Annotated in this window: 45 protein-coding genes and 1 pseudogene; 23 read left to right on the top strand and 23 right to left on the bottom strand. The window is 58.4% G+C overall.

Translation table 11 applies throughout. The features are described 5' to 3' along the window. Window positions 1–230 precede the first annotated feature (230 nt). On the top strand, window positions 231–1,067 hold the full coding sequence (gene tcdA / locus BSP75_RS15620; protein WP_075113795.1) for a tRNA cyclic N6-threonylcarbamoyladenosine(37) synthase TcdA: 837 nt from the start codon (window positions 231–233) through the stop codon (window positions 1,065–1,067). Window positions 1,068–1,088: 21 nt separating this feature from the next. Here tcdA and BSP75_RS15615 read toward each other — a convergent pair whose 3' ends face one another. Together BSP75_RS15615 and BSP75_RS15610 are read right to left on the bottom strand one after the other, a co-directional pair. Next, window positions 1,089–1,523 carry a SufE family protein gene (locus BSP75_RS15615; RefSeq protein WP_075113794.1) on the bottom strand — a complete coding sequence of 145 codons (435 nt, stop codon included), beginning with the start codon at window positions 1,521–1,523 and terminating at the stop codon, window positions 1,089–1,091. Between the two features lie 13 nt (window positions 1,524–1,536). Further along, window positions 1,537–2,757, bottom strand: coding sequence for a cysteine desulfurase (locus BSP75_RS15610; RefSeq protein WP_075113793.1), 1,221 nt, complete (start codon window positions 2,755–2,757; stop codon window positions 1,537–1,539). Window positions 2,758–2,938: 181 nt separating this feature from the next. Here BSP75_RS15610 and rep point away from each other — a divergent pair, with 181 nt between their 5' ends. Continuing rightward, complete coding sequence (rep, locus tag BSP75_RS15605; RefSeq protein WP_075113792.1) at window positions 2,939–4,951, top strand: DNA helicase Rep; 2,013 nt, start codon at window positions 2,939–2,941, stop codon at window positions 4,949–4,951. 2 nt (window positions 4,952–4,953) lie between these two features. On the opposite strand, the gene BSP75_RS15600 is transcribed toward rep, so the two are convergent. The 5 genes from BSP75_RS15600 to BSP75_RS15580 form a co-directional block, all read right to left on the bottom strand. Next, window positions 4,954–7,230 (bottom strand): EAL domain-containing protein, encoded by a 2,277-nt coding sequence (locus BSP75_RS15600; RefSeq protein WP_075113791.1) that lies wholly within the window; start codon window positions 7,228–7,230, stop codon window positions 4,954–4,956. 84 nt (window positions 7,231–7,314) lie between these two features. Then, window positions 7,315–7,770, bottom strand: coding sequence for a c-type cytochrome (locus BSP75_RS15595; RefSeq protein ID WP_042658304.1), 456 nt, complete (start codon window positions 7,768–7,770; stop codon window positions 7,315–7,317). Window positions 7,771–7,967: 197 nt separating this feature from the next. After that, window positions 7,968–8,996, bottom strand: a complete 1,029-nt coding sequence (tdh, locus tag BSP75_RS15590) for an L-threonine 3-dehydrogenase (protein WP_033137598.1) — start codon at window positions 8,994–8,996, stop codon at window positions 7,968–7,970. A 55-nt stretch (window positions 8,997–9,051) separates the two neighbouring features. Then, the gene (locus BSP75_RS15585) at window positions 9,052–10,242 is read right to left on the bottom strand and encodes a glycine C-acetyltransferase (protein ID WP_075113790.1); all 1,191 of its coding nucleotides are present in this window, start codon (window positions 10,240–10,242) and stop codon (window positions 9,052–9,054) included. A gap of 115 nt (window positions 10,243–10,357) precedes the next feature. Continuing rightward, window positions 10,358–11,002 (bottom strand): TetR/AcrR family transcriptional regulator, encoded by a 645-nt coding sequence (locus tag BSP75_RS15580; RefSeq protein WP_075113789.1) that lies wholly within the window; start codon window positions 11,000–11,002, stop codon window positions 10,358–10,360. A gap of 157 nt (window positions 11,003–11,159) precedes the next feature. On the opposite strand from BSP75_RS15580, the gene rfaD reads away from it, so the two are divergent. From rfaD to BSP75_RS15550, 6 genes are all read left to right on the top strand, one after another. Further along, window positions 11,160–12,119, top strand: a complete 960-nt coding sequence (gene rfaD, locus BSP75_RS15575; RefSeq protein WP_075113788.1) for an ADP-glyceromanno-heptose 6-epimerase — start codon at window positions 11,160–11,162, stop codon at window positions 12,117–12,119. 64 nt (window positions 12,120–12,183) lie between these two features. Then, on the top strand, window positions 12,184–13,368 hold the full coding sequence (locus tag BSP75_RS15570; RefSeq protein WP_075113787.1) for a glycosyltransferase: 1,185 nt from the start codon (window positions 12,184–12,186) through the stop codon (window positions 13,366–13,368). Next, window positions 13,365–15,131: a polysaccharide deacetylase family protein gene (locus BSP75_RS15565; protein ID WP_075113786.1), complete on the top strand. Its 1,767-nt coding sequence runs from the start codon at window positions 13,365–13,367 to the stop codon at window positions 15,129–15,131. Before BSP75_RS15570 ends, BSP75_RS15565 begins: the two co-directional genes overlap by 4 nt. A gap of 20 nt (window positions 15,132–15,151) precedes the next feature. Further along, complete coding sequence (locus BSP75_RS15560) at window positions 15,152–16,330, top strand: O-antigen ligase family protein (RefSeq protein ID WP_075113803.1); 1,179 nt, start codon at window positions 15,152–15,154, stop codon at window positions 16,328–16,330. Between the two features lie 2 nt (window positions 16,331–16,332). After that, window positions 16,333–16,998 (top strand): glycosyltransferase family 25 protein, encoded by a 666-nt coding sequence (locus tag BSP75_RS15555; protein WP_075113785.1) that lies wholly within the window; start codon window positions 16,333–16,335, stop codon window positions 16,996–16,998. Window position 16,999: 1 nt separating this feature from the next. Beyond that, window positions 17,000–18,082: a glycosyltransferase family 9 protein gene (locus tag BSP75_RS15550; protein ID WP_148140736.1), complete on the top strand. Its 1,083-nt coding sequence runs from the start codon at window positions 17,000–17,002 to the stop codon at window positions 18,080–18,082. Between the two features lie 27 nt (window positions 18,083–18,109). Here the strand turns inward: BSP75_RS15550 and BSP75_RS15545 are convergent, their stop codons facing one another. Further along, complete coding sequence (locus BSP75_RS15545) at window positions 18,110–19,171, bottom strand: glycosyltransferase (RefSeq protein ID WP_075113784.1); 1,062 nt, start codon at window positions 19,169–19,171, stop codon at window positions 18,110–18,112. A 236-nt stretch (window positions 19,172–19,407) separates the two neighbouring features. On the opposite strand from BSP75_RS15545, the gene BSP75_RS15540 reads away from it, so the two are divergent. Next, a complete protein-coding gene (locus BSP75_RS15540) occupies window positions 19,408–20,640 on the top strand; it encodes a 3-deoxy-D-manno-octulosonic acid transferase (protein ID WP_083617217.1) in 1,233 nt (410 codons plus the stop codon). Window positions 20,641–20,689: 49 nt separating this feature from the next. On the opposite strand, the gene BSP75_RS15535 is transcribed toward BSP75_RS15540, so the two are convergent. Continuing rightward, window positions 20,690–21,229, bottom strand: coding sequence for a hypothetical protein (locus BSP75_RS15535; RefSeq protein WP_075113801.1), 540 nt, complete (start codon window positions 21,227–21,229; stop codon window positions 20,690–20,692). A gap of 284 nt (window positions 21,230–21,513) precedes the next feature. On the opposite strand from BSP75_RS15535, the gene BSP75_RS15530 reads away from it, so the two are divergent. The 6 genes from BSP75_RS15530 (at window position 21,514) to BSP75_RS15505 (ending at window position 26,825) form a co-directional block, all read left to right on the top strand. Beyond that, window positions 21,514–22,230 carry a transporter substrate-binding domain-containing protein gene (locus BSP75_RS15530; RefSeq protein ID WP_075113800.1) on the top strand — a complete coding sequence of 239 codons (717 nt, stop codon included), beginning with the start codon at window positions 21,514–21,516 and terminating at the stop codon, window positions 22,228–22,230. Between the two features lie 60 nt (window positions 22,231–22,290). Then, window positions 22,291–23,112 (top strand): AraC family transcriptional regulator, encoded by an 822-nt coding sequence (locus tag BSP75_RS15525; protein WP_075113782.1) that lies wholly within the window; start codon window positions 22,291–22,293, stop codon window positions 23,110–23,112. Window positions 23,113–23,152: 40 nt separating this feature from the next. Continuing rightward, window positions 23,153–23,788 (top strand): LysE family transporter, encoded by a 636-nt coding sequence (locus tag BSP75_RS15520; RefSeq protein ID WP_075113781.1) that lies wholly within the window; start codon window positions 23,153–23,155, stop codon window positions 23,786–23,788. A gap of 57 nt (window positions 23,789–23,845) precedes the next feature. Next, a complete protein-coding gene (locus tag BSP75_RS15515) occupies window positions 23,846–24,976 on the top strand; it encodes an extracellular solute-binding protein (protein ID WP_075113780.1) in 1,131 nt (376 codons plus the stop codon). Window positions 24,977–25,364: 388 nt separating this feature from the next. After that, window positions 25,365–26,030, top strand: coding sequence for a DUF3313 domain-containing protein (locus BSP75_RS15510; protein WP_075113779.1), 666 nt, complete (start codon window positions 25,365–25,367; stop codon window positions 26,028–26,030). A gap of 282 nt (window positions 26,031–26,312) precedes the next feature. Beyond that, window positions 26,313–26,825 carry a cupin domain-containing protein gene (locus tag BSP75_RS15505; protein WP_075113778.1) on the top strand — a complete coding sequence of 171 codons (513 nt, stop codon included), beginning with the start codon at window positions 26,313–26,315 and terminating at the stop codon, window positions 26,823–26,825. Window positions 26,826–26,926: 101 nt separating this feature from the next. On the opposite strand, the gene BSP75_RS15500 is transcribed toward BSP75_RS15505, so the two are convergent. Continuing rightward, window positions 26,927–27,427, bottom strand: coding sequence for a DUF1993 domain-containing protein (locus BSP75_RS15500; protein WP_075113777.1), 501 nt, complete (start codon window positions 27,425–27,427; stop codon window positions 26,927–26,929). A 311-nt stretch (window positions 27,428–27,738) separates the two neighbouring features. Between BSP75_RS15500 and ydfZ the strand changes: the two genes are divergently transcribed. After that, the gene (gene ydfZ, locus BSP75_RS15495) at window positions 27,739–27,936 is read left to right on the top strand and encodes a putative selenium delivery protein YdfZ (RefSeq protein ID WP_075113776.1); all 198 of its coding nucleotides are present in this window, start codon (window positions 27,739–27,741) and stop codon (window positions 27,934–27,936) included. 153 nt (window positions 27,937–28,089) lie between these two features. Here the strand turns inward: ydfZ and BSP75_RS15490 are convergent, their stop codons facing one another. After that, window positions 28,090–29,433 (bottom strand): MATE family Na+-driven efflux transporter, encoded by a 1,344-nt coding sequence (locus BSP75_RS15490; RefSeq protein WP_075113775.1) that lies wholly within the window; start codon window positions 29,431–29,433, stop codon window positions 28,090–28,092. Between the two features lie 360 nt (window positions 29,434–29,793). Here BSP75_RS15490 and BSP75_RS15485 point away from each other — a divergent pair, with 360 nt between their 5' ends. From BSP75_RS15485 to BSP75_RS15475, 3 genes and pseudogenes are all read left to right on the top strand, one after another. Continuing rightward, window positions 29,794–30,231: a DUF2846 domain-containing protein gene (locus tag BSP75_RS15485; protein WP_075113774.1), complete on the top strand. Its 438-nt coding sequence runs from the start codon at window positions 29,794–29,796 to the stop codon at window positions 30,229–30,231. Between the two features lie 212 nt (window positions 30,232–30,443). Then, entirely contained in the window at window positions 30,444–30,971 is a 528-nt protein-coding gene (locus tag BSP75_RS15480) for a transposase (protein WP_075113773.1), read from the top strand. Between the two features lie 108 nt (window positions 30,972–31,079). Then, a pseudogene (locus BSP75_RS15475) lies at window positions 31,080–31,403 on the top strand (IS4 family transposase); the annotation flags it as partial. 130 nt (window positions 31,404–31,533) lie between these two features. Here BSP75_RS15475 and BSP75_RS21605 read toward each other — a convergent pair. Further along, window positions 31,534–31,824: a hypothetical protein gene (locus tag BSP75_RS21605; RefSeq protein ID WP_148140735.1), complete on the bottom strand. Its 291-nt coding sequence runs from the start codon at window positions 31,822–31,824 to the stop codon at window positions 31,534–31,536. Between the two features lie 216 nt (window positions 31,825–32,040). After that, a complete protein-coding gene (gene uvrD, locus BSP75_RS15470; protein ID WP_075113772.1) occupies window positions 32,041–34,212 on the bottom strand; it encodes a DNA helicase II in 2,172 nt (723 codons plus the stop codon). A 505-nt stretch (window positions 34,213–34,717) separates the two neighbouring features. Between uvrD and BSP75_RS15465 the strand changes: the two genes are divergently transcribed. From BSP75_RS15465 to BSP75_RS15450, 4 genes are all read left to right on the top strand, one after another. Beyond that, window positions 34,718–35,716 (top strand): BMP family ABC transporter substrate-binding protein, encoded by a 999-nt coding sequence (locus BSP75_RS15465; protein ID WP_042059443.1) that lies wholly within the window; start codon window positions 34,718–34,720, stop codon window positions 35,714–35,716. 85 nt (window positions 35,717–35,801) lie between these two features. Continuing rightward, window positions 35,802–37,367, top strand: coding sequence for an ABC transporter ATP-binding protein (locus BSP75_RS15460; RefSeq protein WP_058052434.1), 1,566 nt, complete (start codon window positions 35,802–35,804; stop codon window positions 37,365–37,367). Next, entirely contained in the window at window positions 37,367–38,485 is a 1,119-nt protein-coding gene (locus BSP75_RS15455) for an ABC transporter permease (protein ID WP_075113771.1), read from the top strand. Before BSP75_RS15460 ends, BSP75_RS15455 begins: the two co-directional genes overlap by 1 nt. A gap of 2 nt (window positions 38,486–38,487) precedes the next feature. Next, on the top strand, window positions 38,488–39,453 hold the full coding sequence (locus BSP75_RS15450; protein WP_005342529.1) for an ABC transporter permease: 966 nt from the start codon (window positions 38,488–38,490) through the stop codon (window positions 39,451–39,453). Window positions 39,454–39,538: 85 nt separating this feature from the next. Here BSP75_RS15450 and mgtE read toward each other — a convergent pair whose 3' ends face one another. From mgtE to BSP75_RS15400, 10 genes are all read right to left on the bottom strand, one after another. Next, window positions 39,539–40,963, bottom strand: coding sequence for a magnesium transporter (gene mgtE, locus BSP75_RS15445; RefSeq protein WP_075113770.1), 1,425 nt, complete (start codon window positions 40,961–40,963; stop codon window positions 39,539–39,541). 146 nt (window positions 40,964–41,109) lie between these two features. After that, entirely contained in the window at window positions 41,110–42,510 is a 1,401-nt protein-coding gene (gene cysG, locus BSP75_RS15440) for a siroheme synthase CysG (RefSeq protein WP_075113769.1), read from the bottom strand. Between the two features lie 12 nt (window positions 42,511–42,522). Continuing rightward, on the bottom strand, window positions 42,523–43,335 hold the full coding sequence (nirC, locus tag BSP75_RS15435; protein WP_075113768.1) for a nitrite transporter NirC: 813 nt from the start codon (window positions 43,333–43,335) through the stop codon (window positions 42,523–42,525). Window positions 43,336–43,472: 137 nt separating this feature from the next. After that, on the bottom strand, window positions 43,473–43,790 hold the full coding sequence (gene nirD / locus BSP75_RS15430; protein ID WP_075113767.1) for a nitrite reductase small subunit NirD: 318 nt from the start codon (window positions 43,788–43,790) through the stop codon (window positions 43,473–43,475). Then, a complete protein-coding gene (gene nirB / locus BSP75_RS15425; RefSeq protein ID WP_075113766.1) occupies window positions 43,790–46,336 on the bottom strand; it encodes a nitrite reductase large subunit NirB in 2,547 nt (848 codons plus the stop codon). The genes nirD and nirB overlap by 1 nt, the downstream gene beginning before the upstream one ends. A gap of 296 nt (window positions 46,337–46,632) precedes the next feature. Next, on the bottom strand, window positions 46,633–47,733 hold the full coding sequence (locus BSP75_RS15420; protein WP_075113765.1) for an ABC transporter permease: 1,101 nt from the start codon (window positions 47,731–47,733) through the stop codon (window positions 46,633–46,635). 3 nt (window positions 47,734–47,736) lie between these two features. Next, on the bottom strand, window positions 47,737–48,846 hold the full coding sequence (locus tag BSP75_RS15415) for an ABC transporter permease (protein WP_075113764.1): 1,110 nt from the start codon (window positions 48,844–48,846) through the stop codon (window positions 47,737–47,739). Continuing rightward, the gene (locus BSP75_RS15410) at window positions 48,843–50,612 is read right to left on the bottom strand and encodes an ATP-binding cassette domain-containing protein (protein ID WP_075113763.1); all 1,770 of its coding nucleotides are present in this window, start codon (window positions 50,610–50,612) and stop codon (window positions 48,843–48,845) included. Before BSP75_RS15410 ends, BSP75_RS15415 begins: the two co-directional genes overlap by 4 nt. Beyond that, window positions 50,609–51,577 carry a secretion protein HlyD gene (gene hlyD, locus BSP75_RS15405; RefSeq protein ID WP_075113762.1) on the bottom strand — a complete coding sequence of 323 codons (969 nt, stop codon included), beginning with the start codon at window positions 51,575–51,577 and terminating at the stop codon, window positions 50,609–50,611. Before hlyD ends, BSP75_RS15410 begins: the two co-directional genes overlap by 4 nt. A 174-nt stretch (window positions 51,578–51,751) precedes the next feature. Continuing rightward, a complete protein-coding gene (locus tag BSP75_RS15400) occupies window positions 51,752–52,393 on the bottom strand; it encodes a TetR/AcrR family transcriptional regulator (RefSeq protein WP_075113761.1) in 642 nt (213 codons plus the stop codon). Between the last annotated feature and the right edge of the window lie 85 nt (window positions 52,394–52,478).

Below are 52,478 nucleotides of genomic sequence, written 5' to 3'. Positions count from 1 at the left end.
TGGCATTCGCCATGCGAGAGTAGGACACTGCCAGGCACCCAATACAAGAAACCCCGCTCGATGAGCGGGGTTTTTTATTGCCTGCAATTCAGCAAATTGCCTGAATATTGACCTTTTATTCCATCTTCTCTGCCGTTTCCTCTGTTTTTCCTCCCCGATTTTCTCCGGTTACGCCATCGCCGCAGGCCGTGGTTGTCGCTATAATGGCCGCCCTCAAGCAAGGTGGTGGTATGAAAGCAGAATATCTACAGCGATTCGGGGGCATTGCCCGTCTTTATGGTCAGAATGCCCTGCGTTCCTTTAGCCAGGCCAAGGTCTGTGTGGTGGGGATCGGCGGCGTGGGCTCCTGGGCGGCCGAGGCGCTGGCCCGCGCCGGTATCAACCAGATCACCCTGATCGACATGGACGATATCTGCATCACCAACACCAATCGCCAGATCCACGCCATGCTGGGCACGGTCGGTCGCCTCAAAACCGAGGTGATGGCCGAGCGTATTCGCGCCATCAATCCGGATTGCGAAGTGATCGAGGTGGACGATTTCGTTACTGCCGACAACCTGGCCGAGCATATCAAGCGGGAGTTCGACTATGTGGTGGATGCCATAGACTCGGTCAAGGCCAAGGTGGCGCTGATTGCCTTCTGCAAACGCAACAAGATCCCGGTGATCGTGGCAGGTGGTGCTGGCGGACAGATGGACCCGACCCAAATCACCGTGGCCGATCTGGCCAAGACCATTCAGGATCCGTTGGCTGCCAAGGTGCGATCCGACCTGCGCCGGTTGCATAACTTCAGCAAGAATCCGGCGCGCAAGTTCGGGGTGGAGTGTGTCTTCTCAACCGAGCAGCTGAGCTATCCGGATGGTAATGGTGGCACCTGTCAGGCCAAGGCGGCCAGCGATGGCACCATGAAGATGGATTGCGCCTCCGGCTTTGGTGCCGTGACGCCGGTGACGGCAACTTTCGGGCTGGTTGCCGCGTCCCGGGTATTGAAGAAGATTACCGAGCGGGGTGCCCGCGCCGAGAAAGAGGCCGGAAATGAAGAAGCAGGGTCGATTAGCGAAGCGTAATCGACCTCTGCACAAAGCGGGTTAGACAACCCGCTCCCGGATCGCCAGCACGATCGCTCTGAGCCCGTTACCTCGTGACGGGCTCAAGTGTTTCTCAAGCCCCAGTTCGCTGAAATAGCCTTCCATATCAAAAGCCTGGATCGCCGCAGACGATTGGTGGTTGAGCGCGGCCAGCACGATGACGATGAGGCCACGCACGATGCGAGCATCGGAATCACAGGCAAAGTGCCAGCAGCCATCCTCGCTTTTTTCTCCCTTCAGCCAGGCCTGGCTTTCACACCCCTTGAGGCGGAACTCCTCCTGCTGCCATTCGCCGGGTAGTACGGGTAATAGCTTGCCGAGCTGGATGATGAGCCGGTACTGGTTCTCCCAGCCGTGAGCGGCGGCAAACTGCTGGCGGATGCTGTCGGCATTGGGCTCAAGGCCAATCTGGGTATAGCTTGCGAGATCACTCATTCGGTTGTCTGCCTTAGAAGAAGTCACTGAGTTTGTGCAGGGCGGCCAGCAGGGTGTCGACATCATCCCGATTGTTGTAGCAGGCCAGCGAGGCACGCATGGTGCCGCCGATCCCGAGCGATTCCATCAGCGGCATGGCGCAGTGATGGCCGACTCGCAGGGCGATCCCCTGCATATCGAGCAGGGTGGCGGCATCTTGCGGGTGGATGTCCTCGAGCAGGAAGGAGACCGCACCGGCGCGTTGGCCGGGTTCGCCGATCAGACGCAGCCCCGGCACCTGTTGTAGGCCAGCGACCAGATAGTCTGTCAGGCTCTGCTCATGCTGGGCGAGCGATTGCCGATCTTGCGCCATCACAAAGTCGATAGCGGCGGCGAGGCCGATAGCGCCAGCGATATGGGGGGTACCCGCCTCGAACTTGAAGGGCAGGGTATTGAAGGTGGTGCCGCTGAAACTGACTCGATCGATCATCTCGCCACCTGCTTGCCAGGGCGGCATCCGTTCCAATAGCTCGGTGCGACCCCATAACACGCCGATGCCGGTCGGGCCATAGAGCTTGTGGCCGGAGAAGGCGTAGAAGTCGCAACCGATGGCCTGCACATCGACGTCGAGATGAGCCACCGCCTGAGCGCCGTCGATCAGGGTCAGAGCGCCGACTGCCTTGGCCGCTGCCACTATCTCTTTGACTGAATTGACGGTGCCAAGGGCATTGGAGACGTGGGCCACACTTACCAGCCGGGTTCGTGGCCCCAGCATTGCGTGATAGGCGGCCAGATCGAGATCGCCCCGCTCATCGAGCGGGATAACCCGGATCACAGCGCCGATACGCTGGGCGGCCAGTTGCCATGGGACGATATTGGCATGATGCTCCAGCGTGCTGAGGATGATTTCGTCCCCCGCCTTGAGCTCGCTCATCCCCCAGCTCTGAGCTACCAGATTGATCGCCTCCGTGGTGCCGCGAGTCCAGATCACCTCGTGGCTGCGGGGCGCATTGATAAAGCGGGTGACAGTCTCGCGGGCAGCCTCAAAGGCGCGGGTCGCGCGGCCACTCAGGGCGTGGGCGGCACGGTGCACGTTGGCATTGTCGGCCCGATAGTAGTGAGCGATGGCATCCAGTACCGCTTGCGGTTTCTGGGTGGTGGCGGCGTTGTCCAGATAGACCAGAGGGTGGCCGTTTACCTCCTGCGCCAAGGCCGGAAACTGGCTGCGCAGTTGGTCGTGCTGTTGCTGATTCATGCTCCCCTCATCATCTGGAAAAAGTCATCATCTCGAAAGGTCGGCCATGATCCTGAAAATAGCGCCCGAACACAAGGCGCGATAAGCCCGATTGGCGGTTGCCTGCCGTGCAGCAGGTAAGGCTCGTCGGGTGATTTCTGGTACAATGCCGCCCCTCATCATAAGCCAAGAGATCCGGCCCATGAAGCTCAACCCCAATCAGAACGAAGCGGTCAAGTATGTTTCCGGCCCTTGCCTGGTGCTGGCGGGTGCCGGATCGGGCAAGACCCGCGTCATCACCAACAAGATTGCCTATCTGGTGCAGCAGTGCGGCTACAACGCGCGCAACATCGCCGCAGTTACCTTTACCAACAAGGCGGCACGGGAGATGAAGGAGCGGGTTGGCCAGACTTTGGGCCGCAAGGAGGCGCGGGGGCTGATGGTCTCCACCTTCCATACCCTGGGTCTCGATATTATTCGTCGTGAGCACAAGAGCCTGAATCTCAAGGCGAACTTCTCCCTGTTCGATGACACCGATCAGCTGGCGCTGCTCAAGGAGCTCACCGAAGACGAGCTCGACAACGACAAGGACAAGCTCTCGGCCCTTATCAGCCAGATCTCCAACTGGAAGAACGATCTCATCCTGCCTGCCCGCGCCATGCGCATCGCCCGCGGGCCGGAAGAGGTGCTGATGGCCCAGCTCTACGAGCGTTATCACCGCCAGATGGTGGCCTATAACGCGCTGGATTTTGACGACCTCATCGTGATGCCGACCCTGTTGCTCAAGAGCAATCAGGAGGTGCGTGAGCGCTGGCAGAACAAGATCCGCTACCTGCTGGTCGATGAGTATCAGGACACCAACACCAGCCAGTACGAGCTGGTGAAGCAGATTGTCGGCGAACGGGCCCGCTTTACCGTGGTGGGGGATGATGACCAGTCCATCTACTCCTGGCGCGGCGCCAAACCGCAGAATCTGGTGTTGCTGAACGAAGATTTCCCCGGCCTCAAGTTGATCAAGCTGGAGCAGAACTACCGCTCCAAGCGGCGTATCCTCAAGTGCGCCAACATCCTGATCGCCAACAATCCCCACGTCTATGACAAGGCGCTCTTCTCCGAGCTGGATGAGGGGGTGAAGCTCAAGGTGCTGTTCGCCAAGAACGAGGAGCACGAAGCGGAGCGGATCGCCGCCGAGATGATGGGCCACAAGTTTATGAACCGTACCCGGTTCAAGGATTACGCCATCCTCTATCGGGGCAACCATCAGTCGCGCATCTTCGAGAAGGCGCTGATGACCAACCGCATTCCCTATCGTATCTCCGGCGGTACCTCGTTTTTCTCCCGCACCGAGATCAAGGACATCATGGCCTACCTCAAGCTGCTGGTGAACCCGGACGAGGACACCGCGTTCCTGCGGGTGGTCAACCTGCCGCGTCGCGAGATTGGCCCCACCACCCTCGAAAAACTTGGCCAATATGCCAACCAGCGCGGCAAGAGCCTGTTTGCTGCCAGCTTCGAACTGGGGCTGGAACAGCACCTCTCCGGCCGTGGCTTGGTGGCCCTACAGGCATTCACCAACTGGCTGGTTCGTCTTGGCGATCAGGCGCAGCGCGGCAATCCGGTGGAGGCGGTGCGGGATATGATCAAGGAGATCCATTACGAAGAGTGGCTCTACGAGACCTCCCCCAGCCCGAAGGCGGCCGAGATGCGGATGCAGAACGTCTCTACCCTCTATCGCTGGATCACCGAGATGCTGGAAGGAGATGAGCTGGAGGAGTCGATGACGCTGGCTCAGGTGGTCACTCGCCTCACCCTGCGCGACATGATGGAGCGCAACGAGGGGGAGGACGATGCCGATCAGGTGCAGTTGATGACGCTGCATGCCTCCAAGGGGCTGGAGTTCCCCTATGTCTACATGGTGGGCATGGAGGAGGGCTTGCTGCCCCACCAGACCAGCATCGATGAAGACAACGTGGAGGAGGAGCGGCGTCTCGCCTACGTGGGCATCACCCGGGCCCAGACCGAGCTGACCTTTACCCTCTGCAAGGAGCGGCGCCAGTTTGGTGAGTCGGTACGGCCCGAGCCGAGCCGCTTCCTGCTGGAGCTGCCGCAGGATGATCTGGAGTGGGAAAACCAGAGGAAGGTGACCGCCGAGGAGCGCCAGCAGAAGGCGCAGGTCGGTGTTGCCAACCTGCGGGCGTTGTTCAAGAAGGATTAACGTTACGGATTGGCCGGGGTAAGCAGCGGCACTATGTCAGCTCCCGGCATCGGCGGAGAGATATAGCGCCCTTGCCCCATCTGGCAGCCGATATCGATTAGCTTCTGCAACTGCAGCTGGTTCTCGATCCCCTCCACTATCAGAGTGTAATCGAGATCCTGACAGATATCCCGCATGGCGCGGATCAGCGCCAAATCTTTGGGTGATTGCAGCATCCGCTGGGTAAAGCTGTCATCCACCTTGATGTAATCCACCGGGAAGTGGAACAGGGCGTTGAGGGAGGAGAAGCCGGTGCCGAAATCATCGAGGCTGATCTGGATACCCTTGGATCTCAGGTCATGCAGTGATGCCAGCGCATCGGAATCTTGCCGCGACAGCTCCCGTTCGTTGAATTCAAAAATCAGATAGCCGGGGGCGACCCCTTCCTCTTCGATGATCCCCATCAGCCGCATGATGTGGTCATGGTTGACCAGATGCTTGCCCGACAGATTGATGGCGACCTTGAACTTGCTCTGCCCCGAGATCGGCAGCCAGTTCTTCAGCTGTTGGCAGGTGTGGCGCAGGATCTGGTAATCCAGCTCCAGAATCAGGCCGCACTGCTCTGCCAGCGGAATAAAGTCGAACGCATCCTTGAGAATGCCCTCCTCGGTCAGCCAGCGCGCCATCACCTCCAGTCCGGTCAGGCGACTATCCTGCAGCCGGATCACCGGTTGGAAGTAGGGGACGATACGCCCTTCCCGCAAGGCTCTGGCCAGCATCTCTTCAGGCGAGTTCCAGTTCTGGTTGATGCAATCTTCCGAGTAGCTGACGATACGACTGCGGCCATTGCGTTTGGCCTGATACATGGCCAGATCGGCCTGATGGAGCAGCTGGCTGATATCGGTGGTCTGCTCCGAGACGCTCGATACCCCAAGGCTAACGGTAATGCTCAGCTCGTTGCCGAGCAGCCGGAACGGGTAGGAGAGGCGGCTGATAATGCGGTTGAGCACCGGGCTGATGTCATCATCGCTCTTGCTGCTGTCCAGATAGATGACAAACTCGTCGCCGCCTAGTCTGGCCACCAGATCATTTTGCCGGATGCAGGTTTGCAGGCGGCGGCTCACCTCTTTGAGCAGTTGATCCCCCGCGCTGTGGCCCAGGGTGTCGTTGATCTGCTTGAAGTGATCCACATCGATGAAGATCACCGCAAATCCCGGCGATTTGTAGCGGTTGTAGTGAGTCATGGCGTGGTTGAGGTGGTTCATCAACAGGGCTCGGTTGGGCAATTGAGTCAGCGGGTCGTGGAGCGCATCGAATTGCAACCGCCGCTCCAGCTCCTGATGCTGCTTGAGCTGCTTTTGCAGCCTGAGGTTGGTCTGACGCAGCTGTTGCAGCCGCTGGTTGATGGAGTCCTCGGTGTTGATGTCGTTGAGCTGCTGGCGGATCCGTCTCAGCTCCAGCAGCAGGGTTAGCTGGCCGCGCAGGAAGTCGAGGAACAGCTTGTCGTCAGTTTCCAGCGGCTGGGTCGTGCTGATGATGAAGTGGGCGAAGTACTGTTGCTGCAGCCGCAGCGGCATGCTGTGCCAGTAGCGAGACTCCCTGTTCACCTCGATATTGCTGGTGCTGTGGCACAACCCGCTGATGAACTCGTCCCCCTGATGAGGATTGGCGGGGTAGATCTTTTCCAGCTTCTGGCTGGTTAGCCTGACCAGCAGCATGTCCTCGATGGCGAGCATTTGGCGCAGTACCGCCTCCAGCTGGGAAAACAGCGCCTGACCCGGCAGGGTATTGGCCAGCCGCATGATGCGGCTGATGCTCTCGATTTTCTTTTTCCAGTTCGGGTCTTTGCGGATCAGCGGCGAAGGCAGCTCGGTGAGATGGGAGCCCGCCTGGGTTTCGGTTAGCCGCTTGGCCAGACACTCCAGCAGCAGGCGCAGGGTCGGCAGATCGGTGGGTGTGCCACGAGCCAGCAGCCACTGTACCTGACCATGCTCGATGGGAAAGACGCACCACCCTTCGGCCTCATCCAGCTGGGTGAGCTGATCGGTGATGCGGGACTGCTCCCGCCCCAGTTGCTGCTTGAAGATGTCGCTTATCTTGTAGGCGTAAAGCCAGTTCAGGCCGGTATCAGCGAGGCCCAGCATGCCGAAGTGTTGCAGCGGGCAGAGTTGGTCAATCTGCCGGATCAGGGCATCGTAATCGTCAGACGTGGCAGATTGTGGCGCCGGGAAGTCCATAATGGCAGAGATCAACGCCAACAGAGGAGTTGAGTAGTGGGGTTCGATAGCTTGGGGCGACATGAGCAACTCCCGATATGTCTACCTTACAAGAGTAGTCGGAAGCCGAGAGATTGAAAGGGCCGCAATTGCGGCCCTTTCAAATACTTACAGCTTGTCGATCATGTAGTGAATGGCGTTTTCTATCTCTTCATCACTACAGCTCGCACACGTGCCGCGCGGAGGCATCATGCCGGACTTGCCGGTGAAGCCTTCAATGGCATGTTTCTTGAGAGTATCAATACCCTGGGCGATGCGAGGCTCCCAGGCTGCCTTGTCACCCCGTTTGGGGGCACCGGCAGCACCGGTATCATGACAGGCAAAGCAGGCGCCCTTGAACACCGTCTCGCCATCGCGGGGGCCGGAAGAGGCGGTCGCAGCCGGTGCGGCACCCGCGCCGGCAATACCTTCCAGATCCTTGGCGGTATAGACCTGACCGATTGGTTTGATCCGCTCGGCAATGGCTTCCGGTGACATATCATCGGCAGCAAGTACTGCCCCAGACAAGCTGGCGGCCGTCATCCCGACAGCCAGCAAATAGCTCAGTTTTTTCAACACGCTCATATACTCCCAGCAGTCTTTTATTATCCATGTAAACGACGGGATTATAACCGAATAGTTACAGCCATTTAAACGCTTGTGTGTGAAGTGTTAAACACTCTGCGTACAAAGTTTTGGGCGATATCACGGCAATTCGAGTGGTGGAGATAAAAAGAAACCCGGCATTCGCCGGGTTTCGGGTAACCAAGGGGTGAAATGGGTTATTTGTCCCAGCTCAGGATCACCTTGCCGGAGTGGCCGGAGCGCATCGCATCGAACCCCTGCTGGAATTCGTCGATGTGGAATCTGTGGGTAATGATGGGGGAGAGATCCAGCCCGGACTGGATCAGGCTGGCCATCTTGTACCAGGTCTCGAACATCTCGCGGCCATAGATCCCTTTGATAAACAGCCCCTTGAAGATCACCTTGTTCCAGTCGATGGCCATGGTGGAGGGGGGGATGCCGAGCATGGCGATCTTGCCGCCGTGGTTCATCTTGTCGAGCATCTCCTGGAAGGCGCTCGGGACGCCGGACATCTCCAGCCCCACATCGAACCCTTCGGTCATGCCCAGCTCGCTCATCACGTCGGCCAGCTTCTCTTTGCTGACGTTGACCGCGCGGGTGGCGCCCATCTTGCGGGCCAGCTCCAGCCGGTACTCGTTGACGTCGGTGATCACCACGTGGCGCGCACCCACGTGACGGCAGACGGCGGCTGCCATGATGCCGATAGGGCCTGCCCCGGTGATGAGCACATCCTCACCCACCAGATCGAAGGAGAGGGCAGTGTGCACCGCATTGCCGAACGGGTCAAAGATGGCGGCCAGCTCGTCCGGGATGTTGTCCGGCAGTTTGAAGGCGTTGAACGCGGGGATCACCAGATACTCGGCAAAGGCGCCCGGACGGTTGACGCCAACGCCAATGGTGTTGCGGCACAGATGAGTGCGCCCGGCGCGGCAGTTGCGGCAGTGACCGCAGGTGATGTGCCCTTCGCCGGAGACCCGATCGCCGATGGCGAAGCCGCGCACCTCCTGACCGATGGCGACTACTTCCCCGACATATTCGTGGCCGACCACCATGGGTACCGGAATGGTCTTCTGGGACCACTCGTCCCAGTTGTAGATATGGATATCGGTGCCGCAAATGGCGGTTTTGCGGATCTTGATCAGCAGGTCGTTGTGGCCGAGCTCGGGGGCCGGCACATCCGTCATCCAGATGCCGACCTCTTTGTGCAGTTTGGAGAGTGCTTTCATGACTGTTCCTTCAATATGAATGCAGAAAAAAGGGGCTGCAGCCCCTTGATTCAAATCAGATAACGCCGAGTTCACGGCCGATGCGGATAAAGGCGTCAATGGCCTTGTCCAGCTGCTCGCGGGTGTGGGCGGCAGACATCTGGGTGCGAATGCGCGCCTGACCCTTGGGCACTACAGGGAAGGAGAAACCCACCACATAGATGCCGGCAGCCAGCATGCGGCTCGCCATTTCGGAGGCCAGCTTGGCATCTCCCAGCATCACCGGAATGATGGCGTGGTCGGCGCCAGCCAGAGTGAAGCCAGCGGCGCTCATCCGCTCGCGAAAGTATTGGCTGTTCTCTTTCAGGCTGGCGCGCAGGTCGTGACCTTCCGCCAGCATGTCGATCACCTTGATGGTGGCAGCGACGATGGAGGGGGCCAGCGAGTTGGAGAAGAGGTACGGGCGGGAGCGCTGACGCAGCCAGTCGATCACCTCTTTCTTGCCGGAGGTATAGCCACCGGACGCGCCGCCGAGCGCCTTGCCCAGGGTGCCGGTGATGATGTCGACCCGATCCAGCACGCCACAATATTCGTGGGTACCGCGGCCGTTTTCACCGATAAAGCCGACGGCGTGGGAGTCATCCACCATCACCAGTGCATCGTATTTGTCCGCCAGATCGCAGATGGATTTGAGGTCGGCGATGACGCCATCCATGGAGAAGACGCCGTCGGTGGCGATCAGTTTGAAGCGGGCGCCATCGGCATCCGCCAGTTTCAGCTGGGCTTCCAGCTTGGCCATGTCGTTGTTGGCGTAGCGATAGCGTTTGGCCTTGCACAGCCGCACGCCGTCGATGATGGAGGCGTGGTTGAGGGCATCGGAGATGATGGCATCTTCGGCGCCGAACAGGGTCTCGAACAGGCCGCCGTTGGCATCGAAGCAGGAGGAGTAGAGGATGGTGTCCTCGGTGCCGAGGAAGGCGGACATCTTCTGCTCCAGCGCTTTGTGCTGGTCCTGGGTGCCGCAGATAAAGCGTACCGAGGCCATGCCGAAGCCGTGGCTGTCGAGCCCCTGATGGGCGGCGGCGATCAGATCCGGGTGGTTGGCCAGCCCCAGATAGTTGTTGGCACAGAAGTTCAGTACCTGCTCACCGCCGACGGCGATGCTGGCCTGCTGGGCGGAGGTGATGATGCGCTCCTGCTTGTACAACCCTTCAGCTTGCACCTGGTTCAGTTGCTCGGTCAGGTGACGATAGAATCCGTTAGACATCCTCGATCCTTATTGGCTATTTCAGCTGCGTATCAACAGAGGGCAACATTTTACTGCAATCTGTTGCGGTAAATTCAAATGATTGTGCTGATATTCAACAAATGTGAAACAGATCTCACCCAACTGGTTGGGCCAGCTGGCGGTAGTGTTGCTCCAGCAGCTGGATCTGTCCGGCCACCTGGGGTTGCACATAGGGGCGCAGCAGGAACAGCACCTTCAATACCCCCTGATAGAGCAGAGGTTTGGTGATGCGGGTGTTGGGAGCCTGGGCGATCTGGAACGGGATCCAGCAGGTCACCACCATCTTGATGGTCTGGCCCAGATCCGGCAGGTCTTCATCGCTGACATCGATGATGCCCCCTTCACGCAGGCTCCTGAGCAGCGCGACCACGGAGGAGCGCATCTGCTCCTGTGCCTTGAGGTATTTCTGTTGCAGCGGTTCGTCGCGGCTGAGGATGTCCGGCAGGTTGGCGTAGAAGAAGCGGAACTGCCACATCAGATAGAAGATGGCATCCAGATAGCCCATCAGATCTTGCAGGGTGATTTCGCGGTTGCGGGTCGGGACGAAGCTCTCGCTCAGGTGGCGGGCATACTGGTCGAAGATGGAGTGGATGATGTCTTCTTTATTGCGGAAGTGGTAGTAGAGGTTGCCCGGGCTGATGCCCATATGCGCCGCAATATGGTTGGTGGTGATGTTGCGTTCACCCTGATCGTTGAACAGCTCGGTCGCGCTGTGAATGATCCTGTCTCTGGTTTTCATCACTCATTCCTCCAACAGGTTCCGCTCGGGGCATTTTGAACAAGGTCGAATCCCCGGGCGGCCCGTGATAAACTTTTCGGCAATTTCAAATTGGCTCACTATACACAGCTTTAACAAGCAGTCACATGTAGCCATCAACGTACGAGAGGCAAACTCCATGATCGTAGTAACTGGCGGTGCTGGCTTTATCGGCAGCAATCTGGTCAAGCAGCTGAACGCTCAAGGACGGACCGATATCGTGGTCATCGATGACCTGACCGACGGCACCAAGTTCGTCAACCTGGTCGATCTGACCATTGCTGACTACATGGACAAAGACGAGTTCCAGGCACGGATCGTCTCCGGTGACGAGTTTGAAGAGTGGGACAACGGCATCGAGGTGATCTTCCACGAAGGCGCCTGCTCTGCCACCACCGAGTGGAACGGCAAGTTCATCATGGAGGTCAACTACGAGTACTCCAAGGATCTGTTCCACTACTGCATCGAGCGTGAAATTCCGTTTATTTACGCCTCCTCTGCCGCGACCTACGGTGGCCGTAACGACAACTTCATCGAAGATCCCAAGTTTGAACAGCCGCTCAACGTCTACGGCTACTCCAAGCAGCTGTTTGACCAGTACGTGCGCCGCTGGATCCCCGAGATCAACTCTCAGGTTGTCGGCCTGAAGTACTTCAACGTCTACGGCCCGCGCGAGCAGCACAAAGGCTCCATGGCTTCCGTTGCCTTCCACCTCAATACTCAGGTTAAGAAGGGCGAGAATCCCAAGCTGTTCGAAGGTTGCGACGGCTTCCCGAACGGTGGTCAGATGCGTGACTTCATCTATATCGACGATGTCTGCAAGGTAAACCTCTGGTTCTGGCAGAACCCGCAGCACTCCGGCATCTTCAACTGCGGTACCGGCCGTGCCGAGCCGTTCCAGAACGTGGCCGAAGCGGTGATCAAGCATCATCAGAAGGGCGCCATCGAGTACATTCCCTTCCCGGATCATCTCAAGGGCCGCTACCAGAGCTTCACCCAGGCTGACATGACCAAGCTGCGCAGCGTGGGTTATGACGCCGAGTTCAAAACCGTTGCCGAAGGGGTCGCGGATTACATGGCCTGGCTCAACCGGGCCTGATTATTCGCTTTTGCGGAATGGCCGCCAATCAGGCGGCTTTTTCGTTATTTTCTATGTGGTTAGCATGAAGAAAAAAGTTTTATTTATAATGGAAACATTGGGCGGAGGAGGCGCCGAAAAGGTCCTTATTGAAACGCTTAAGCGTTTGGATTTTGGTAAATACGCCGTTACTCTGCTGTTGTTGAGATGTGAGGGTGTATATTTATCTCAAGTTCCCAAAAATGTAACAGTAAAATTTCTGTTGCCGGCCGAACCATCGGGATTGTTTCAGCGCAGAATTTTATTCTCTATTAAGAAGCGTTGGTGGAATCTTGTTCTAAATGCCAAATGGTTGGCAAATGTCGTATTTAGTGAACAATATGATGTTGGTATCGCATTTTTGGAAGGGAATAGCTCGCTGTTGTTATCTCATCTGAACTCTGTTGTTCGAAAGATTGCGTGGATTCATATAGATCTTCTGTGCCATCAGATTCTTCCCAGAAAAGTTGAGCGCGCCGTTTATAAAAAAATGGACAACATTGTATGTGTCTCTAAAGGTGCACAGCATGCATTGTTGAAATTGTATCCTGAAGTGAAACCATATACTCAAGTGGTTTATAACCCCGTAGATATCGAAGGTATAATGCGGAAAAGTCATGAGCCTATTACGAGTGAAGAGCAAATAAAAGTTATTGCTATCGGACGGCTGTGCAATGCCCAAAAAGGATTCGATATTTTACTTGCTGCTCATAAGATAAATATTGATGCAGGGGTTAAATATCACCTTACTATTTTGGGGGAAGGTGATGATAGAGCATGGCTAGAGTCATTCGTCAATATTAATAATATTGGTGATAGTACGAGACTACTTGGATTCAAGGAAAATCCATATCCATATCTTGCGGATAGCGATCTATTCGTTATGTCCTCACACTATGAGGGTTATCCGGTTGTACTCGTAGAGGCGATGGCGTTGGGGAAGGCTATTGTGTCAACAAATTGTACAGGACCTAGTGAAGCGCTCGATGGCGGAAAATATGGTGTTCTCGTTCCTGTCGGGGATGCAAATGCGCTTGCACTTGCAATACGTCAAATGATTGAAAATAAAAAAATGCTATCAAAATATAGTTCCTTATCGAAGGACCGAGCCAAGATTTTCAATCTCCGGGAGAGTATGAGGCAGATCGAACAATTATTAGATGGGGAGAGCAAACGTCCTTCCAGCTGCATTATTTATTCGAGTCTTGCCAATGGAGGGCGTGTAGGATGAATATATTGATGGCACTCTCCCAGCTCGAAGTCACGGGCGCCGAGGTCTATGCCACCACGGTCGGTAACGAACTGACCCGGCGTGGTCACAACGTTTTTTACGTTTCAGACACCCTGACCAAACCGACCCTTGGCCCCGTCTTCACGCTGAGATTCAACAAGCGCAGCATTCTGCGCCGCTTCTGGCACGTCTTTTACCTCATCTATATCATCAAGAAGCACCATATCCAGTTGGTGCATGCTCACTCCCGCGCCTCCGGCTGGAGCAGCTATGTCGCCTGCAAGCTGACCGGTACCCCGATGATCACCACGGTTCATGGTCGCCAGCCGGTGCATGCTTCTCGCAAAGCGTTCCATGCCCTTGGCTATCGAGCGGTTGCTGTTTGTGAGGATATTGCCCATCAGATTGTCGACAATCTGGGGGTCGATCCGGCGATCGTGCAGGTGCTGCGCAACGGTATCGAAACTGACAAATTCCAGCCTGTGCCTGCGCCGGACACCCCAAAACCGGTGATTGCCATTATCGGGCGTCTGAGCGGCCCCAAAGGGGAGCTCTGTTACCGTTTGCTCGATGAAGTGCTCGACCTAGATGCCTGTCGGGTGCGGATTGTCAGCGGTACCAAGGTGCCGGAGCGCTTTGCCCGTTTCGAAGGGGGCGCCGAGTTTGTTGGCTATGTCGATGATGTGCCTGCTCTGCTGGCGGGTAGCGATTTGGTGATCGGCGCCGGTCGGGTGGCGATGGAAGCGCTGCTGTGCGGTCGTCCGGCGTTTGCCATCGGCGAGGCCAAGGCCATCGGGCTGGTAACCGAACAGAATCTGGATGAGGCGCTGGCCAGCAACTTTGGTGATATCGGTCCCAAAGATTTGGCTATCGATTTCGTGGCTCTGAAGGGAGAGATCGAATCCGCCTTGGCCAGCAAGACGGTGCCGAAAGCCATTCGCCAACGCATTCAGGATGAATATGGCTTGCAGGGTGTCGTCTCCGGGCTGGAGTCCATCTATCAGGATGCGGTGGTGGAAACCCTGCGCCGCGAGATGCCGGTCATCATGTACCACCGCTTTATCGAGCAGGATAGCGAGAAAGGGGTGCACGGCACCTGGATGCCGATCGCCATGTTCGAGAAGCATCTGCGTCTGATGAAGTGGCTCGGCTATGAAACCCTGACGTTCCGTGATCTGGCGGACAAAGGCTTTATCCACCGTCTGCAATACGGCAAGAAGTACCTGATGATCACCTCCGATGACGGCTATCAGGACAACCTGACCCGCATGCTGCCGCTGCTGGAAAAATATGGTTACAAAGCTGTGGTGTACGTGGTCACCGGTGAAGGCTATAACCGTTGGGATGTGGAGCATCCGACCAATCCGGATACCAAGGTTTCGCTAATGAGTGGTGAACAGGTCAAGGCGCTGGCCGCCAGCGGCCATGTAGAAATTGGTGGTCATACCCTGACCCATCCCCGATTGAGTCAGCTCACTGCCGAGCAACAAGCCCATGAAATTCAGGAGAATAAACGCCAACTGGAGGCCCTGCTTGGCCATCCGCTGCTCTCGTTTGCCTACCCTTACGGAGATATGAACGACAGTGCCAAGGAGCAGGCTATTGCCGCCGGGTATCGTTTTGCCGTCGCGACCAACAGCGGCCCCAAAGCAATGCACCAGGACCCTTTCCAGATCCGCCGGATTGCCATTTTTCCCCGCACAGATGTGTTTGGATTGTGGCGCAAGATCCGCGGGAATTATGTGTTCAGGAAATCAAATTGATATCAAAAAGTGTCATAAGCATGGAGCGATTTGCTCTTCTGATCTTTTCATTCACCCTGATTTTTGCATTCAGCGGAATGTTTTTCTTTACTGATGGAAAAACATATCTATCTAACCTCATTGTCGTGGCATCCATAATTGGCATGATTTCTTTTTACATCCATCGTTATCCGGTGGGGTTTAAAAATAGTTATATAATATGGATTTTATTATCCTATGCCATTTATCTATTTATAAATAGACAAGTTCATGGTGACCAATATGGCATTATGCGTGCCATAATTTATGTCATATGTTTCACATTTTTGATGCCACGACATGTCTTTTTATTAAAGTCTGGTTGTTATGGTGTTATTCTTGGTGGATTTGGCTTGGGGGCCATTAGTATATGGCAGTATAGTCATGGAGTAGCTAGAGTAGAGGGTTTCACAAACGCGATAATTTTTTCTCAAGCAGCTATGACATTGGCAATTCTCAATTTTTGGTTTTCAACTTATTTCTCAGAAAATCGCCTTGAAAAAGGACTTTATATCATTTCGGCACTATTTTCGCTGTGTGCACTATATCTTTCACAAAGTCGCGGTGTTTGGCTGGCATTCATAGTTGTGATTACCTGGCTGTTACTTGTTAAAATAACAAAAAAACCATTGAAATACATTTCAATTACGCTAGGGTTGTTGTTGGCATTCGGAATGCTATGTTTGAACAGCAGTATAGTGAAAAATAGAATTGATGCTGGTTTTTCTGATGTTGTAAACATGGGGAATGGAAATTACAGCACATCTCTTGGGCTCAGGGCTGTAGCATGGAAAAGTGCTTGGTTAGGCTTTATCGAGTCACCATTAATCGGCGTGGGCACCGATGGTTTTGATGCGTTAAAGCAAGTGCAAGTGAAGCAAGGTCTTGTGCCACAAGCGTTGCTAAACCCCGAACTTGCGCATGCACACAATCAGTATTTACAGACTTTAGTTATTCGGGGTGGTATAGGATTCATTTTCTTACTGGGTATACTTATATTGCCGGCAATATTTTTTGCGAAAGAAATGGGGTTTGTATCTGCTGGCGTCTTTATCCCTATATCATTCGCTGTCGGAGCAATTTTTGATGTGCCTTTTGAACACCAAAGCATGATGTATTTATACTCATTAAGTCTGATTTTTATTTTATTTTGTCATGAACTCAAGCAGGATTTATTATAGCTATGATACCCGTATTTATTATAAGTTTGACACGTAGTGCTGACAGACGGGCCATGGTAGAGCGCCAGATGTCTCATTTGGGGATTGGCTTTGAGTTTTTCGACGCTGTAGATGGTAAGTCATTACCATCAGATCGCTTGGCAAAAGTGGATTTCAATTTGGCAAGAGAGACTTGCGGTCATGATCTTAGCTTGGGTGAGGTCGGTTGTGCCATGAGTCATATCAATATATATGAAGTGATGGTGGAGAGAAATATCCCACGCTGTGTAATTTTAGAAGATGATATATACGTTCACATGCATTTCAAAGCTATCGTCAACGAGGTCATTAATAAAAATAGCTCTGACATTGTATTCTTGCATCATGGCAAGGCGAAACACTTCCCAATATACTCGTCTTTGCCAGAGGGGTATCGTTTAGCAAAATATTTAACACCTAGTAGAAACTCACAAAGAGGAATTATATCTACAGGTGGATATATTCTTACATTGGCTGGCGCTCACAAACTGCTGAAAATAGCTTATCCAATCAGAATGCCAGCTGATTACCTCACTGGGCGGCTGCAGTGGAATAAATTGAGTGCCGCAGGTGTGGAGCCGTGCTGTCTGGATGTTGGACTATTCCAATCGACGATTGATGACAGAAATTATGGTCAGCATATAGAGTGAGATGGAGGTGATTGCTGTGATTAAAACCTTTCAATTCTGGAGGGACGTCCTTCGCCGCAAGCTGGGTATTTTACTTTTTGATCGTCATTCATCAGTGAGATCGCCATCACATGGTGCCACTGTTTTTGTTAGGTGGGATGCTAAGCTTGGTGATGCAATCGTCTCTTCCTGGGTAGCAAGGGAGATTAAAAATAAATTTCCTGAGCGGAAAGTCTATGTCATTACCAGCTCTGAAATGGCGCCATTGTTTAGAGACTTTTTTAACTTTGATTGCGTCTTTGAAATACCCAAGAGGGCTGGCTATATGGAGCTCAAAAAATTAGCCAATGAAATCGGGGATGTAGATTATCTTGTGCATTTTAGCCAAAAGATGAAGATGAAAGACCTTTATTTCATCTCCAAAGTTGGGAGCAAAAATGTAGCAGGACTCGATGATGAGCTTGACTGTATTAATATCAAGTTGGGCCAAAAAACAGCAGGGATGCACTTCGCTAAGAAATTTAAAGTGCTGTTGGAGTATATGGAGATTGCTAACCCTGATACCAGTTATATAGTGCCTTCATGTCAGGGGGCTGAAGATAGGGTTGGCTCTTGGTGGCCAAGTAATAAAACGTTGTGTTTCAATCCATATGGCAGTGGGACATCCCGTTGTTTCAGTGTTGAGAAAACCATAGCGTTAATTAACACGATGCTTGATTCATCAAATTACAACATTTGTCTCTTGTATCCACCTGGGCGTGAGAGGGACATTGAACGAGTTTTATCTCATGTTTGTGACCCAACCAGGGTTATTAGTGATCATGAAAAACCATCTCTGGCTGCGCTCTTTGCACAGACAAGGCATTGTGCCGGTATGGTGTCTGTGGATACTGCAACAGTGCATATTGCAACAGGTTTGAATAAACCTGTTCTTGGTATTTACAATGATAATTTCGGGATGCCAGAAAATGTGGAGTGGCATCCAAATAATCCTCACTCAAGTGTTATCTACGCAGAAACCAGGTCTGCACAACAAGACGTAAACTTTATAAACGTTGCTGAGTTTAAAACAGTATTTAATAAGTGGGTGGCTGATTATCTATAGAGAGTTGGGGTTTTCCCCAACACTCTCTCATAAAGATATAAACTGTTCGGTCACACTTTCACTAGAAAATGGTTGATAACAGTTTGAATCAATGGAAATTCTTATTCGATCAACACTTGTAATTGCCATGGCCAGTCCACTGATATCTTCTATCGGGATTAGAAATTTATCGAGTAGTTTCGTCAATATCTCTGCCGGCCCAGACGGGCAATCTACGCTGATCACCGGGGTATGGCAGATAAGTGCTTCAATAAGCACTGTTGGCAGTCCTTCAGCATCGGATGTCAGGATGAGCGCCTGAGCTGCTTTGATATAGGGGTAGGGGTTCTTCTGAAAGTCGATAATCTTCACCTGGCTGGCAAGCTTCATCTCCTCGATCATGGCTTCAATGTGAGGGCGTCGCTCCCCTTTGCCCATCAGAACGAGTGGCGTAGCAACGCCGCTTAGCTGATATGCCTGCAAGAGACGATCGTGGCGTTTTCGCTCTTCAAAGGTGCCGACATGGATAAAATACTTGTCGAATGGCTTGCTGAAAGGCTCATCAGCCAACGCCTGAATTTTCTGGATATCAAACGGATTGTAGATAACCTGACACGATTTGGGGGTGGCTTTTACATTGTGCAAAATGTCGTCCGCGATGCCACGAGAAACGCAGATCAGTTTCTTGCCATTATAGAAGCATTTGAATTTTTCATATCCTTTGGTGTTGTCTTTAGCAAAACCGGTGACATTGCCGTGGATCCAGTAATAAATATTGAGTGTTTCTGGCAGGTGTCTGGTAATTTTGTCACATGAGCATGAGATAATTACGTCAGGCGAGATCTCTTTGATTTTTTTGAGGATCAGCGACGCTTGTATTTTTTCAATCGCAATATTGGATATGGCTTTGGTCAGTTTTGTGACAATGCCAAGATCAATCGGATGAATATTGTCGGGCAACGTATGATCTATTTTTTTCCGCAAGGTAAACAAGGTTACATCGGCACCGGCATCTTTTAGCAATGATGCGGTATTGAGCAGAACCTTTTCTGCACCACCACCATACAAGTCTTCAACAATGAATAAAAACTTTTTAACAGGTGGGGTCATAACTGCTCCGCAGGTCTCATAACTGACTGGTAAATCTACTAAAAATGTGAATCGTAAACGAGCAAAATCAGGTGGCAACTGTTAAAGTCGTTAGCAATTTTTTCAATAGGTGTGGATTAATGATTGGTCTTAGTGGGCGCTACCATAACGCATTATTCGCGGCCTGTATATTTGCCGGGCTGCTGCTATCCTGGTTGTTTTCTGTTAATCAACTCCTCACCGGCGACCAGACCCAGATGCTCTACAAGGGTTACCTGGGGGCTTATGAGGGGGTCTGGCTCAGCTATGGCAATGCGGCGAGCGCGGTGGGCAATGTGCCGGGGAGTCTGTCGGCCTGGCTGATTGGCGGGCCATTGCTGCTGTGGGATTCACCTTACGCGCCCATGTTGCTGCTGCTGGCTATGCGGTTGGTCGGTTTCCTGCTGTTTGATGCGGTGATCCGCCAGGTGTTTGATGACCCTGTATTGAATGGCAATGTATTGAATAGCAATGTGGTGCGGCTGCTGTTTCTGGTGCTCTGTTGGCTCAACCCCTGGTTCCAGTACGAGAGTCTGCTCTACAACCCCTCCTATCTGTTCCTCTTCTCCGCCATGCACTGCTGGTCGGCCTGGCATATGCGCGAGCGGGCCTCCTTCTGGCACATGATCGTTCACCTGCTGGCTATCGGCATGGCGATGCAGTTGCACTACTCCTGGCCGCTACTGGCGGTGATGTCCACTTACCTCTTCTGGCGCCGCATTCTCAAGGTGAGCTGGAGCGGGGTGGTGGTGGCGGCGCTGTTGATCGGTGCATCGCTGATCCCCTATGCCATGGAAGTGATGAGCAATAGCCACATCACCCAGAACGTGGATCCCGAGGCGCGGCAGCGCTATATCGGCTGGGGGCTGGTACACGTCTATCCGGTGCTGAAATCGGTGATCTACTGGCTGCGCTACGGCTCCTGGCTGTTTGCCAGCAAGCTGGTCAACGACACCCAGTTCATCTGGCTGGCGGGGCACGAATATCTGCAACTTGCGGCAGTCTGGCTGTGGCGGGTGGTTATCTACGGGGTGGGCGCGGCGACCGTGTTGCTGGCGGCCAAGGCTAACTGGCAACTGTGGCGTGAACTCAAGCCGCGCCTGCTGCGCAGTGAGCGGGCCGAGGTGAATGGCGAGAGCTGGCTCGGTCTCTATGCGCTGGCGGCTGTGTTGGCGGTGCTGGTGAGTGCGGCGCTGTCGCCCATCATCTTCAACTACTGGCACCTGATGCTGATCTTCCCCTATGCCCTGTTCCCGATGCTGCTGTTGTTGGTGCGCTGGAGCCGTCGCTATCCGCAGTGGGTTGGCAAAGGGCTGCTGGCTGCGACCCTGTTCTGCACCGCGGTGAACCTGATTGCGGCGTGCGACAGCACCAAGTTCTCCTATCAGGCGGACTACAAAACCCAGGTGCTGGAGTATCTGCACGAGATGAAGCTGCAACCCAAGCTGTAACCCCTGGCCTGCCAGCGCCCTCGCTTTGAGGGCGCTGGCAATGGTTCACTTATTCGAAACGATCCATATGGGCGAAGTTTTTGGCTTCGGCAACCCAGCCTTCACGTCCCTGCCTGTCCCTTATCTTCACCCACCACTGGCTCTTCGGCGTGGCACCATATTTGATCTGGTTGCGCGCGTAGTCATAGTCCAGGGTGTAGGTCTTTCCCTTGTACCAGAACTGCATCGCCCCTTCCCCGAGGCTGGCCAGCGTATACAGCTGTTCGCCCGCGTTCAGCTTGAGCAGCGGGCCTTCACCCTTGTCGTTATAACCGAGCGTGACCGGTTTCAGAACTTTGACTATCCCCGGCCTCTCGACGATGACCACACCGGTAAGCCCCTCTACATTCTGGCCGCGCGGCACCTTGAACAGGGTTTTGGCGGTCAGCGAAGGCTCGGCTCTGGCGACCACCTCCTGTTTGGTGGTCCATTGCTGATAGGTGCACCCTTCAAACGGACAACCGCCCCAGTCATAGTAAGGCACGGGGGGTTTTTCATTGGCGCTGGCAGTTGCAGCAAAAAAGGACAAAGCAATCAGTAACAGTCTCATAAAGATACCGGCCAAGCGGAATGGATGAATTGAGGTGGCAATATATCCAATGAGAAAAAGCCAAGCAAAACAATGATTTTGTTGATTTCACTAACAATAGTGAGTGTGGTTGATGTCGGTGGAAATTGGGGGAAACTGTGGCTACAGAACGGCGGGAGCAGATAGCCCGCCCCTTTGCCATGTGCCATGCTGATGGCTATCAGGGCATCGGGTCGGCACTTATGGGCATCTCTCGTTCGGGTATGCGTTTGGTATTACTGCTATCGGCATTTTTTCTCCCTTTTATGACCATCAGCCAAGCCGTGGCGGTTAACGCACCACTGCGGGGATGTGTCTTCCAGCTGGCGCCACTGGTCACCATCGATCAGCAGGGCAAGGTCTCCGGGCCGGTGATCGACTACTTTCGTCGCCATATCGAACCCGCGATCGGGTGCACTATCGAATGGCAGGGGCTCAATGTGGCGCGGCTGCTCAGCAACCTCGAGAGCGGCGAGTGCGAGCTGACCCCGCTGCTGAGTTACAGTCCCGAGCGAGCTCGTCACTTTCGCTATATCGACCCCCACCTGTTGCTGCTGCGGCCGGTGCTGGTGGTACTGGTGCCATCGCGACTTCATTCGGTCGAGCGGCAGGAAGATCTCTTCGGCACCACCATCGGCTGGTCGAGTCAGGCGATCGTGCCGCCGCTGTTGCAGCATCCACAGATCCATATCGACACCCTCTCCCAGCTCAGCTGGGAGCATGGCAACATGCAGAAGTTGCTGCGCGGGCGCATCGATGCCGCGCTCTTCTCCAACGATATCTCCGCCAACCATTTTCGCGCCCGGCTCTCTGCGGTGACCCGCCTCATCTACCTTCCAGTCACTCCGCTGGAGGTGCATATCGTGCTGACCAAGTCGCTGGGGGATGCCAATCCCGAGCTGGTGCAGCACATGCGTCAGGTGGTGGAGCGGGTGCCGCTTGCCTCGCTGGTGGAGTCGACCCCGCGGCTGTGGGGGCGTTGAGAGGGGGTTGCGTGCAATAATCTACAAGTCCAACGCCCGCTTCTGGTGTATCTATAACCCATGAATACCACCGATTCCCTCATCCGCTACTGGCAATCCCCGCACCTGCCGGGGGTCGAGCTGTCGCACTCCCACCACAGGGCGTTCAGCTACGGCCGCCATGTCCATCTCGACTACCATATCGGGCTGGTGCAGCGGGGTGGCCAGAAGTTTATCCACAAGGGAAACAGTCACCATCTGGTGCGCGGGGTGCTCTCTACCGTCAACCCGGATGAGGTGCACGACGGCCTCAGCCTGCTGCCGGAAGGGTACGAGGTGCGAGTCTTCGCCATCGATCCGCAGCAGCTGGCGCTCTGGCTGCCGGAGCAGGCGGAACCCTTCTTCGACAAAGGATTGCAGAGCCGACCCGACCTTTATCAAGGCTTTGCCCAGCTGCACGGCTATCTCGACAACCCCAAGGCCGATGGCTTGCTGATCGAGAGCCAGCTGCTCGCCCTGCTGGGGGAGCTGCTGCATCTGGCCCCCGAGGTACACCCGCTGGCGGATCCCCAACTGAGATTCCTGCGCGACTACCTGATGGCCGCCCTCGATGAGCCCCACTCGCTGGAAGAGCTGGCGGGGCTGCTCGGGCTCGATCGCTTCGCCTTCCTGCGCCAGTTCAAGAAACGCAGCGGCATGACCCCTTACGCCTGGCTGAAACGGCTGCGGCTGGAGCAAGGCAAGCGGCTGCTGGCGAGCGGCATGGCGGTGAGCGAGGTGGCGCTGACGGTCGGCTTCTTCGATCAGAGTCACTTCCACCACGGCTTTCGCCAGGCATTCGGTCTGACGCCCGCCGAATTTCGTGCCCAGATGCAATCTTTTACAAGCCGCGCCCCCCGCTGATCCGCCATGCTGGCTCTCCGTCGTTAACGCGAGAGTTGTTATGCTGACCAGTCTGTTCGTTACCCTTGGCCTGATGCACCTAATTGCACTGGCCAGCCCCGGCCCCGATTTTGCCCTGATCCTGCGCACCAGCCTGCACCGGCCGACCGCCCTTGGCGCGGCGCTGGGCATCTCGCTGGCGATCATGGTACACGCCACCTTCAGCCTGACCGGGATCAGCATGCTGATCGCCAGCCACCCGCTGCTGTTTATGGTGATCAAGTGCTGTGGCGCCCTCTATCTGGGCTGGTTGGGGTGGGGCGCCCTGATGGCGGCTCGCCAGCAGAGCGGCACCGTGATGGCCAGCGCCGCCAACGAGCTACGCGGTTGGGGCAGGGGCGTGCGTGCCGGTATCGCCACTAATCTGCTCAACCCCAAGGCGCTGGTGTTCTTTATCGGTCTGCTGGCCGCCATGGTGACGCCGCAGGTGGACGGGGTGACCCGCGGCCTGCTGGTGGGCGAGCTCTTTATCATCTCCCTCTGCTGGTTCGGGCTGCTGGCGTGGAGCCTCTCCACCGATCGCGCCCAGCGCCTGCTGCTGCGGGTGCAGCGGCCGCTCAATCTGGTGACCGGCGTGTTGTTTGCGGTGGTCAGCCTCTCCATTCTGGCGAGCATGGGGGCCGAGCTGGTGGCCTGACGAGTCGGCGCATGGGCCTATACTCCATCAAGGTTTACCTGTCAGGAGTGTCCGGCCATGCGTTTACTGCCTCTTTGCTGGTTGTTGGGGATTGCCCCGGCGCTGGCGGCCCCGGTTCAGCTCAGATTGCTGGAGTGGGGCTATCTGCCAGCGGGTTATGAACAACAGTTTGCCGACTACGCCAAAGCCCATGGGGTGGAAGCGACGGTCAGCCGGATCGAGCCGCTGCTGACCGATTTTGACAGCGTCTACCGCGCCCTGCGCACCCGCAGCGCCGATGTGGTGCTGCCGACCAGCTACTTCTACAAGGCCCATCACCAACCGCTGTTCAAGCTGCTGCTCCCCATCGATTTCAGCCGCCTGCCGCACTACGCCGAGGTGAAGCCCGCCCTCAAGAACACCGAGTATGACAAGCAGGGGGAGCGCAACTACTCGGTGCCCTTCTCCTACGCCATGTTCAGCCTCGCCTACGACAGCAAACAGGTGCCGCAAGCGCCCACCAGTTGGCAGGTGCTCGCCAGCAGCCCGCCGTCGGGCCAGTTTGCCGAGTTCTGCGACCAGTTCGAACCGCTGCTGTTTTCGGTGCTGCTCTCCCTTGGCAAGTCGCCCGCCCTGTTTGCCAGCGGCGAGATGCTGGCCGACAAGACGCTGCAGCAAGAGGTGGAGCAGCAGCTCTCGCAGCGGCTACAAGCCAGCCGCGGCTTCTGGTTCAATCAGGCCAACCGCTGTGAGGATCTGCGCCAGCAGACCTTTGCCACCACCTGGGGGTTGGAGCTGGTGGAGTGCAACAAGCAGAACGACCAGCAGTGGCGGATCGCCATGGTGCAGGAGGGAGCCATCTATGCCCTCGATGCGCTCTCCATCGCCCGCCATGCTGGCGATGATCCCGCACGGCTCAAGGCCGCCTACCTGCTGGTGGATTTTCTGCTGAGCGCCCCGCTGCAACGCCAGATGCTGGTGGGCACGCCCACCATCTCGGCCAGCAATGTCGGCTCCCGTCCGCCCCTCAGCCCGCAGGAGCAGGCGGTGCTGCCGGATCGCCCGCTGCCGGAGTTTGATGAGCGGCTGCTGGTGCCCGCGCTGCCTGCCCATATCAAGAATCGCTACAAACGGATGGTGCAGCAGGCGATCGTCGCCAGCGGCAAAGAGGGGCTGGTCAAGCAGTGCCCCTGGGATCTCGATAACTGATCCGTGGGTCTGCCGCGTGTCCGGCGGCAGGCCTGTTTGCGCAGGATGGCTGGTGATCGGTCATCGTGCGTTCCGAGGCATTCCCCGTTCAATCCCGCCGCTTGCTGACCTGCATCGTTTGACAAAACAGAACGCCTGCCACAGCTTCATTTAGCTGGATTAAACAACCGAACCCTCGCCGGATCGCCGCCCATACCCTGCCCGACCCTGTACAAAAGTGCCGCAATTGTGACAACTTGGATGTGAGCTGAACAATCTTGATCTGTCGCTTGTGAGAAGGTGGCGAATAGGTTATTTCTCTGTGACATTGGCGGCTTCCAGTACGGGATCTCCAGCCATGTGGTGCGAAATCCACAGCAAAAACAAACAGTAAAATGCAGGAGCAAATATGAAAAAGGTCGTGATGGTTGCCGTGGCTGCGGTCCTTCTGGGTGGCTGCGCCGTCAAAAATCAGGTCTCCTACAGCTTGCAGTCACTGCAAACTGTTCCCTTCAGCGCCTTCCAGCCGAGCGAGAGCAACCCCAACCAGCGCGTCTACAAGGAGCCCGGTACTGACCTGCGCCAATACAATGAGGTGCTGCTCGATCCGCTGCAGTTTATCCGTCAGGAGAATGGCCAGTGGTATCTGCTGACCGCCAACGACCAGAACCAGATTGGCCGCTACTACCACGACACCTTCCAGCGCGAGCTGCTCAAGCACGGTGTCAAGATCGCCACCGCCCCCGGCCCTAAGGTCATGCGGATCCAGGCTGCCGTCACCAACTTCGACCTGACCCGCCCCGATCCCAAGCTGCGTGACCTGCTGCCCGCCAAGATCGCCATCAACGTCACTCGTGAAGTGATTGGCAAGGAGCCCTACCTGCTCAAGGTGGGCAGCATGGCGCAACTGCTCGACTCCCAAAGCGGCAAGCTGCTGGTGCGGGTGATGGATGCCCGCGAAAGCCCGGACACCACCCACAAGGATTCGCCCATCACCGCTGAGGAGATGGAGAAAATGATCGATCAGTGGGCGGCCAATCGTGCCAAACAGCTGGCGGACAATCTTGGGAAATAAGAGCGGCAAATAAGAGTGGAAAGTAAGCATCGGTAAACGGGTGCAGACAGATCGAGAGAGGGAGCCAGCGGCTCCCTCTTTGTTGTCTGCATTTTTGTCCGCCCCGCTGTCGCTGGCATGGCCGCACAGCCCTTGCAGGATGGGAATCGGCCCGCAGCCGAGTCCGCCTTTTTGCCGTCAGCTGAGGAATGCTGCGCCCGCCGATTTCTGCTTTTCTCCCCCGCATTTTGGCAGTTAGGATGACCCTTCCGTGACCGCATCCTCATAGCATAAGGAACCACTATGACCCGTCACCCCAACATCAAACATTGGCGCGAGCTGCAAGACGCGGAGCCGGGATCATACCCCGGCAGCGAGGAGCGGATGTCCCTCGGCAGCGCGCTGGGCAGGCACTTCGGCTTTGGCCGCATCGGCATTCACCACGAGATCGTCGAACCCGGCCATCGCACCAGCTGGCCCCACGCCGAAAAGACCGAGGACGAGTTTGTCCACGTGCTGGAAGGGACGCCGGATGTCTGGCTCGATGGCGTGCTCTATCGGCTGCAACCGGGGGATTCGGTGGGTTTCAAGGCTGGTGACGGGCTGGCCCACGCCTTTATCAACAACACGGATGAGCCGGTGCGGCTGCTCTGCGTCGGTGATAGGGATCGCGCCGACAACCGCATTCACTACCCCCAGCACCCCGAGTACAACCGCCAGATCGGCAAGCGCCACTGGGACGATGTGCCCGCGCGCGAGCTGGGGGATCACGATGGCCTGCCCGACAAACTGCGCGAGTGCAACGGCCCCTTCTAGGGCGTAGCCATTCTGCGCTCCAGCCCTGCACCACCCGATATAAAAAAGCCTGCCGCGTGGCAGGCTTTTGCTATCTGTTTGCCGCCTGTGGCGAGCGGCGCTTATTGCAGGTTGAGCCCGCCCAGATAGTCGCGCTTGCCGAGATCGACCCCGGCTTGGCGCAGCAGGGCGTAGGCCATGGTGAGGTGGAAGTAGAAGTTGGGAATGCCGTACTCATGGACGCAGGTATGGCCATCCATCCCCTTGCCGCCCGCCCAGTGGGGCACGTAACGACCGCTGGCATACTGGCTGTAGTCCGCCTCCAGCTTGCCCTGCAGATAGCTGATGGTCTTGCCGATATGGGCGCGCAGATCCGCCATGGTCTTGGGGTCATCCCCCAGCACCGGCAGCTCGCTGTGGCTGGCGGTGGCCACCACGGCGCGGGCCGAATCGCAGCAAATCAACACCTGCTTGCTGAGCGGTAACATATCGACGATCAGCCGTTCGCCGAAGAAGTTCTCCACGTTGAACTGCTTCGCCGCGGCATGGGCCTCGGCCTTGGCCAGACAGTGGTCGAGGTTGGTCAGCATCTTGATAAACTGGGCGGTAATGTCGCGATTCATGAACACTCTCCATCTTGTTGAAACAGCGGCCCGCTTGCGCGGCCACGGTGAATGAGATTGGCTAATCGGCCACCAATATACTCCAACCACTGCCGGGTTCGAGCCCGCCACGACGAAAAGGGCAGGGGGGCGCTACTTCGCGCGACAACCGCTGGCCAAGCGGCCATGCTCGCTTTTTGAACCTGTGAGTCCCTTATCGCCCCTTTTTTGATCTGTGACATAAATCACCTTTTTTCAGGGGCGTAGGCTGAATGCCGTTGTCCTGGACACACGCCTGCGCATCCGCCAGGACACAAGAAAAGGAGAATGACATGAAGATCTATGACCGTAACCGCAATGTGCTGAACCTGGGTCAGCGCGTGATGATTGCCGCCACTGGCGCAGTCGACTTTCTGAAAGAGGCCCACACCGACCACATGACCCCCTATCAGGCGGAGCATGAGAAGTGCGTGCTGCTGGCAAACTCCGGTGAGCGCTACGCCCCCATCGAGTTGATTAGACTAGGCTGATCCCTTTCCCTGTCACCCTACTCTTTACAATTCACCCGGCCACCGCGCCCCATCTGGCGGCCGGGTTTCTGAGTTCCCTTCCTCTATTGCCCACTCTGATATTGCATCGCCTCAAGCCGGTTTGAGCCGATCTGCTTTAGCAACATACATGGCCTAGACTGCGTAATTTTCTTGCCGGATGTGCCGGTTGTAGAGCCATCCGGTCACCAGCGTGTCCACGGCAATGCCACACCCAAAGAGAATCGCTATGCCATCGAGTGATGGCGTCAACCAGCCTTGTAGGTAGCACACATAGGCGGTGCCATAGACGATGACGTTGGTGATCACCGATTGAATGGCCAAATAACGGGTTTGTCCCTGGCCATACAAAACGCTATCCATGCAGGTGTTGAACATGAACAGCATGTAAAACGGCAGCGAAAGCAGGATCAGGTGAAGGTGCTGGGTGAGCGCTGTGTTGAGGATGTTTCTGATGAACCATTCATAACACGGTGAGAGGAGAATCCATGCAATTGCAATCAGGACGCAGGTGGTGAAGTAGCCAAGCATTTTGTCCCAATGCGGTAGCTTGTTTCCTTGTGACACATCTTGCTTGATGAGATCTGCCATCGGTAAAAACGGAAGCAGCAACCATCCCCATATAAAGCTGTTGGCAACCCAGAATGTCCCTTGTTCTTCGACAACATTGACCATTCTGATGATGAAAATGAGGAAGAAAGCATTCCGTATCAATGAATCCACACCGCTCCATTTGCCAACCCGGAACCACTCCCGCATCCATCCGAAGTCGGCTTGCACATGCAAGTCAGCAGAGGTGAGTCGGTATTTCTGCCTGACAACCCCGAGTGCATAAACGAGGGTGCAGATGCTTGCCACTATGTTGCTGTACGCGATGCCGTTGACCCCTAGCCGGAAGCTAAATTCCAGCTGGCTGAGCAGGAGTGTATCAAGGGTGACACTGACCAGAAGCTGGATGGCAAGAACGGTATACATGGCGCGGCGCCAGTCTTGCAGGACGAAGAATATGGTCAGGAAGCGAACCGCATTGAAGAGAGTCGTGCCAATCATTTCGAGACGTATATAGTCCACGGTGGCCGCAACTTGCTCCGGGCTTTGAGCCATAGCCTGCACCAGTGGCATAGCGAAGAGAGCAATGAGACCCGTAAAGAGGGAATAGATCCCGACGGTGACAATGAGGCCTGTTTTGAGCTTGTTCAGTGTGGCGTCACGCTCATGGAGTGTTTTTCCCAAGAGATAGAACAACGGCAGAATCAGCGCTTCCTGCACAACCTCCAGCCCCAGATTGACCCAGGCCAGCTGGCTTGCAATGTTGACTCCCCACTCTGTCGGGAGATCGCCAAGGTAGTAGATCCGCGTGGTGTTATAGATGGTCGGCAAAGCGGCTGTGATCAAAAGCGCCAAGTAGAGCGGCCAATTGATCCTGCTTAGAGATGCACGGGTTCTTATCGCCAGTCGGCTGGCTTGGGTGTGATTCATAAATCCAGTAGGCACTGATAATCCTTGGCGATGTCGTCGATGTGCAGATATTGCTCTGCTTACAGAGAGGTGCTGGGGTGAATATCGAAACATATTCGGATGAGCGCGTCATTAAAAACCAGTCCAACCCGCCGGATGGATACGGTTGAAAGACAAGATAAATCAATGTGTTCTGCTTTTGCTGCCTGTCAGGTTTGAGGGCAGTAGCCGACTTGGCGAGAGGGATGGCAGTGGCAGGAGGAGGCAGTAAAATGCTGGAAAATTGAACCGGGTCACACCCCGACCGATTTGAGCGATTGTCAGCCAGAGCAGGCCCATGCGAACCTTTAAATCCCGTTAACTCACTAAACAATAACGACTATGTTCAGGCAAATAATGATGAGTGCCGCCCTGCTGTCGGCGGCGCTGCTTTCCGGTTGTGCTTCCGTACCTATGGCCGATGCCACCGCAGACACTCAGGCCAAGCAGTTTGTGGCGCCCAAGGATGCGGCCAACCTCTATATCTATCGCAACGAGACCTTCGGTGCGGCGATCAAAATGCCGTTGCTGGTGGATGGTATGGCGGTCGGCGACACCGTGGCCCACAGCTATATCCTCAAGCAGGTGACACCGGGCAGCCACACCATCACCTCCAAGTCGGAGAACGATGCCACCCTGACCCTCAGCACCGAGGCGGGTAAAAACTACTACGTCTGGCAGGAGGTCAAGATGGGCCTGTTGATGGCCCGCTCCAAGCTGAGTCAGGTTAGTGAGGAGGAGGGCAAGCAAGGGGTGATGGAGAGCAAGTTGGTCAAGTGATCAGAAATCCTCACCTAACAAATACGGCGTAGCCTTACCAGCTACGCCTTTGCCCGAAAGTGGGTGTTCCAGATTTCCTGTCCATGTAGGTTCGATTAGCGAAGCGTAATCGGACGATCGCGTAATCGAACATCCGCACCATCACAACCCGCAAGCAGATCGACGTGAGGCAAGACTATGCTTGGCTTTTCGGTCTCAACGAGGGGAAAAGGATGGCCAATTGGCGGCGGGCATGGTGGCCCGGAGGAACCTGGTTCTTTACCGTCAACCTGCTGGAGCGACGCAACAACCGGTTGCTGGTGGAGCAGATCGATCTGCTGCGTCAAAGCGTTGCCAAGGTGCAGCAGGCTCACCCCTTCGCCATTCACGCATGGGTGGTGTTGCCCGACCATCTCCACTGCATTCTCTCTTTACCGGAGGGGGACACCGATTTCCCCCTGCGTTGGCGGCTGATCAAAAGCCACTTTTCCCGCGCCCTGCCGGTCAATGAGCGGCGCAGCCAGACCCGGTTACGCCACGGGGAGCGGGGCATCTGGCAGCGCCATTATTGGGAACACCTGATCCGGGATGAGCAGGATTACCGCCGCCATATGGATTACGTCCATATAAACCCGCTCAAACATGGTCATGTCACCCGGGTGGCCGATTGGCCGTATTCCACCTTCCATCGTTATGTAGCGAGCGGCGTCTATCCGCCGGATTGGTGTGGGTCGGTGGATGGGGTGGGGGGATTGGAGTAAACCCCTAAAGGGTTGTTCCGTTGTAAGCGTTCGATTACGCGAACGTCTTACGCGATCGTCCGATTACTCGATCGTCCGATTACGCTTCGCTAATCGAACCTACGGCCCTGCCGTTGGCAGGTGGAGTTGTTATTTAAAGAGTGGAAATCGCACAACCGGCTCAAGGGGTTTGTGACGGGGGAGAAAGCCATCGCCGAGGGATTGGTGTGGGCGAGCCTGCTGTCGCTGGTGATGAAAAGACGGGTCGCGCAAAGTGTGATGACAGGGAAGCTATCGATGTTGAAAGCGTCAAAGAACAGTACGACATGGTGGTTGCCGCTATTGGAAGCAGTGGCCCATAGGGCACTGACAGAAATAAGGGAAAGACTGGAATGGGCAGCTGATTATTTGGCCAAGAACGCTTGCCGAACCAAGCAGAGAAAATCGATATAGAACAGGACCTTGGAGGGAGTTTTAAAGGAGCTCAATGCTTAAGGTCCTGTATATGAATCGAACCTACGGCCCTTTTCTCTAGTAAAGCGGCCATATAGTGTCGAAAATATTTTTATATCTAAAACCTAGATTACTTGCCTGTATAACTTAATACAATTGAAATCATCAGTAATAGTCCAGTAAAAAATAAATACGCTTTGGCAAAGTCATAAGCGATCTTAACCAAACGAATAGAATTGGAATTAATAATGTGACCGAGACACATGGCAATAACTGCCAGAAGAGCACTACCCGTTAATAAATGAAGAGGAAAATAACTACTACTATCTTTATCTTCATGGAAAAGCATACCAAGCGGTACGATTGCCCAAGCTATGACAGCTAAAAAAACAACTATTAATGATTTCCAATAGTGGCTCATGACAATCTCAATGTTTGGTTAATGGCGTACTGAAGCCTAAGACCATAGGTTCGCATAGTGTAGTGTATTCGGCATGAGTGTAATTGAGATTATCCCAGCCCGTAGGTTCGAATAGCGAAGCGTATTCGGACGATCGCGTATTTAACGTTGTCGCGATAACGAATATAAAAATCAACCCGGCTTAGGCCGGGTTGATTGCATCAAGAACGGGAAAAATCAGAGCGCTTCCAATCTGGCATACGCCGTCACCAGCCACTTGGCGCCGACGTCGTCGAACTGGATCTGCACCCGGCTCTGCTGGCCGACCCCTTCGAAGTTGAGTACCACCCCTTCGCCGAATTTCGGATGGAGCACCCGCTGGCCGAGCTTGATGCCGCTGGCGTCGAAGCTCTGCTGCACCTCGTTCTGGCTAAAGCGGCCGTACTGGGTGGGGCGGCTGACCTGAGTGCGCAGTCGGATCTCTTCCAGACATTCGGCGGGCATTTCGCGGATAAAGCGGCTCGGCTTGTGGAACATCTCGCGGCCGTAGATGCGGCGGCTCTCGGCATAACAGATGTAGAGCTTCTCCATGGCGCGGGTCATGCCGACGTAACAGAGGCGGCGCTCCTCTTCCAGCCGGCCCGACTCCTCGGTCGATTGCTGGCTGGGGAACATCCCTTCTTCGACGCCGACCAGCAGCACCAGCGGGAACTCCAGCCCCTTGGCGCTGTGCAATGTCATCAGCTGCACCGCATCGGCATATTCGTCCGCCTGATTCTCGCCGGACTCCAGCGCCGCATGGGCGAGGAAGGCGGAGAGATCGCTCATATCCTCCAGCTCGTCCGGGCGCTGGTACTGGCGGCAGGCGGTGACCAGTTCGTCCAGGTTCTCTACCCGCGCCTGGGATTTCTCGCCCTTTTCCGCCAGATACATCGCCTTGAGGCCGGAGTTCTGGATGGCGATATCCGCCTGCTGGTGCAGCGGCAGCAGGGAGACCTGCTCCTCCAGCGCGTCGATCAGATCCACAAAGCCGCGCACCGCGTTACCGGCGCGACCGGTCAGCACCTTGTCATTGAGCAGCGCCTTGGCCGATTGCCACAGGTTGAGCCCCTGATCGCGGGCGTTGCCGCGCAGGATCTCGAGGGTGCGATCGCCGATGCCGCGGGTCGGGGTGTTGACCACTCGCTCGAAGCTGGCGTCGTCGCCACGGTTGTTGATAAGACGCAGGTAGGCCATGGCGTCCTTGATCTCTTGCCGCTCGAAGAAGCGCAGGCCGCCGTAGATGCGGTAGGGCATGGCGTCCTGCATCAGCGCCTCTTCAAGCACCCGTGACTGGGCGTTGGAGCGATAGAGGATGGCGCAGTCGGCCAACAGGCCGCCCTTTTCCTTCCAATCCTTGAGGCGGCCGACCACGAAGCGCGCTTCGTCCACCTCGTTGAAGGCGGCGTAGAGGGAGATCGGCTCGCCCTCGGCCCCTTCGGTCCACAGCTCCTTGCCAAGGCGCTCGGCGTTGTTGGCGATAACGCTGTTGGCGGCCTTGAGGATATTGGCGGTGGAGCGGTAGTTCTGCTCGAGGCGGATGGTCTCGGCGCCCTGATAGTCGGTCAGGAAGCGCTGGATGTTCTCGATCTTGGCGCCGCGCCAGCCGTAGATGGACTGGTCATCGTCGCCGACGATCATCACCTTGCCGCTGTTGCCCGCCAGCATCCGCAGCCAGGCGTACTGGATGCCATTGGTATCCTGAAACTCGTCCACCAGGATGTTCTGGAAGCGGTCGCGGTAGTGCTCGAGGATGTGCGGCTTGTTCAGCCACAGTTCGTGGGCACGCAGCAGCAGTTCAGCAAAGTCCACCAGACCGGAGCGATCGCAGGTCTCCTGATAGGTCTTGTAGATCTGCTGATAGGTGCGGGTGACGGGATCGCCGTAGAGATCGATGTCGCCGGGGCGCAGCCCTTCATCTTTCTTGCCGTTGATGTAGCCCATCACGGCGCGCGGGGCCCAGTGCTTCTCGTCGAGGTTGAGCGCCTTGATGACGCGGCGAATGAGGCGGTACTGGTCGTCGGAGTCGAGGATCTGGAAATCCTGCGGCAAGCCCGCATCCAGATGGTGGGCCCGCAGCAAACGGTGGGCGATACCGTGGAAGGTGCCGATCCACATGCCGCGCACGCCGTCGCCGATCACTTTCTCGACCCGGCCGCGCATCTCGGCCGCCGCCTTGTTGGTAAAGGTGACCGCGATGATGGAGAAGGGTGAACAGCGTTCCACCTGCATCAGCCAGGCGATACGGTGCACCAGCACCCGGGTCTTGCCCGAACCGGCACCGGCCAGCACCAGCAGATTGCTGCGGGGCGCCGCAACGGCATCTCTTTGCTTGTCGTTGAGCCCGTCGAGCAGGGTTGAAACGTCCATCACCACTCCTGTTTATTTATACAGGCGGGGATTATACGGCCATCCCCCTGCCAGACCAAATCCAAACTCGGGGGGAGGGGCGAGATGGGTGCTTGCGGGGGCGCCGGTACGGCCATTTTTGGCTGGCGCAGAAAGAGGAGGCTCCGAGGTTTCCAGCTGTAGCCAACCCTTGCTCGCGCGGTTTGTAGGGATTTTGCGAGCCGGATCACGGGCTGGCAGGGGGGGCGGATGAATAAAAGGGGAAAACGGTTTACAGTAAGTTGCTGAACAATAAGTGAAATGTCGTTTGGGTCTTTTTGTTGGCAGCATAAAAAACTAAAAAGCAGCTAAAAAACAACTGCTTATAAGGTTATTTGCTTATAATTCAAACCGTTAACGCAAACGTTTTTCCCTTATCATTTGCTTGACCCGCATCGGGGCTGACTTAGAGTAAGCCTGCGTGCTAGATAGCCTGTTCTGACAGGCAAGCAAGTTCCCTCACTTAATAACAATCAAGGATACGATCGTGACTAAAGTGCTCAAGCTGGCCACCGTGGCCTCCCTCACTCTCGCTGCCCTCTCCGCTCAGGCTGCTTCCGAGCCGGCCGTCATTTATGACACCGCGGGCAAATATGACAAATCATTCAACGAAGCCGTGTTCCGTAACGGCGTCGAGCTCTACAACAAGGACAAAGGGGTCAAGGTCAAAGAGTTTGAACCCCAGAACGAAGCCCAGCGCGAGCAGGGTCTGCGTCGTCTGGCCAGCCGTGGCAACGGCCCGATCGTCGCGGTCGGTTTCAACATGGGCTCTGCCGTCGAGAAAGTGGCGACCGAGTTCCCGAAAACCCAGTTCACCATCATCGACATGGTGGTCGACAAGCCGAACGTCCAGTCTGTCATCTTCAAGGAGCATGAAGGTTCCTTCCTGGTGGGCGCGCTGGCTGCCATCGCCTCCAAGAGCGGCAAGGTTGGCTTCGTGGGCGGCATGGATATCCCGCTGATCCGCAAATTCCAGTGCGGTTACGAGCAGGGTGCCAAGTACGTCAATCCGAAGATCGAGGTGTACCAGAACATGGCGGGCTCTACCCCGGCCGCGTTTGCTGACCCGGCCAAAGGTGCCGAGCTGGCCAAGTCCCAGTTCGCCAAAGGCGCTGACGTGGTTTATGCCGCCGCAGGTGGCACCGGTATCGGTGTCTATCAGGCAGCCAAGGACAGCGGCAAGTTCGCCATCGGTGTGGACTCCAACCAGAACCACCTGCAACCGGGCACCATGCTGACCTCTATGGTCAAGTCTGTGGGTCTGGCCGCTTACCAGACCTGGGATGACGCTGCCAAAGGCGAGTGGAAGCCGGGTATCAAGAACCTGGGTCTGGCCGAAGGCGGTGTGGATTGGGCGCTCGACAAGGACAACGAGAAGCTGATCACCCCGGAAATGAAAGCCAAGGTGGATGCCATCAAGGCCGAGATCATCTCTGGCAAGGTCAAAGTTCATGACTACATGAGCGACAACACCTGCAAATACTAATTAGATAGTTGCTACGACTCTCAACGCACCACCGGCCCGCACGGGCCGGTTTTTAGTCTTATTTCATGAAACGCAGGGCTGCATCATGGACCAGACAGATCGCTATGCCATCGAATTAAGAGGTATCGATAAGCGGTTCGGCGAAGTGTACGCCAACAAGCTGATCGACCTTAAGGTTCGCAAAGGCAGTATCCACGGCATTGTCGGCGAAAATGGCGCCGGTAAGTCCACCCTGATGAGCATCATTTATGGTTTCTACCATGCCGACAAAGGCGAGATGCTGATCGACGGGAAACCGTTCAATCCCCATGGCTCACAAGATGCGATTGCCGCAGGCGTGGGCATGGTTCACCAGCACTTCATGCTGGTCAATAACTTCACCGTATTGGAAAACGTCATCCTCGGCGCTGAGAACGGCTGGCACCTTCAGCAGAGCGTGGCGTCAGCCGAAAAGCTGCTGGGCGAACTGGCGCGGGATTATGGCCTCGACGTGCCGTTGCACGAAAAGGTCGAAGATCTGCCGGTTGGCTTGCAACAGCGGGTCGAAATTCTCAAGGCGCTCTATCGCGGCGCCCGCATCCTGATCCTCGACGAGCCGACCGGGGTACTGACCCCGCAAGAGGCGGATCACCTGTTCGAGGTGCTGAAAAAGCTGCGGGATCAAGGGGCAACCATCATCCTTATCACTCACAAGCTGCGCGAGATCCTGGCCATTACCGATCAGGTCTCCATCATGCGCCGTGGCGAGATGGTGGCGCACGTCGCCACCAAGGATACCGACAAGGAGCAACTGGCCGAACTGATGGTGGGCCGCAAGGTGCGCCTCAAGGTCGACAAGGGGCCAACCCAGCCCGGTGAAGCCAAGCTGAAGATCGAAGGACTCAGCTACTTCGACGCCAGCAAGGTGGAGCGGGTCAAATCGGTCAGCTTCGAGGTGCGGGCCGGTGAAGTGGTCGGCATCGCCGGGGTCTCCGGTAACGGTCAGTCCGAACTGCTCAGCCTGCTTGGCGGCATTCTCAAGCCGAGCAAGGGTGGCTTCACCATCAGCAGCCGCAGCGGCGTGCACAAGGTGAGCGCGGAGCACCCGGCCGATCCCGAGCTGGTGCGCAATTACGGCCTCGGTCATGTGCCGGAAGATCGCCACAAGATGGGGCTGATCAACCGCTTCGAGGCGAAAGAGGCCTTCATTCTCGGTTATCACCGCCGCCCGCAATACAACAAGGGGTGGCTGCAGAACAAGGAGGCGATCCAGCAGGATTGTCAGGCCAAGATGGAGAAGTGGGACGTGCGCCCGCCCCATCCCGACCACAAGACCGCCAACTTCTCCGGTGGCAACCAGCAGAAGCTGGTGATCGCCCGTGAAGTGGAGCAGGACCCGGATGTGCTGTTGATCGGCCAGCCGACCCGCGGGGTCGATATCGGCGCCATCGAGTATATCCACCAGCAGATCATCGCCATGCGCGACAAGGGCAAGGCCGTCTTGCTGGTCTCGGTGGAGCTGGACGAGATCATGAGCCTCGCAGACCGGATTCTGGTCATTGCCGATGGTCGCATCGTCGGCGAGCTGGATGGTGCCAAGGCGGATGAACGCACCATTGGTCTGATGATGGCGAACATAGTGCCGGACGAAGTTGCCAAGGAGGCCCACTGATGAGCCAAGTACGTATTCCTGCCTGGGTCTCCGTAGGCGTCTTGTCTGCGGTCAATATCCTGCTGGCCTTCCTGGTGTCGGCCATTCTGTTCTACTACCTCGACATCAACCCGGTCGATGCCGCCAAGATCATGTGGTACGGCGCGTTCGGCACCGGTGAAGGGGTTGGCTTTACCCTCTACTACGCAACCGGCTTTATCTTTACCGGTCTGTCGGTGGCGGTCGCCTTCCACGCCGGTCTGTTCAACATCGGTGGTGAAGGTCAGGCCTATATCGGCGGTCTCGGTGTCGGTCTGGTCTGTCTGACGCTCGGCGATGTGCTGCCGTTTGCCCTGCTGTTGCCGCTCTCCATCATTGCCGGTGGTCTGTTCGGTGCTGCCTGGGCCTTTATTCCGGCCTGGCTGCAAGCCAAGCGCGGCAGCCATATCGTCATCACCACCATCATGTTCAACTTCATCGCCGCCTCGTTGATGGCCTATCTGCTGGTGGAGGTGTTCAAGCCGCCCGGCTCGATGGCGACCGAGAGCAAGGTGTTTGCCGAAGCAAGCTGGCTGCCCAAGATGAGCGGGCTGGCGAACCTGTTCGGGATGGAGATCCCCAACAGCCCGCTCAATATCAGCTTCTTCTGGGCGCTGATCTGTGCGGCGCTGGTGTGGGTCTTTATCTGGCACACCCGCTGGGGTTACGAGATCCGCTCGGTCGGGGCCAGCCAGAGCGCCTCCGCCTACGCCGGTATCTCCTATCCCAAGGTGGTGATCCTGGCGATGGTCATCTCCGGCATGCTGTCGGGCTTCTTTGCCCTCAACGTGCTGCAGGGGGAGCTGCACCAGATCAAGCTCAACTTCGTGGAAGGGTTCGGCTTCACCGGTATCGCGGTGGCGCTGATGGGGCGCAACCATCCGGTCGGCGTTATCATCGCCAGCCTGCTGTTCGGTTTCCTCTATCAGGGGGGCGCAGAGCTCAGCTTCGAGTTCGGTGTCGACCGCAACATCGTGGTGGTGTTGCAGGGTCTGGTGATCCTGTTCTGTGGCGCCCTTGAGCACATGATGCGTCCGCGCATCGAGCAGCTCTATCTGGCGTTTGCCAACCGCTCAGCCGCGCAAGCTAAAGGAGTCTGATCATGTTTGAAATTCTGATCCTGATGCTGGATGCGACCATCCGTACCGCGCCGCCCCTCATTCTCGCCGCCATGGCGGGCATGTTTTGCGAGCGCTCCGGGGTGGTCAACATCGCGCTGGAAGGCAAACTGCTGGCGGCAGCGTTCGCCAGTGGTGCGGCGGCGGCGGTCTCCGGTTCTGCCTGGGTAGGTCTGGGGGCCGGGGTGGGTGTCTCCATTCTGTTCGCCCTGATGCACGGCTTTGCCACCATCACCCACCGCGGTGATCAGGTGGTGAGCGGCATGGCCATCAACATTCTGGCGGCCGGTCTGACCGTCACCCTGGGCCGTTACTGGTTCGATCAGGGGGGCCAGACCCCGGCACTGTCCGGTGATGCCCGTTTCGCCCCCATTGACCTGCCCTATGCCAAGGAGCTGTGGGATGTGCCGGTGATCGGCCAGCTCTACAGCGAGCTGCTGAGCGGCCACTCCCTGCTGGAGTACGTGGCGTTTGCCTGCGTACCGCTGGCCTGGTGGGTGATGTTCCGTACCCGCTTCGGTCTGCGTCTGCGGGCGGTGGGCGAGGCACCCGCAGCGGTCGATACCGCTGGTATCTCTGTGGTGCGGATGCGCTACACCGCGCTCATTATCGGCGGCCTGCTGGCCGGTATCGGTGGCACCTATCTGGCGGTGGCCCAGACGGCTCAGTTCATCCCCAACATGAGTGCGGGCAAGGGCTTTATGGCACTGGCGGCGCTGGTGTTCGGCAAGTGGCGCCCCTGGAATGCCATGGCTGCCTGCCTGCTGTTCGGCTTCCTCGATGCAGTCGCCATCCGTCTGCAAGGGGTCAGCATCGGTGGCTTCGCCATTCCGGTGCAGGCCATCGAGGCACTGCCCTACATCCTGACCGTGTTCCTGCTGGCCGGTTTTATCGGCCGTGCGGTAGCACCCAAGGCGCTCGGTACACCCTATGTGAAGGAGCGGGAGTAGCGCCTTTTATCGCGATATTCCCGATCACACAGATAGCAGCAGGCCCACTTCGGTGGGCCTGTTTTTTTATGGATTGAGTGGCTGATTACAGCAGGAAAATGGTCGCCAGCCCGAGGAAGATAAAGAAGCCACCGGTGTCGGTGATGGCGGTGATCATCACGCTGGCCCCCACCGCCGGGTCGCGGCCGAGGCGGGTCATGGTCATGGGGATGATAACCCCCATCAGGGCGGCCACCAGCAGGTTGAGCATCATGGCCAGGGTCATCACGGCGCCGAGCGCCGCATCCTGATAGAGCAGGTAGGTGGCAAGCCCCATGGTGCCACCCCACACCAGCCCGTTGATAAAGGCGACCCCGAGTTCCCGCAGCAGCAGGAAGGAGAGGTTGCCCGCCTGAATGTGCTGCAGCGCCAGCGCCCGCACTATCATGGTGATGGTCTGGTTGCCGGTGTTGCCGCCGATCCCGGCGACGATGGGCATCAGGGCCGCCAGCGCCACCAGCTGGGAGATGGTGTGCTCGAACATGCCGATCACCCGCGAGGCGACAAAGGCGGTGCAGAGGTTCAGCGCCAGCCAGGCCCAGCGAGTCTTGACCGCCTTGCTGACAGGGGCGAACACGTCTTCATCCTCGCTGATACCCCCCATCCGGCGCAGGTCGGTATCACTCTCCTCATAGACCAGATCCACCACCTCTTCGACGGTGAGGCGGCCCATCAGCTTGCCCTTGCCATCCACCACGGCGGCGGAGAGCAGGTCATCCCGCTCGAAGGTGCGGGCGGCCGCTTCGTCGTTATCCTCCGGATCGAAGGTGACCGGATCCCGCTCCATCACATCGCTCACCAGGGTGGCGGGCTTGTGCAGCAGCACTGTGGTGAGGGCCAGCTCCCCCAGCAGGTGGTTGCGCCTGTCGATGACGAACAGCTTGTCGGTGTTGGCGGGGATCTTGCCGCGCAGCCGCAGATAGCGCTGCACCGTGGCCAGATTCACCTCGGGGCGGATGGTGATGATCTCGAAGTCCATCATGGCGCCGACGGTGTGCTTGCCGTAGCGGATCACCTCCCGCACCCGATCCCGTTCCTCGGGGGCCATGTAGGTGAGCAGCCGCCCCATCAGGTTGCGCGGCAGGTACTGGCCCAGATAGATCTGGTCGTCGATATCCAGGGTGCGCAGGGCGTGCAGCAGCTCCTTGTCGCTCATCCCGCTGATCAGGCTGTCCCACACCGTCTCCGACGCTTCGACCAGAATCTGGCCGCGTCTCTCTTCTTCCACCAGTGCCCACAAGGCATGACGCTCATCGGGCGGCAGCGACTCCAGCGCATCGGCGACGTCGGCGGCGGGTAGCCCGTTGACCAGCGCGGTGAGTTCGCTGGTCTGATCGCGCTGCTCGGCATCCTGCACCACCTGCGGGTCGAGCAGGCTGTCGGTGAGGGCGTCATCGCGCAGCAGCAGGGTGAGAATGCGAGATCTGTCATCCGCGCGCTGCCTGGCGCTGTTCTTGATGGGAAGAGACATGGGATGAATTCCTGAGAGGGTAGCCAAGGGCTCAATGCCCATAGGATACCAGACTTAAAACAGCAGGTTATGACCGTGATGGGAGAAGAGGGGGGTAAAAGTGAGGCCACCTGCTGGTGGCCTCATGGTTAGTTGCCGAGAATCCCTCAGGCGAGGGCGCGCTGAGCCTGTGGTACCGCGCCAAACCAGGCGAGCTGGTCGGCCAGCGTCACCACCGAGCCCACCATGATCAGCGCCGGACTCTCGACCCCCACCGCCAGCGCGGGCAGCTCATCGAGGGTGCCGCGAATGACCCGCTGGCAGGGCTGGGTGCCGCGCTCGATCAGCGCCACCGGGGTGTTGCTCGCCTTGCCGTGGGCCAGCAGCTGCTCGCGGATGGTGGCGCAGGAGGAGAGCCCCATATAGAACACCAGCGTCTGCTTGTCCTTGGCCAGCAGCGGCCAGTCGAGATCTCGGGCGCCCCCCTTGCCGTGAGCGGTGACGAAGCGCACGCTCTGGGCGTGGTCGCGATGGGTCAGCGGAATACCGGCGTAGGCGGCGCAGCCACTGGCTGCGGTGATCCCCGGCACCACCTGAAAGCCGATGCCGCTACCGACCAGCGTCTCCAGCTCTTCGCCGCCACGGCCGAAGATGAAGGGGTCGCCCCCCTTCAGCCGCACCACCCGTTGCCCCTTCTGCGCCTCCTCCAGCAAGAGCTGGTTGATCCCCTCCTGCGGTACGCAGTGGTTGCCCGCCTGCTTGCCGACGAAGATGCGTTTGGCATCCCGGCGCACCAGCGCCATCACCTCGTCGGAGACCAGTCGGTCATAGACCACCACGTCCGCCTGCTGCATCTGGCGCAGGGCGTGCAGGGTGAGCAGACCCGGATCGCCGGGACCGGCTCCCACCAGCACCACTTCGCCAGCGGTGTGGCTCTCGTCAGCAAACAGGTTGTCGGCCAGCTGGTGGGCAGAGGCGTGATCCCCCCGCGCCAGCGCCTGACCGAGCCGGTCGGCACCGAGCAGCCGCTCCCAGAAGCGGCGCCGCTCGCCCATGCTGGTGAAGCGGGCCTTGACCCGCTCCCGCAGGCTGCCAGCGAAGGTCGCCACGGCCCCCAGATGTTGCGGCAGCAGGGCTTCGAGTTTCTCCCGCAGCAGCCGGGCCAGCACCGGTGCCTTGCCGCCGGAGGAGATGGCCACCATCAGCGGCGAGCGGTCGATGATCGACGGCATGATGAAGCTGGAGCGTTTCGGGTCATCCACCACGTTGGCAAAGATCCGCGCCTGATTGGCGCTCTGGTAGACCAGGGCGTTCACCTCGCGCCGATCGGTGGCGGCCACCACCAGCCACTTGCCCGCCAGTTGCTGCGGCGCGAATTCACCGGCCAGCCACTCTATGCTCCCGTTGGCAGCCAGTTCCGCCAGCTCGGGGTCGAGCTCGGGCGCCACTACTGTGAGCTGGGCTCCGGCATCCAGCAGCAGGCGCGCCTTGCGCTCCGCTACCTCGCCACCGCCGACCAGCAGCACGGGTTTGTTGTCGAGTCGGCAAAAGATGGGCAAGTAGTCCATGGGGCCTCCTGATCAGGCGGTTTGGGTCTGGCTGGCAGTGGAGGTGGCTTTGCTCACCGCAACCGGGCGCTCAGCCTTGGGGGTGGCATACCAGTAGCCGAGGCCCATAAAGAGGGCACCGGAGACGGTGTTGCCCAAGGTCACCCACAGCAGGTTGTGGCCGATGCCGCCCAGGGTGTAGGCCTCGGAGTGGGCGCCAAACCAGGAGAGAGCGAACAGGGTCATGTTGGCGATGGAGTGCTCGTAGCCGGAGGCGATAAAGGCCAGCAGGCACCACCAGATGGCGATGAACTTGGCGGCCCCTTCGGTGCGCAGCGCCATCCAGATGGCGAGGCAGACCAGCCAGTTGCAGAGGATCCCCTTCATAAACAGGGTCAGGGCCGGTGCCTGAGTCTTGGCCAGCGCCACCTTGTGCGCCAGGCTGCCCGCGTCCGGCAGCAGGCTGCCGCCGTAGGAGTAGATGATCGCCACCACGATGGAGCCAATCAGGTTGCCCGCCCAGGTCTGTGGCAGGATGCGCAGCAGGTCGGCCATGGTGATCTTGCCGGTTTTCACCCCGAAGGTGAGGAACATGGTGTGGCCGGTGAACAGCTCGGAGCCTGCGATGATCACCAGCGTCAGGGCGATACCGAAGGTGGCCCCCATCACCAGCGGCCGGATGGCGGGATCCACCAGATTGCCGAGGGTGAAGATGAGGATGATGCCGAGGCCCACATAGGCCCCCGCCATGGCGGAGCTGAGCCAGAAGCCGAGCTTGTCGCTGCGCTCGAAGCGGTTGATGCGGGCCGCGTTGGCGGCGCACTTGTTAATGGTTTCCGTGTACATCTTGTGAGTCCTTGAAAGGGCAGCCCTCAGGCAGCCCGAAAGAGAGTGAAATCGGCTTTAGACGGCGACCCAGACCTGCTGGTCGCGTACTTCAACGGGGTATCCCTGTACCGACATAGATCCGGGGGTTGTCGACATCAGACGGCGACCCAGACCTGCTGGTCGCGCACTTCAACGAGGTAGCTCTGCACCGACATCGCCGGGTTGTCGAAGCAGTGGCCGTCGCTCAGACGAAAGCGCTGCTTCTTGAGCGGGCTGGCCACCCAGAGCTCGCCGTCGTGTTCGCAGATCAGGCCCCGCGACAGCACGTTGGCGGCGAAGAAGGGATCCCGGTTGTCGATGGCGAACACCTCGGCGGCCGCGCTCGGGCGAAACAGGGCGATCTGGCGACCTTCAATGAGTGCGCAGACGCCGGTGCCCGGCAGGATGTCGTTGAGTTGGCAGGCTAATTTCATCATTTGGTTTCCACCTCGATCTGGTAGACAGGGATGCGCTCGGCCGGGGTCGCCGGTCGGTGCTGATCGCGCTCGGCGACGAACTGAACGTCCGGGTCGCGCTTGTCGCTGTTGATGAAGTGGCTGAAGCGCTTGAGCGCCTCCTCTTCGTTGAGGGTGCGCGACCATTCGCACTCGTAGCTGTCGATGAGGGTCTGGATATCGCGCTCCAGCGTCTCGGCCAGCCCCAGCTTGTCGTCGACGATCACCTCGCGCAGGTAGTCGACGCCCCCTTCCAGATTGCCGAGCCAGACCGAGGTGCGCTGCAGTTTGTCGGCGCTGGTGACGTAGAGCATCATAAAGCGGTCGATCAACCGGACTAACGTTTCGCGGTCGAGGTCAGAGGCCAGCAGGTCGGCGTGGCGCGGCTTCATGCCGCCGTTGCCGCCCACATAGAGGTTCCAGCCCGCGTCGGTGGCGATGATGCCGACGTCCTTGCCCTGCGCTTCCGCACACTCGCGGGTACAGCCGGAGACGCCGAACTTCATCTTGTGGGGGGTGCGAATGCCCTTGTAGCGGTTCTCGAGGAAGACCCCGAGGCCAACGCTGTCCTGCACGCCGAAGCGGCACCAGGTGCTGCCGACGCAGGTCTTGGCCATGCGCAGCGCCTTGGCGTAGGCCTGACCGGTCTCGAAACCGGCCGCCAGCAGTTTGCGCCAGATGGCGGGCAGGTCATCCTTCCGGGCCCCGAACAGACCGATACGCTGGGCGCCGGTGATCTTGGTGTAGAGCTTGTAGTCGCGGGCCAATTCGGCCACCGCCAGCAGCCCCTCCGGGGTCACTTCACCACCGGCCATGCGCGGGATGACGGAGTAGCTGCCGTCCTTCTGCATGTTGCCGAGGAAGATGTCGTTGGTGTCCTGCAGCGGGGTGTTGCGCGGGCTCAGCACATGCTCGTTCCAGCAGGAGGCGAGGATGGAGCCGACGGTCGGTTTGCACACCTCGCAGCCATAGCCCTGACCGTGTTTGGCCAGCAGCTCGTCGAAGCTCTTGATCCCCTCCACCTTGACCAGATGGAACAGCTCCTGACGGGAGTGGGGGAAGTGGGCGCAGAGGTGGTTGTTGACCTCGATGCCCTGCTTCACCAGCTCGGCGTTGAGCACCTGACTGATGAGCGGCACACAGCCGCCACAGCCGGTACCGGCCTTGGTGTGCTGCTTGATGGCGGCCAGGGTGGTGTGACCCTCGGTCACCGCCTTGGCGATGTCACCCTTGGAGACGTCGAAGCAGGAGCAGATCTGGGCGCTTTCCGGCAGGGCATCCACCCCCAGCGTCGGCTTGGCACCGGCGTAGGCGGGCAGGATCAGGGTGTCCGGGTGGCTCGGCAGCGGCAGGGCGTTGAGCATCATCTGCAGCAGGTTGCCGTAATCTTCCACGTCACCCACCAGCACGGCGCCGAGCAATCGGCTGTTGTCTTCGCTCACCACGATCTTCTTGTAGACGCCTGCCTGATCGTCCTGAAACACATAGCTGTGGCTGCCCGGGGTGCGGCCGTGGGCATCGCCAATGGAGCCGACGGAGACGCCGAGCAGTTTCAGCTTGGCGCTCATGTCCGCCCCTTCGAAGCGGCTGTCGCCGCCGAGCAGATGGTCGACGGTGATCTGGGCCATCTTGTAGCCCGGTGCCACCAGCCCGAAGAAGCGCCCCTGCCAGGCGGCGCACTCGCCGATGGCATAGATGTCGGGGTCTGAGGTGAGGCAGTGATCGTCGATGACGATGCCACCGCGCTCGGCGATGTCGAGATCGCCGTAGCGGCCGAGGGTATCTTGCGGGCGAATGCCGGTGGAGAAGACCACCACGTCCACTTCAAGCTGGCTGCCATCGGCAAAGGCGAGGCGGTGCTTCGCCTGTTCGCCGCCATGCATCAGGATCTCGCTGGTGCTCTTGCTGGTGTGAACCTGCACGCCCATGGATTCAATCTTGCGGCGCAGCAGCTGACCGCCCTGACCGTCGAGCTGCTCGGCCATCAGCACCGGCGCAAACTCCACCACGTGGGTCTCGAGACCCAGCGCCTTGAGGGCGCCGGCGGCTTCGAGGCCAAGCAGGCCGCCCCCGATCACCACCCCGCTCTTGCCGCTCTTGGCGGCGCTGCGGATGGCTTTCAGATCCTCGATGGTGCGATAGACGAAGCACTCGTGGTGCTGACTGCCTGCAATGGAGGGCACCCAGGGGTAGGAGCCGGTGGCCAGCACCAGCTTGTCGTAGCCGACCACAGTGCCCTTGTTGGAGTGCACTTCGCGGTTGGCCCTGTCGATTGTTTTCACCGCTTCGCCGAGCAGCAGGCGGATGCCGTGCTTGTCGTAGAAACCGGGTTTGACGAGGGAGAGATCTTCGCTGGTGTGATGGGAGAAGTAGGAGGAGAGATGGACGCGATCGTAGGCGGGACGGGGTTCTGCACCGAAGACGGTGATCTCGTAGCGGCCCGGGTCGGCCCGCTCGATCAGCTCTTCGATGAAGCGGTGCCCCACCATGCCGTTGCCCACAACGACCAGTCTGACTTTGCTCATAGTTGCCTCAAGTTTGGAGTAATAAAACATCATTCTGGGGCTAGGCTACCCAGTCAGTCGGGGCGGGCGATTGATGCAAATCAAGTGTCTATTTATATATCTCGTCAGGGGTAATTCGATAAAATTCAAAGATATACAAAAATAGGTATACCAGTTGATGATTTCTGTGCTGGCCTGGAGTGAGGGATGTCTGAGAGCAAGCTCGCTTTAGCAAAAGCCGGGGAGTGAAAACTTCTGTCGAAAAAAGGCCAGCCTCGCGCTGGGCGAGACCGGCATCAGCTGATCAAGATAGCGCGTCAGGCGATATGGCGGCGGAACATGGCGAGCGCCAGCGACAGGGTGACCCCGGCGATGGCGAGCAGCGGCCAGAGCAGGGGCCAGGCGGCCGACCAGTCAAACCCCTTGAGGAAGACCCCCTTGAGCAGCACGATGAAGTGGGTGAGGGGGTCGATGGCCGCCAGCCACTGGAACACCTGCGGCATGTTCTCCACCGGCGAGATGTAGCCCGAGAGGATCACCGCCGGTACGGTGAAGGAGAAGACCCCGAGAAAGGCCTGCTGCTGGGTCGAGCAGAACGACGAGATGAAGAGCCCGATCCCGGCCAGCGCCAGCCCGTAGCAGACCATGCCCGCCATCAGCAGGCTGAGGCTGCCGGCAAAGGGGAGGTGAAAGACAAAACGGGCGGCCAGCGCGACTATGCACCCTTGCCCCACCGCCACCATGATGCCGGGCACCGCCTTGCCCGCCATGATCCAGCCTGCGGTGAGGGGGGAGACCAGCAGCTGATCGAAGGTGCCCTCCTCCCGCTCCCGCGCGACCGAGAGGGCGGTAACGATCAGGCAGCCGGTGGTGGTGATGATGGCCACCAGCGCCGGCAGGATATGCCAGTGGAACTCGACGTTGGGGTTGTAGAGGTTGCGTACCGCCAGTTCGGGCTGCGCCTTGCCTTCGCTCCTTTCTTCATTCTGCCAGCGGGCGATCACCTGACTGATGTAGCCCGCCGCCACCTGACCGCCGTTGGAGCGGCGCCCGTCGATAATCAGCTGCACCTTGGCCGGTTCGCCGCGCGCCAGTCGGCGCGAGAAATCGCCCGGAATAATCAGCCCGAGCAGCGCCTGCTGCCCAGTGATGGCTTCGGTCATGCCCGCCTCGCCCTGCACCGGGATGATGGTGGTGAAGGCGGGCATATGGGTGAGGCGTTCCAGTAGCTCACGGCTCTGGGCGCCGCCATCCTGGTTGTAGATGGCCAGCGTGTTGCCGGTCACCTCCAGAGTGGCGGCGAACGGGAAGAGGGCTGTCTGCAGCAGCACCGGCATGATGAGCAGAAAGCGCCCCTGGGTATTGCCCATCAGGGCCTGCAGCTCTTTTCGGATCAGCCACCAGAGTCGGATCAGCATGGGTTACTCCAGAGTGCGCCGCGTCTTGCGGGCGGTCAGGGCCAGCCAGAAACCGGCCAGCAGCAGCAGACAGAAACCGTTGACCAGCAGGATCGAGAAGACGCTGCCCGCCTGATAGAGGGTCTGCAGCGAGCTGGCGAAGTAGCGGGCCGGAATGAGGTGAGTGATGGCCCGCAGCAGCGGTGGCATGCTGGCGATCTCGAACACGAAGCCCGATAGCATCACGGCGGGCAGAAACGCGGCGATCAGCGCAGCTTGCGCGGCGTTGAACTGGCTGCGCATCACGGTGGAGAGGAACAGCCCGAGTCCGAGGGCGCTGCCGAGAAAGACGCTGGTGACCAGAAAGAGCAGCAACAGGGAGCCGCGCCACGGTACTTCCATTACCGCCACCGAGAAGAGCAGGCAGAGCAGCATGGCGATGATGCCAAGGCCATAGTAGGGCAGCAGCTTGGAGAGTAGCAGCTCCCCCTTGGTGACCGGGGTGGCGAGCAGCGCCTCCATGGTGCCGCGCTCCCACTCCCGCGCCACCACCAGCGAGGTGAGCAGGGCCCCAATGATGGTCATCACCACTGCAATGGAGCCCGGCACCAGAAAGTTGCGGCTCACCAGCGCCGGATTGAACCAGGCGCGGCTCTCTATCGACACCGGCATGGCGACCCCCTCGCCAGCGAGCCACCCCTGCCAGATCCCCTGCACATAGTTGGTGACGAAGTTGGCGGTGTTGGGCTCGGAGCCGTCGGTCAGCAGCAGCGCCTGCGGCGTGCCATTGCCCTGACCGGCCATGGCGCGGGAGAAGCCGTCATCGATCACCAGCAGGCCGCGGATCTCGCCACGGGCCAGACTGGCGAGCAGGGACTCCTGGCTCGGGCCGCTGTGGATCTCCAGCGCGGTAGAGCCGCGCAGGGCCTGCTCCAGCCGCACCGCAGGGGTGCCGCTGTCGGTACGCCAGATGCCGAGACGCAGGTGGTCCACATCCAGATTGATGGCGTAACCCATCACCACCAGCAGCACCACCGGCATGATGAAGGCGATGAGGATGCTGCTCGGGTCGCGGACGATTTGCAGCGTCTCCTTGCGGCAGAGGGCCAGCAGTCGCCGACGGTTGATGCTCATGCGTCCCCCTCGCTGGCCCGCTCGACCAGGGTGATAAAGGCCTCTTCCATTGTTGGCAAAGAACAGGTCGGCAAGGAGCCGGTTGGCAAAGAGGTCGCCGCCTCTTTGGCCGCCAGCCCCTTGAGATCGTCCGGGGTGCCGAGCGCCAGCAGCTTGCCGCGATAGATGAGAGCAATGCGGTCGCAATACTCCGCTTCATCCATAAAGTGGGTGGTGACCAGCACGGTGACGCCGTGATCGGCCAGCGCGTTGATGTGGGACCAGAACTCGCGTCGGGTCACCGGATCGACCCCGGAGGTGGGCTCGTCGAGAAACAGCAGCGGCGGCTCGTGCAGCAGGGCGCAGGCGAGTGAAAGACGCTGGCGCAGACCGAGCGGCAGGGATTCCGCCTTCTGATCGAGCCAGGGGGCGAGGGCAAAGGCAGTCACCATGGCGTCGATCCGAGTCTGCTGGTGGCGGCCGAACAGGCCGTAGATACCGGCGAAGAAGGAGAGGTTCTGCGCCACGGTAAGCTGCTTGTAGAGGGAGAACTTCTGCGCCATGTAGCCGAGGCGCTGGCGTGCCGCCGAGGGGCTGTGGGCCAGATCGATGCCGGTCACCAGTGCCTGCCCCTCGCTCGGGCGCAGCAGGCCGCACTCCATCTTGAAGGTAGTGGACTTGCCCGCCCCGTTGGGGCCGAGCAGGCCGAAGATCTCGCCGCGGCGCACCGCAAAGCTGACATCATCGGTGGCGGCAAAATCGCCGAAGCGCTTGGTGAGGTGGCGCGCCTCGATCACCGCCTCGGGGGAGACCCCTTGCGGCAGTTCGGCTTCCCGCATCCCGGTCGCCAGACTCGATTCCCCGCCGGGGCCGCCGCCGAGCAGGTCGATAAAGGCATCCTCCAGCCGGGGCTGGGCCGGTTGAAAGGCGCCGTTGGCCAGCTGTAGCTCCGGGAGCTGCGGGGGCGTCATACCCGGGTGCAGCAGCAGGCGAACCCGCTCCCCCGCCACCGCGCCATCCATCACCGTCGGGTGAGCCAGTGCCCGGCGCAGCAGGGCGCGCCGCTCGCGGCCATCCAGTTGCCCCGCCTCCAGCAGCCAGCAGCGGCTGGCCATGGCCCCCATCAGAGCGGCTGGCGTGCCACTGGTGCGCACCTCGCCATCTGCCATCAGCAGCACGTGGTCGCACAGCTCCGCCTCGTCGAGATAGGCGGTGCTCCAGAGCACCGTCATCCCCCCTTTGGCCAGCTCGCGCACCATCTGCCAGAGGGCGCGGCGGGAGATGGGATCAACCCCGACCCCGGGTTCATCGAGCAGCAGCACATCCGGGGTGCCGAGCAGGGCGCAAGCCAGCCCGAGTTTCTGCTTCATCCCACCAGAGAGCTTGCCTGCCGGCCTTGCGGTGAAGCGGGCAAGATCGGTGAAGGCGAGCAGCCGCGCGAAGGTGGGCGTGCGTTCGGGCTCCAGTACGCCGCGCAAGTCAGCGTAGAGGGTGAGGTTCTCCAGCACGCTGAGATCCTCGTAGAGGCCGAACTGCTGGGGCATGTAGCCGAGGCGCTGACGCAGCAGGTCCCCCTCGCTCACCGGGTCCAGCCCCAGCACCCGGATGGTGCCCGCTTCGGGGATCAGCAGACCGGCCAGCAGGCGTAGCAAAGTGCTCTTGCCCGCGCCGTCGGGGCCGACCAGCCCGGTGATGCCGCCAGCCGGAATGGTGGCCGAGATGGCATTGAGGGCGACCCGCTCGCCAAAGCGTTTGGTGAGCCCCTCAAGGGAGATGGCGCAGCTCATGGCACCAGCCTGACGGTGACCGGCATCCCTTGGCGCAGGGCCGGGTCGGGATCCTGCACCACGATGCGCAGCCGGTAGACGAGGTGAGTGCGCAGGTCAGGCGTCTCCACCGATTTCGGGGTGAACTCGGCGGTCGGCGAGACAAAGCCCACCACCCCGTGATAGGGCTGATCCGGCCGCGAGTCGGTGGTGAGGGTCACTTTGGCGCCGCTCGGGAAGTGGCCGAGCCAGGGCTCCTCCACATAGGCGCGCACCCAGACCGGCGCGGTCAGGGAGAGGTTGAAGGCGGTCGCTCCGCTCTGCACCATGCTGCCATTCTCGATGGCGCGGCTGATGATGATGCCGTCGCTGGGGGCGGTCAGGTTGGCATCTGCCAGCGCCAGTTCGGCACTGGCAAGCGCCGCATTGGCCCCTTCCAGCTGGGCATCGGACTGGGCGATTTCCTCTGGGCGGTAGCCGGTTTCGAGCTGGGCGAGCTGCTCGCGGGCGGAGCGTACCTGTGCCTGGGTCTGATCTCGCTGGGAGCGGGCGGTATCGAGCTGACCGCGGGAGATGGCGCCGGTGGCTGCCAATGCGCTCTGGCGGCGCCACTGCTGGTCGGCCTCCAGCGCAGCGGCTTCGGCGGCGGCCAGTGCGGCCCGGGCGCGGTCGGTCTCTTCGCTGCGATAGCCTTTGTGGATCAAGGCGTTGGCGGCAGTGATCGCAGCCAGATTGGCGCGGGCGCTGTCGCGGCTATGGGTGAGGGGAACCGGATCGAGGCGGGCCAGCAGTTGACCGGCTTTTACGTTATCCCCCTCATCGACCAGCACCTGATCGACGCGGCCACCGACCCGAAAGGCCAGATTGACGTCGCGAATATCGACGTTGCCGTAGAGGATGGATCCGTCGGCCGGGCGCCCCTGCCACCAGAGGTAGCCACCGATAACGGTTAGCAGCAGGGCCACGATTGCAATGCGTTTTTTCATGCTGCTTCTCCTTGAAGATGGCACTGCAATCAGAGGTAACCACTGAGAACGGTCAGCAACAGGGCCACGATGGCAATGCGTTGCTTCATACCACTTCTCCTTGAGGATGGCTTTGCAACCAGAGGTGACCACTGAGAACGGCCAGCAGCAGAGCTGCCATTGCGATGCGTTGCTTCATAGCGCTTCTCCTTCCTTCATGTCGGTGGGGCGCAGGCCGCGCAGGGCCCATACCAGCCGCTGTCTGGCAGCCTCGGGGTTGTCTATCTGGCTGAGAAACGGGGCGGCCTGTTCGGGCAGCCAGCCGAGCTGACGATCGCTGCCGGCGATCACCAGCGGCAGGCCGACCGAGCCCATGATGAAGATCATCAGCTGGAGCGGGTGGCCCGCGACCAGCGACCCTTCCGCCTGTGCCATGCGCACCTGCTCGATCAGCAGCAGAGGGTGGCGGCGCGGCAGGCTGAGCAGAAAGCGCTGGGCCGCCCCTTCGCCAGCCAGCGCATCGCCAAACAGGTGGTTGATAAAGCCACGCTGGCGCGCCACCAGTCCGATCAGCGCCTCCATGGTCGCTTCGAACATGGCGATGGCTGAGGGGTAGGAGCCTTTGGCTGCCACCGCTTTGAGCTCGTCATAGAGGGGGGCGTACCAGAGCTCGACCAGCTCGTCGATAAAGGCGTCGCGGTTGCCGAAGTGGTAGACGAAGGAGCCGAGGTTTACCCCGGCCGCCGCCGCCAGCTCGCGTACCGTCAGGCCGCGCAGCCCCTTCTCGGTAGCGATGGCGAGGCCGGTATCGAGCAGTTGTTGACGAGTGGGGTGCATCTGGCAAGACTCCTTCTGAACAGATTTCGATCTGAATTATACGGTCGTATAAATTCGAAGGAAGGGGCTGACCGATCTTTTTTTG

This window comes from Aeromonas sp. YN13HZO-058 (genome assembly GCF_001921245.1).
Lineage (GTDB): Bacteria > Pseudomonadota > Gammaproteobacteria > Enterobacterales > Aeromonadaceae > Aeromonas > Aeromonas allosaccharophila.
This window is presented reverse-complemented; position numbering and strand designations above follow the sequence as displayed.

Excerpts from the sequence above, each read along its gene's own strand:
- BSP75_RS15410 (WP_075113763.1), bottom strand. The coding sequence starts at position 50,612 with ATGAGCTGCGCCATCTCCCTTGAGGGGCTCACCAAACGCTTTGGCGAG.
- nirD (WP_075113767.1), bottom strand. The coding sequence starts at position 43,790 with ATGAAATTAGCCTGCCAACTCAACGACATCCTGCCGGGCACCGGCGTC.
- rep (WP_075113792.1), top strand. The coding sequence starts at position 2,939 with ATGAAGCTCAACCCCAATCAGAACGAAGCGGTCAAGTATGTTTCCGGC.
- BSP75_RS15485 (WP_075113774.1), top strand. The coding sequence starts at position 29,794 with ATGTTCAGGCAAATAATGATGAGTGCCGCCCTGCTGTCGGCGGCGCTG.
- mgtE (WP_075113770.1), bottom strand. The coding sequence starts at position 40,963 with ATGTCTCTTCCCATCAAGAACAGCGCCAGGCAGCGCGCGGATGACAGA.
- BSP75_RS15515 (WP_075113780.1), top strand. The coding sequence starts at position 23,846 with ATGCGTTTACTGCCTCTTTGCTGGTTGTTGGGGATTGCCCCGGCGCTG.
- BSP75_RS21605 (WP_148140735.1), bottom strand. The coding sequence starts at position 31,824 with ATGAGCCACTATTGGAAATCATTAATAGTTGTTTTTTTAGCTGTCATA.
- BSP75_RS15600 (WP_075113791.1), bottom strand. The coding sequence starts at position 7,230 with ATGTCGCCCCAAGCTATCGAACCCCACTACTCAACTCCTCTGTTGGCG.
- uvrD (WP_075113772.1), bottom strand. The coding sequence starts at position 34,212 with ATGGACGTTTCAACCCTGCTCGACGGGCTCAACGACAAGCAAAGAGAT.
- BSP75_RS15570 (WP_075113787.1), top strand. The coding sequence starts at position 12,184 with ATGAAGAAAAAAGTTTTATTTATAATGGAAACATTGGGCGGAGGAGGC.
- tdh (WP_033137598.1), bottom strand. The coding sequence starts at position 8,996 with ATGAAAGCACTCTCCAAACTGCACAAAGAGGTCGGCATCTGGATGACG.
- BSP75_RS15615 (WP_075113794.1), bottom strand. The coding sequence starts at position 1,523 with ATGAGTGATCTCGCAAGCTATACCCAGATTGGCCTTGAGCCCAATGCC.
- BSP75_RS15525 (WP_075113782.1), top strand. The coding sequence starts at position 22,291 with ATGAATACCACCGATTCCCTCATCCGCTACTGGCAATCCCCGCACCTG.
- BSP75_RS15500 (WP_075113777.1), bottom strand. The coding sequence starts at position 27,427 with ATGAATCGCGACATTACCGCCCAGTTTATCAAGATGCTGACCAACCTC.
- BSP75_RS15455 (WP_075113771.1), top strand. The coding sequence starts at position 37,367 with ATGAGCCAAGTACGTATTCCTGCCTGGGTCTCCGTAGGCGTCTTGTCT.
- BSP75_RS15490 (WP_075113775.1), bottom strand. The coding sequence starts at position 29,433 with ATGAATCACACCCAAGCCAGCCGACTGGCGATAAGAACCCGTGCATCT.
- BSP75_RS15565 (WP_075113786.1), top strand. The coding sequence starts at position 13,365 with ATGAATATATTGATGGCACTCTCCCAGCTCGAAGTCACGGGCGCCGAG.
- rfaD (WP_075113788.1), top strand. The coding sequence starts at position 11,160 with ATGATCGTAGTAACTGGCGGTGCTGGCTTTATCGGCAGCAATCTGGTC.
- hlyD (WP_075113762.1), bottom strand. The coding sequence starts at position 51,577 with ATGAAAAAACGCATTGCAATCGTGGCCCTGCTGCTAACCGTTATCGGT.
- cysG (WP_075113769.1), bottom strand. The coding sequence starts at position 42,510 with ATGGACTACTTGCCCATCTTTTGCCGACTCGACAACAAACCCGTGCTG.
- BSP75_RS15610 (WP_075113793.1), bottom strand. The coding sequence starts at position 2,757 with ATGAATCAGCAACAGCACGACCAACTGCGCAGCCAGTTTCCGGCCTTG.
- BSP75_RS15545 (WP_075113784.1), bottom strand. The coding sequence starts at position 19,171 with ATGACCCCACCTGTTAAAAAGTTTTTATTCATTGTTGAAGACTTGTAT.
- BSP75_RS15585 (WP_075113790.1), bottom strand. The coding sequence starts at position 10,242 with ATGTCTAACGGATTCTATCGTCACCTGACCGAGCAACTGAACCAGGTG.
- BSP75_RS15460 (WP_058052434.1), top strand. The coding sequence starts at position 35,802 with ATGGACCAGACAGATCGCTATGCCATCGAATTAAGAGGTATCGATAAG.
- BSP75_RS15560 (WP_075113803.1), top strand. The coding sequence starts at position 15,152 with ATGGAGCGATTTGCTCTTCTGATCTTTTCATTCACCCTGATTTTTGCA.
- BSP75_RS15595 (WP_042658304.1), bottom strand. The coding sequence starts at position 7,770 with ATGAGCGTGTTGAAAAAACTGAGCTATTTGCTGGCTGTCGGGATGACG.
- BSP75_RS15505 (WP_075113778.1), top strand. The coding sequence starts at position 26,313 with ATGACCCGTCACCCCAACATCAAACATTGGCGCGAGCTGCAAGACGCG.
- BSP75_RS15520 (WP_075113781.1), top strand. The coding sequence starts at position 23,153 with ATGCTGACCAGTCTGTTCGTTACCCTTGGCCTGATGCACCTAATTGCA.
- BSP75_RS15415 (WP_075113764.1), bottom strand. The coding sequence starts at position 48,846 with ATGAGCATCAACCGTCGGCGACTGCTGGCCCTCTGCCGCAAGGAGACG.
- BSP75_RS15420 (WP_075113765.1), bottom strand. The coding sequence starts at position 47,733 with ATGCTGATCCGACTCTGGTGGCTGATCCGAAAAGAGCTGCAGGCCCTG.
- BSP75_RS15400 (WP_075113761.1), bottom strand. The coding sequence starts at position 52,393 with ATGCACCCCACTCGTCAACAACTGCTCGATACCGGCCTCGCCATCGCT.
- BSP75_RS15510 (WP_075113779.1), top strand. The coding sequence starts at position 25,365 with ATGAAAAAGGTCGTGATGGTTGCCGTGGCTGCGGTCCTTCTGGGTGGC.
- BSP75_RS15480 (WP_075113773.1), top strand. The coding sequence starts at position 30,444 with ATGGCCAATTGGCGGCGGGCATGGTGGCCCGGAGGAACCTGGTTCTTT.
- BSP75_RS15535 (WP_075113801.1), bottom strand. The coding sequence starts at position 21,229 with ATGAGACTGTTACTGATTGCTTTGTCCTTTTTTGCTGCAACTGCCAGC.
- nirC (WP_075113768.1), bottom strand. The coding sequence starts at position 43,335 with ATGTACACGGAAACCATTAACAAGTGCGCCGCCAACGCGGCCCGCATC.
- BSP75_RS15580 (WP_075113789.1), bottom strand. The coding sequence starts at position 11,002 with ATGAAAACCAGAGACAGGATCATTCACAGCGCGACCGAGCTGTTCAAC.
- BSP75_RS15450 (WP_005342529.1), top strand. The coding sequence starts at position 38,488 with ATGTTTGAAATTCTGATCCTGATGCTGGATGCGACCATCCGTACCGCG.
- ydfZ (WP_075113776.1), top strand. The coding sequence starts at position 27,739 with ATGAAGATCTATGACCGTAACCGCAATGTGCTGAACCTGGGTCAGCGC.
- BSP75_RS15540 (WP_083617217.1), top strand. The coding sequence starts at position 19,408 with ATGCTCTACAAGGGTTACCTGGGGGCTTATGAGGGGGTCTGGCTCAGC.
- nirB (WP_075113766.1), bottom strand. The coding sequence starts at position 46,336 with ATGAGCAAAGTCAGACTGGTCGTTGTGGGCAACGGCATGGTGGGGCAC.
- BSP75_RS15550 (WP_148140736.1), top strand. The coding sequence starts at position 17,000 with ATGGAGGTGATTGCTGTGATTAAAACCTTTCAATTCTGGAGGGACGTC.
- tcdA (WP_075113795.1), top strand. The coding sequence starts at position 231 with ATGAAAGCAGAATATCTACAGCGATTCGGGGGCATTGCCCGTCTTTAT.
- BSP75_RS15555 (WP_075113785.1), top strand. The coding sequence starts at position 16,333 with ATGATACCCGTATTTATTATAAGTTTGACACGTAGTGCTGACAGACGG.
- BSP75_RS15530 (WP_075113800.1), top strand. The coding sequence starts at position 21,514 with ATGACCATCAGCCAAGCCGTGGCGGTTAACGCACCACTGCGGGGATGT.